The organism is Agarivorans sp. QJM3NY_29, from assembly GCF_050870835.2.
In the GTDB taxonomy this organism is placed as follows: domain Bacteria; phylum Pseudomonadota; class Gammaproteobacteria; order Enterobacterales; family Celerinatantimonadaceae; genus Agarivorans.
Map to the genome: position 1 here is coordinate 4,812,501 of NZ_CP194036.2, position 57,478 is coordinate 4,869,978.

Below are 57,478 nucleotides of genomic sequence, written 5' to 3' on the forward strand. Positions count from 1 at the left end.
CATGATCAAACTCTTCAATCAAAGTTTTTTCGCTCAAAGTAAATACTGAAATTATTACTGTTAAAACAGTGTGTCACTCCAGTCCACTTAAGCTAATTTTTTTCGCTTAGTGCTCTGTGAGTGCTCACACAGATTGCTTGATAAATTGTTAAAGAGCGTTGCTTCTTGCGAAGCGAGGTGCGCATTCTACGCCATCCTCGGTGACTGTCAACCGCTTTTTTCAATCTTTTCCGAAGAAGTTTCCTAAGGAAAGTTTGAAGCGTTTAACCGTCGCTAATAAAGCCTCAGGCCTTACCAACCCTGACCGCTTGCTGCTGCGCTATTGCGTGCTGCCCGCCGTGTCAGTGGAGTCGCATTATAGGGATCCGAGTTTTTAGCGCAAGTGTTTTTTGAATAAAAACGTAAAAATGTGACTTTATGGCGAAAAAAGGCACGAAGAGCTTATTATTCATACTTTAAATGCCGATTGAAGGCCGAAATGAGCTAATTTGGACACTACAATTAGATACTGTGATATCTGTTTATCTTAACTTCGACATCGGTATTCACTATTGGCTTTCTTGGCGACGCTCATCCATTAGTCTTAAATTTCCTTTCTGATACAGTGCAACACTTTGTATTCAACGAGGGATAACGTAAGCTGGGAGCCAATCGTAATGGCAACAATGAGTGGAGATTGCAATGACCATTAAATCCTTTTCAGGCTATAGCCCGATTCTCGGCAAAGAAGTCTGGGTCGATCCTAGCGCTGTTCTATATGGTGAGATCAAACTTGGTGATGACGTAAGTATCTGGCCCTTGGTCGCCGCTCGAGGTGATGTGAACCATATTCATATAGGTGCTCGCTCGAATATACAGGATGGCAGTGTTTTACATGTCACCCGAAAAACTGAGAACCCACCCGATGGTTTCCCTCTACTCATCGGAGAAGATGTCACAGTAGGCCATAAAGCAATGTTACATGGTTGTACTATTGGTAATCGAGTATTAGTTGGGATGGGTGCCATCGTATTAGATGGGGTCGTAGTAGAAGACGAGGTAATGATCGGTGCCGGCAGTTTAGTCCCGCCAAATAAACGTTTAAGCTCTGGTTATCTTTATATAGGAAGTCCAGCCAAACAAGCTCGCCCACTAAGTGAAAAAGAAAAGGCTTTTTTAAGCGAATCCGCACAAAACTACGTACGCTTAAAACAGCAATATCTTGAGAATTAAACTTAACTGCTCCTAAGCTTGGGAGACGTTGCATGATTGTACACAGCGAACAATCCCGAGCTCAGGCTAAATAACAAGGTCGCCGTTGGGTTCGAAATCTTCTTGTTGTAGTTTCTGCTCTAACAGATCTTCAATATCAAACTGAACACTGTGATAAGCCTCCAACATTTTCGCATCATTATTCAAGGGTAAACCGACCAAGTGCTCTAAAGTACTTTTACGCACCGCGCACATTATCTTCGCCCCCATCACTTGAGCCGTAAACTCTACTCGCTGATTGACAGACTGCCAGTGCTGGTCGTCACCAATAATAATTGCTTGATTCATAAATCGCTTACTCCTAGTGACACTTGTTTTGTTTTATCGATTTGTTTTAAAGTGTTGTCATTGTTAACACAAACTGCAAGTGAATATTAAATGATTACATGGCAATGGTTGAGCTTCGAACAATTAACTAATCAGCAACTCTATCAGGTGCTGGAGCTCAGAGAGTCGGTGTTTGTGGTCGAACAAAATTGTCCCTATCAAGACGCCGATGGCAAAGATCCGGAAGCTTGGCACCTATTGGGCAGCACCCGCCAGCAACAGTTACTTTGTTATGCTCGAGTATTTGAGCCTAGCCCATTAACGGCTAGTATTGGCCGAGTGGTCATCGCAGCCTCTGCCCGAGGGGACGGCCTAGGGCAGCAATTGATGCAACAAGCGATTGATTTTTGTCAGCAGCGTTGGCCACAAGCGCAGATTGCTATTTCGGCGCAACGCTATTTGGAAGATTTCTATCAAAAACTTGGTTTTGAAATCTGTAGCGAACCCTATCTAGAAGATGATATTCCTCACATCGGTATGCAATTTAGCGCAACCGCTTAGTCGTTTTTCTTCTTGGTTCTCACCTATCGTTGACTAACAACTTAAATTTCGTCTAAGTTCACGTAATACTTGGCGTGCTCCAGGTCGGATACCACGCCAAATAACAAAACTCTCGGCGGCTTGTCCCACTAGCATGCCTAAACCGTCCACCACCTTAGCTGCGCCATGGCGAATCGCCCAAGCATTAAATGCAGTCATTTGCGCAGAATAAGTCATGTCATAACACAACAGTTTGGAATGAATGAGCTCAGCGCTTACCGCTGGTAGCTCTCCAGCAAGACCCGCTGAGGTTGAATTAATGATAATATCAAACTTCCCACTGAGCTGCTCAAATGAGCAAGCACGAACTTCACCAAACTCCGCAAAGCGCTGCGCCAAAGTTTCAGCCTTACTCAAAGTACGGTTAGCAATAAGCACTTCATTGGGTTGCTCTAACAGCAAGGGATGTAGCACGCCACGCGCCGCTCCACCTGCGCCTAACAATAAGATGCGTTTATATTTGAGCTCACCGAAGTTGGACAGTAAATCTGCCACCAAGCCCGCGCCATCGGTATTATCTCCCAAAATCACACCATCGTCGGTCCGCTTGAGGGTATTCACCGCGCCCGCTAATAAGGCTCGTTGGGAATATTGCTCAGCCGCTTGATAAGCTTGCTCCTTAAAAGGGGCGGTGATATTGCAACCTTTACCGCCATCTAACCAAAATTGCTGAAGCGCGACGGCAAAACCATCAAGGGCTGGTTCAATCGCCTTATAAACCAGAGCTTGCTGAGTTTGTTGAGCAAATAAAGTATGAATGAAGGGAGATTTTGACTGACGGATTGGATTGCCAAATACTGCGTATAAATCCATGTTGAACGCTACTTAAAGAAAACATAATTGCACCTTAACAAGGCTACACAGAAATGCCAAAGTGCAATGGTTTAAAATAACAAAAAAAGCAGCTTACGCTGCATTATTTTAGTCTTCACCGTCTAGATCGGCAGTGCTAACATCCTCCACATCATCATCGCCATCGTCACTATCTACCACTCTAGCCTGAGCTTTCGGTGGATTACTGACTAAACCATGAAAGGCTTTACGCCCAGTAAGCTTTTTATACTTCAACCATAGTTTTTGCTCTGCTGTTTCCGGCTCAGCTTCGCTACGACATACCGCGATAAAGGCTTGTTCAACTTCGTCTTGTGGTTCCCGAAGAGACTCATCCAACTCTTTGAAAGCGTAACCACAACGCTCTAACAACTCAGCTTCTTTAATGGTAAAAGCACCACTACGAGAAAAACCACGGCGAAAATGTTTATCATCTGAAAATCGACGTTTTGCTAAAAACGATCCATTCATAGCTTAAAATCCAACTAATAAAAAAATCATTAAAGTTAACTTGATGGGGACCACCCAACAGTTAAAATAATTAATCTAAAGTCGGCATTCTTGCAAGAATTTAAATCATTTTTTTAAGATAAATTATGCTTTTAGTCTGAGCCAATCTCTGGCAACCAAATAACGTTGGTATAATTGCTGTTCAGCACTCCCCGGCGAAGGCTGCCAGTTGTAACGCCATCGAACCAAAGGCGGTAAAGACATCAAAATGGATTCAGTACGGCCCCCCGATTGCAAGCCAAACAAAGTGCCACGATCATAGACTAAGTTAAACTCAACATAGCGTCCCCGTCGATACAGCTGGAAATCTCGTTGTTGTTCAGTAAACGGAAGCGCTTTACGACGCTCAACTATCGGCAAATAAGCCTTGAGAAATCCTTCGCCGACCGCTCGAGTAAAAGCAAAACTTTGCTCAAAGCTGGGAGTATTTAAGTCATCAAAAAACAAACCGCCAATTCCACGTGTTTCATTTCGATGTTTCAAAAAGAAATAACGGTCACACCAAGCCTTATATTTCGGATAAACATCATCCCCAAAGGGTTGGCACAAATCCGCCGCTGTTTGGTGCCAGCTAATACAGTCTTCATCGAAACCATAGTAAGGCGTTAAATCAAAACCACCACCAAACCACCAGATCGGCGCCTCGCCCTCTTTTTCAGCAACAAAAAAGCGTACGTTGGCATGAGATGTGGGCAACATGGGGTTGTTCGGGTGAATGACTAACGAAACCCCCATCGCCTCAAAGTGTCGACCCGCCAGTTCTGGCCGCTGGGCAGTGGCCGAAGCTGGCATTTGTTGCCCACAAACATGAGAAAAGTTAACGCCTGCTTGCTCAAACACCGCACCGTCACTCAATACGCGAGTTCGACCCTCCCCCGTTAAGCCTTGATGTTCAGCTGGATCGCGTTGCCAATCATCGTGAAGGAAAACAGCCTCACCATCTTGCAACTCTAATTGTTGACATATAGTTTGTTGTAGTTGCAGCAGAAACTGACGTACCGCTTCAATATTCACATCTTGCATCGTACTTCCTTACACGAGTCCTAAGGGCGTAACAGCGCACCAGTTTTAATGTCTAAAATTTGGCTCGTTTGTTCAGCACCGCCTAAGGCACCATCTAAGACCAAATCAACACCTTGTAAATGAGCCGCATTAACCGCTGTTAAGGCAGGAGGTTCACCACTATAGTTGGCTGAAGTTGAGACCAGAGGCTTGCCCCATTGCTGGCATAAGCTTTCAACCACTGGATGACGAGTTATCCGCACCGCGACCGTATTAAATTGTCCACAGATCCAAGCAGGTGTCTTGTCCGATACCGGGACCAACCAAGTCGTAGGGCGAGCCTGTCGGCTTAACAACTTCTGCCGCTGTGACGAGCTTAGCCCTGCGTAGTCAATATAGGGTAACAAAGGCGCTAAGCTAGCAGCCAACAAAATAAGGCCCTTCTCAACAGGTCGACACTTAATCTCTAAAATTTTCTGTACTGCGACTTGATTATCGGGATCGCACCCCAAACCAAACACCGCTTCGGTAGGATAAGCAATCACAGCGCCTTGCTGTAGGGCGAGCACAGCTTGGTTGACATCGAAACTGATGGCTGCTGGAAGTAGGGGTTCTGTTGTCATTACTCTTTTACTTTCACTAGGCTATGAATTAATAAAAATTGTAAGGCGGCGCAAACCACCACCGAAGGCCCTGCTGGGGTATCTTGATACCAAGATAAACATAAGCCAAACAGCACTGAAATCGCCCCAAACAAGATAGCTAAGAGCGCCATTTGCTCGGGAGAGCGACTTAAACGTCTTGCCGTAGCAGCCGGAATCAACAACAAAGAGCTAATAATTAGAGCACCAACGATCTTCATCGCAATGGCAATGACCAACGCTAACAACAGCAATAATAAAGCCCGCATTAATCCGATATTAACACCTTCTACTTCAGCTATTTGCTCATTCACCGTCGCCGACAATAAGTTGTTCCACTGACTGAGTAACAGCGCAAGAACTAACGCGCCGCCACCCCAAATCCATAATAAATCTTGGTGGGTGACCGCAAGCAAATCACCGAACAAATAGGCCATTAAATCGACTCGCACATTATCCATCAAAGCCACCACGACTAAGCCCAAAGATAATGCCGAATGCGCCATAATACCCAGCAAAGTATCACTGGCGAGTTGCTTGTAGCGCTGCAAGGATAATAAGATAATCGCCAATGTCACTCCGCTAATCACCACCGCGAAGACCGGATTAATCTGCAACCATAGACCTAAAGCCAAACCCAACAGAGAAGCATGCGCTAAAGTATCACCAAAATAAGCAAGTCTGCGCCACACCATAAACGAGCCTAAAGGGCCTGCTAATACCGCAATACCTAAGCCTGCGAGCAGGGCATTAATTAAAAAATCGTCCATGGTTTAACTATTCTCTTCGGTCGATGCGTGGTGCTGATGATCTTGTTCATCACACACATGATGATGAGTATAAACGGCCAATTGCTGGCGTTCATTGTGGGCAAATAAGCGGGCAAACTCGGGATGTTGAGCGACACTTTCCGGCTCTCCATGACAACAAACATGGTGATTTAAGCAAATCACATGGTCAGTTCCGGCCATCACTAAATGTAGATCATGCGACACCAGCAATACACCACAGTTAATTTGTTGTGCGATATCAGCAATCAACTGATAGAGTTCAATTTGCCCACTAATATCAACCCCTTGTACGGGTTCATCCAATACCAACAATTGTGGTTCGCCTAACAGCGCGCGCGCCAACAATACCCGTTGTAACTCACCGCCCGACAAACGAACAATTTGTCGGGTCAACAAACCATCAATACCCAACTGTCGAATGACTCGACTCAAATCTTGTTTAGAATAATGTCGAGCCAATTTTAAAAAGCGCTCAACCGTTAACGGAAAGGATTCATCAAGATTAATCTTTTGCGGTACATACCCAATGCGCAACTTAGTCGCTTTAGTTATATTGCCAGAATCGGCCCGCAACAAACCTAAAATCACTTTCACCAGCGTACTTTTACCGGCGCCATTTGGACCAATCAGCGTCGTAATCTGGCCGCGATTGAGCTCCAGCGAGACATGATCTAATACCAGCCGCTGATCAAAACTAACGCATACATTGCTTAATGAAAGTAAGGTGGTCAATACCAAAATCCTATGATTAAATCTAACGTAAAACCCCAATGGGGTTTCATCAAGGGCGCGCTATTCTACACTAGATGTTACACTATCGTATTATTTTACTAAATCATCTCGAATAGCCTACATGCGTAAACTGATCTTTGCTTTATTGTTAATCGCCACGCCCACATGGGCAACCAACGCGAATATTTTAGTCAGTATTAAACCCTTGCAACTATTGATTAGTAGCCTGACCGAAGGCGAACAGACAGTAGAGTATTTAATTAGCCCTAACGTGTCACCACATGACTACGCATTACGTCCCTCGGATGTAAGACGGATCCGTCAAGCCGACTTAGTGATATGGGTGGGCGACGAACTGGAACCTTTCTTAAGTAAACCGCTAAGCCAGACCCAACGTGCTCAACTGGCATTACTTGAACTAAAGGATTTACAACTAATTAGTGGTGAAAAGGCCCACCAACAGCATCAACACGCGGAACATCACCATGAGGTTGACCCACATATTTGGCTTGGCCCCGCCGAAAGTCGCGTCATAGCAAAAGCAATAACTGAACAACTGATCAAATTCAATCCTGAGCAACGTATCCATCTACAGCAGCAATTACAGCGCTTTAACCAACGCTTAGATCAGCTCAACAAGAAAATTGACCAGCAGCTAAGGCCCGTCAAGCAACAGGGTTACTTTGTGTTTCACGATGGCTACAGTTACTTCGAGCGACAGTTTAAATTAAACCGTTTAGGAGAGTTCACCATTAACCCACAACGTAGACCCGGTGCCAAAACGCTACAATACATACGCCAAAATCTAGAGCAAGGTTCAGCTCAGTGTATTTTTGCCGAGCCGCAATTTGATGGTGCGCTACTGCATACTATTAGCGAAGATAGCGGTGCAAAGATCGGCCTGTTGGATCCCTTAGGCATCGCCGTTGTACCAAACGCTCAGAGCTACTTTCAATTACTGCAAAATATGGCCGATGCATACCGCAATTGCTTAAGCAGCGAACAAGCGTAATTTACCAGCATCAAAAAGGAGTCTCGGCTCCTTTTTGATTCAAATCGTTATTTATATCACTCGAGAAAACTGCTGGCGCCGTGCCTGACTGCGGAAGTAGACATCAAAACACATACAAATATTTCGAATTAATAAGCGCCCCTTATCGGTAACGACTAAGATTTGTCCATTTAGCTGTACTAAATCATCATCCAAAAATCCCTGCAATAACTTCAAGTCTTCTGCAAAATACTGCTCAAACTTCAAATCAAACAGTCGCTCAATCTCAGCAAAATCCAATTTAAAATTACAAATCAGTTTTTTAATCAACTCGCGACGGATCAAATCATCTTGCGTCAAAGCAATACCTTTCCACTGAGCATGGCCTAAACGATCCATTTGAGCGTAGTAAGTCTTCAACTCTTTTTGATTTTGGCTGTAAGCATCCCCTAACATTGAAATCGAAGAAACGCCTAAACCCAATAAATCAGCTTCGCCTTGGGTCGTATAACCTTGAAAGTTACGATGTAAATTACCTTTGCTCTGAGCGATTGCCAGCTCATCATCAGGCTTGGCAAAATGATCCATTCCAATAAATTGATAACCATGCTTTACAAGAAACTCAATACTGTCACGTAAAATGCCTAAACGCTCATCACTACTCGGAAGTGCCGTTTCATCGATCTTTCTTTGGGCCGCAAAACGACTCGGCAGATGCGCATAGTTAAATACCGATAAACGGTCGGGATCTAACTCGATCACCCGCGCTAAAGTCTGATTAAAACTGTGGCGAGTCTGATGGGGTAAGCCATAAATTAAATCAATATTAACCGAACGAAAACCAAGCTGTTTAGCACGCGCCACTAAGGCAAAAATAAAACGCTCATCTTGCTCTCGATTCACCGCTTGCTGTACCTGCTTATTGAAGTCTTGCACGCCTAAGCTAATCCGGTTAAAACCTAGTTCAGCGAGTAAATCAATGGTCGACAGTTCGATTTCCCGAGGATCAACTTCAATGCTAATTTCAGCGTCTTCAGCAAATTGAAACTGTTTATGTAAGATGGCCGTCAAGCGTTTCAGTTGTTCAGCTTGAAGATAGGTCGGCGTACCTCCTCCCCAATGCATTTGACTCACCAAACGCTGTTGGAAACGTGGTGCGCGTAGCAAAATCTCTTGCTCTAAATAATCGAGATAAATATCAGCCTTATGCTGGTGGCGAGTAATCAGCTTATTACAACCACAGTAATAACAAAGCTTATGGCAGAACGGGATATGTAAATAGAGTGATAAATTTCGATTTGGAAACTTTTCGCAGGCAATATTAAACTGTGCCTCTGCGAAGTCTTCACTAAACTCTAAGGCCGTAGGATAAGAGGTATAACGCGGCCCAGAATAATTATACTTTTCAATGAGTGACTGATCCCAGTCAACACCTAATATGGCCATCCGATCTTCTCCTAGAGCGTATCTATGTTAAGTTGGGCGATTACTTTAGCTTCTTGTAAGATCTGTTGCTCTAAAGCTTGTTCGTGAGCTTCGCGATGCTGATCTTGACGTTTGCGCTGCGGCAAAGGTAAGCGATTTCGAGCCTCATGAGTGGGTAACTCATTGATCGCATCATACAATTGAAACACCGCAGGAAAGCGCTGCGACCAATCGATCAGCTTAGGCGTTTGCAGCGCCACTAACAGATTACACAGACGAATTACGCCTTCCGATAAGCCACAGCGTTGCTGCTGCATCGCGATTGCAATATAACTAATATCGCTCAATAAGCGTTGGTTGCGTTTGACAACGGCTTGTTTAATCACTTTATTTTGACCAAATAAACGTCCAACCAACAAAGCGGCATACACCGCCAAGGCCACAATAATAAGCGCCGCAATCAGCAACAGCCAAAACATCGTTGTTAATCCTTATATTGATCCAAGGACGCGCTATTTAGCGAACGCCATAACTGCTCATCTTCGTCTAAAGCGTCCGCCTCTTCGGCATCTTCAACCAGACCCAATTCGGCCAATAATTCAGCATGGCGAGCCAGCTGTAAATCAAGCCACTGCTGATCTTGTTTACTAATACTCCCCCCCTCATCCAAGATATCGATGAGGCTTTCTAAGCGGGGATCCGCTTCTAAGTTTGCCAATTCTTTTTCTGGGCTTAAAACCACTTTTTTCTTGGTAGGTTTCGCGGCCGGCTTACGCGCCTGAGGAGCCTCAACACCTAAGGCGACTGGCGTCTTACTGCCAAGCCGTGCGTCTTGCTTTTCGACCGCTTGACTTTGATGACTGCTCGCCTCAGCGATCTGCTGACGACTCCCAGAAGCCTTACCCTTACCAATGGTGACCCGATCGGGAACAGCCACACGCTTAGCTTTAAAGTCAGGATCTTTACGCATCCCAATTAAGCCGCCTTTACGATTTTTTTTACCTCTAGCCATCTTCTTTACCTTTTAAACGGTCTGAAATAGGGCCACATCTGGGCCGACTATTTGCAATTGAAACTGATAGTGTTCCGCCAACCAGCACAACGTATTATCACTATAAAACGCAAGGTGCGTGGGATCATTCTTGTAATGCCACTGCGGGAACACCTCGGTTCCCCAATGACGTTTTGTCATTACCGCTAACAATCCCGGTTTATCCACTAACGACAGCAGTTGTTTCCAAGCACTTGCTGGAAAATTGAAATGTTCAACAACTTCGGTACAGGTCACAAAGCGATAACGTTGCTGTAAATACTGTGCCTCTGGATAGTATATAGGATCATAGTTGAGTAAGTGATGACCCGCCTGCGCCAACAATAACGATAGAGCCGGACCCGGCCCACAGCCAAAATCTAGCCCGACGGCCGAGTCATCTAAGGCCGCAATGACTGGCTCACTCACTCGCCGCAAAAAAGATAAATATCCAGCATCCTGAGGATCGTTATGATGCAAGTCATACTGAGCTTTTTCCGCCAAAGGACTTAAGTGATCATTAGGATCGACAAAAATGAGATCACAACGTGAGCAATGCCAATATTGGCGGCGTTTATCACGATAAAAATCGTTCGCAGAAACAGCACTGCAGAGTGGACATTTCACCGCTTAACACCTCGCCTATTTTTTAGGGGCGCAAGTGTAACACTTAGAATTAAGATGGCGAATAATAAATCAGGAAGAACGGAGTAGCGCCAGCTACTCCTTGTGGGATTAGTGCAAACCACCCAGATATTGCGACAAAATTTCGATATCTTTATCCGTCAGTTTGGCTGCGATATCACGCATCATACCATTCGGGTCGTTATTACGCGTACCACTTCGGAAACTTTCTAACTGGGTCTTCAAGTAAGTCGCATATTGTGATGAGATACGCGGAAACTTAGCTAAGTCATGACCAACACCACGAGGACCGTGACAGGCCGTACAGGCTGTAATACCACGCTCCAAATCACCTCCCATATATAGCTTTTTACCAGCATCCACATATTCTGGAGCTGTGGTATTGGGGCTCATCGGCTGGCTCGAGAAATAAGCGGCCAAATCTTGCATATCTTGCTCGGAAAGCGGCATCGCCATACCACCCATCACCGGGTTACTACGCCCTTCTCCACCAGTTGCCGCAGCCTTAAAGTTTTCTAACTGCTTCACAATGTATCCAGCGTGCTGGCCTTCTAATTTGGGGTAGCCTAAGGCCTCGCCCTGATCATTATGACAAGCTTTACAGGTCGCAGCCTTTTGCTCCCCAGCCGTAGCATCTCCCTTTGCCCATACCGGACTGGCTACACCCGCCACTAACATTAACACTAAGGTAAGTTTTTTCATGACATTCCATTTATTAGTATTATTCCAAACCACACACACTGGCGCCCGTGATACACTTAGCTAGCCCAGTAACGGCATATTTTACACAATTTTACCAAAAACGTAATGTATTACCCCAAATTCCTGTGAGAGCTTAACTTAACCATGGCGCAATATCATTTTCAAAACACCCACTTCATTACCAGCGCTCCTAACATTCAGGCAATGCCTGAGGACAGCGGAATTGAAATCGCCTTTGCTGGCCGCTCCAATGCGGGAAAATCCAGTGCGCTGAATGCCCTCTCCCGACAAAAAAGCTTAGCCCGAACCAGTAAAACCCCAGGGCGAACCCAACTCATCAATGTATTTGAACTGAGTGAAGGCGTTCGTTTAATCGATTTACCTGGCTATGGATTTGCCCAAGTGCCCGAAGAAGTGAAGAGACAATGGCAAAAATCTTTGTCTGAGTATTTGCAAGAACGGCAAAGCCTGAAAGGGATCGTGGTATTAATGGATATTCGCCATCCCTTCAAAGATACCGACCGCAGCTTAATACAATGGGCAGTTGAGTCTAACATTCCGGTACTCGCACTCTTAACCAAATCGGACAAACTCAAACAAGGTGCACGCAAAACAGCGGTATTACAAGGCCGAGCACTCGCAGCAGAGTTTGGTGGAGAGGTGCGTGTGGAAGCTTTTTCTTCTCTGAAAAAACAGGGTCTAGATTTACTGCAAAACAGCCTAGTGACTTGGTTCGACCAACATAGCCAAGAACAAGCCGAATAAAAATACTCAGGCACCTTTATTGACGCTTCAGTAGGGTTCGTCTTATACCCAACAATCAGATACGAGATAGGCCAATAGCTCTAAGACTGGCGGCCTATCTTCATTTATTCGCGACGAACAAGCAGCCAGCAAAAATCTACAGCATCAAATTTCGCTCAAAAAAAAAGCCCCATCATCTGATGAGGCATACTAAGAAAAGAATTCTTAAAAACTGAAAGCACTATTCCAATTGCATAAATTAAGACTGCGCCAAAAATAATAAGTTCACACTAATTCATAAAAACTTTCCATTTCTTTCTTTTTAACCCTCTGAGTAGCCAGAGATAAACATCCATTTGTCGCCAATACATCACAACGACCACTTAATTTTATAAATCAGCAGTTTCATGCCATCAGCAAAAACTCAAGCAAATATGTAATTTAGCAACGAATAATAAGGAATTTATAAACAAACAATGGGAATAAAAGAATAAATGGTAAAAATCTGGGGTCGGTTCACGTTTTAGATAAAAAAACGCCTCGACATAAACTGTCGAGGCGGCAAAATAGCCTTTTTCAACTACGTGAAATAAAGGTCTGAAAGATAGAACATCTTACCTCTGTACCCTACGACTCTTACTCTAGAGCAATACCGCCGAAAAATAAAGCACTTTTTGTAATGAAATTTCACATTTACACAAATAGAAGTGATTTAATTACCTGAAAACGTTTTCTGAATTACAAAAATCAATGCCGCCAAATTTCAAAAAAAAGGAGGCCTAGGCCTCCTTGATCAAATATTTCTATAATTTAGTGTGCTTCATCCCAATTATCCCCCACCCCCGCTTCGGCAATCAAAGGTAAGTCGAGGGTCACCGCCTGCTCCATTAACTGGGTTAACTTCGGAACGACCCGCTCCAATTCACTTTCTAGAACCTCGAATACCAATTCATCATGAACCTGCATCAACATTTTGCAATGTTCGCTCGCTTGAGTTGTTAACCACTGGGCGACCGCTATCATTGCCTTTTTAATAATGTCAGCGGCGGTGCCTTGCATCGGTGCATTCACAGCGGCTCGCTCAGCAGCCTTCTTACGCATACCGTTACGCGAGTTAATTTCAGGCAGGTATAAACGTCGACCAAATAGGGTTTCGACATAACCATGCGCTTGGCAGAAATCACGGGTGGTATCCATATAGACCAGTACTCCAGGATAACGCTCGAAATAGCGGTCCATATAAGCTTGCGCATCACCGCGAGCAATCCCGAGCTGCTTGGCGAGGCCAAAAGCACTCATGCCATAAATCAACCCAAAATTAATTGCTTTAGCACTGCGTCGTTCATCGGCGCTGACCGATTCCAAAGCCTTACCGAAAACTTCGGCCGCAGTCGCCCGGTGAATATCTTCGCCGGCAGCAAAGGCCTTGAGTAAACCTTTATCTTGAGAAAGATGGGCCATAATTCGCAGCTCAATTTGCGAATAATCGATAGCCACCAGCTTATAACCCTCGGCAGGGATAAAGGCCTGACGAACTTTACGCCCCTCTTCATGACGGATCGGAATATTCTGTAAATTAGGATCGGTGGATGAGAAGCGTCCAGTGGCTGTTACTGCTTGATGATAAGAAGTGTGCACACGACCGGTACTTGGTTCCACCATTTTTGGCAATTTGTCGGTGTAAGTTGACTTCAATTTAGACAAGCTACGATATTCCAAAATAACCTTGGGTAGTGCATAGTCCAGCGCCAGTTCCTGCAATACCTCTTCGGCGGTTGAGGGCGCACCTTTAGGGGTTTTCTTCACCACCGGTAACTGCATCTTGTCGAATAGGATGGTTTGTAATTGCTTCGGAGACCCTAGATTAAACGCTTCCCCAGCCAAGTCATGAGCCTGCTTTTCGAGACTATCAATGCGCGCAGCCAGTGATAAACTGTGCTTGGCCAAAAGCGCGCTATCAATCCGCACCCCTTGCCGCTCGGTTTGTGAAAGAATCGACACCAGGGGAACTTCCACTTCCTCAAACAACTGCTTCAACTTTGGTAACTGCTCTAACTGGGGCCATAAAGCCTGATGCAGACGCAAGGTAATATCGGCATCTTCGGCGGCATAGGGAGCAGCTACATCTAATTCAATCTGGTTGAAGGTTAGTTGTTTGGCACCTTTACCAGCAATATCTTCAAACTTAATGGTTTTATGCTGCAAGTATTGCAACGATAAGGAGTCCATATCGTGGCGAGTAATGGTGCTGTTGAGCACATAGGATTCCAACATCGTGTCGAACCGGATCCCCTGTAAATTGATGTCGTAGCGGGCCAAGACACTGGCATCATATTTTAAATTTTGCCCAACTTTAGATTTATTGGGATCTTCCAATAAAGGTTTTAACTGGGCCAATACCCAACCACGATCCAATTGCGCCGGTGCATCTAAGTAGTCGTGGGCCAAAGGTAAATATGCAGCACAGCCTGCTTCCACCGCAAACGATAAACCAACCAGTTCTGCCTGCATATAATTGAGTGAGGTCGTCTCGGTATCAAGCGAAATCAGCTCGGCCTGTTCCAGCTTGCTCAGCCAATCACTAAACTGCTGTTCACTGAGAATGGTTTGATAATCCCCAGTAAGAGGCTGTACCACCGCTTGGTTTGCCACATCACTCGCTTGAGCCCCCCCAGAGCCAGCACTGTCTTTATCTAAAACTTCACTAAGCCAACGTTTAAATTCTAGCTGGCCAAATAGAGCAATCAGCGCATCTTTATCTTCCGGGCTGCGACTCATATCATCCATGCTGAAGCCAACCTCAACATCGCACTTAATGGTTGCCAATAAATAAGATAAACGCGCCTCTTCAGCATGCTCGCGCAGTTTTTTGGGCATGCTTTTAGAGCCCCTAAAACCTAAGGGGGCCACCGCGTCTGGGTCGGCTAACAAAGCTTCGACACCGCCAATGCCTTGTAACATGGCCAGCGCGGTTTTCTCGCCAACCCCAGGTAAACCGGGAATGTTATCGACTTTATCGCCCATCAGCGCCAAATAGTCGATAATGAGCTCTGGCGCGACCCCAAATTTTTCAATCACTCCCTCTCGATCCATCACAGTATCAGTCATGGTATTAATCAGAGTGATATTTTGATCGACCAGCTGAGCCATATCTTTATCACCGGTACTAATCAATACGGCTTTGTTTTCAGCGGAGGCCTGTTTGGCTAAGGTTCCAATGACATCGTCTGCTTCCACCCCAGAAATCGCCAAAAGAGGCAAACCCATAGCTTTAATCACCGCATGTAAAGGCTCAATTTGGCTACGTAAATCGTCAGGCATTGATGGGCGATTTGCTTTATAGTCGCTATAGATCTCATCGCGAAAAGTCTTACCCTTAGCGTCAAAAACCACCACGATGTGTTCAGGCTGAAACTGCCTCAGCAAGCTACGCAGCATATTAATCACACCATAGACCGCGCCGGTTGCTTCACCTTTAGAATTCGTCAGATGAGGGGGTGAATAATATGCACGGTACAAATAAGAAGAGCCATCTACTAATACCAGAGGCTGCTCAGGGAGGGTCGCCATAAGCTTGATCCATAGTTCAATTTTTAATTGCGCACGATGATGCCACAGCCACCTAAAATGCACCAGAGCTAAGCCCTTAGCCAGAGAATAAATTGTGGATAAGTCTGTTGACAAACAGCAATAATTCTCTCGCAAAAATAGAAGCAAGATAAAGGCTATAGAAATAAACCACTATTAACAACAGGTTATGTAAAAACAAACAGGAAGATCTGGAGCGGTGAATACTTTTCCTAATGTGGAAAACATCATTCCATGACGCTGTTTTTGCAAACTGACTGAGCAATAATTAAACAAGCTAAGCTAGGCAGGTGGGTAAATATAGAAGATTACTCTCGGGCAAACCTTGGATTAGATCACAATTTGACCAGCTAAAAATATTATTTTTTTAAGTTAAGTTGGCATGCTCTAAGGCGACCAATAATGGTGCGCAACTTGCGGGAAATTGCAATAAATTGGCGCACTCAAACCAACAACTGTCACTCAAAAGATCATAGCGCCACCACCACAATTGCTGTTCAAGATAAAACCCTAGTACTTGCCAATCGGCACCCTGTTCGTTAAACGACTCAGCCCATCCATGCTGTTCAATAAATTGACGAGCAAAAGCCATGAAGTTCTGCTCAGTTAGCTGATGTTGCAGATTAATCGCACCATGTTCACTCAGTATCTGGTATGCCTTGATCAACTGCTGCATGAGATTTCCAGACACTTGCCCCAATGTGGTGGCGGGGCTGCAAAACGCTCGGCGTTTTTCTGAGGATTAAAGGGTTGGCTTAAGATTTGATGCAGCGTTTGCAACTCCGAATAATCTCCAGCTTCGGCAGCTGTGATCGCTTGTTGCGCGAGATAATTACGCAATACATATAAAGGCACATGTTGTTGGATAGCCTCACAGCGCTGTGCTTCGTCTCGCTCCGCCTCGGCGCAGCGCGCCCGATAAGTCGCTAACCAAGCTTGCCAAGGTTCGCCTAGTAAAGTTGGCAACTCGGCCATCGGTTGGGCTAAACTGCGTAAACTGGAATGATAATCCAAACCTTGCTGCGCCATTAAACTGAGCACACCGGAAAGCAAAGATTCGTCTTGATCTTGCCACTGTGACAATCCCAACTTATTGAGCATAAATATCTGATAATGTTGATTAATTACTCGCTGATAACGTAACCACAGAGCCTCACTTTGGTGACTGGGAACATAATCCGACAAGGCTTGAGCTAAACGCTGCAAGTTCCACAAGCCTACCGCAGGCTGCTGATCGAAGGCATAACGGCCATGATGATCACTGTGATTACAAATATGCCGCGGATTAAAATCATCCAGAAAACCGTAAGGACCATAATCGATGGTTAAACCCAAGATCGACATGTTATCGGTATTCATCACGCCATGGCAAAAACCTTCAGCCTGCCATTTAGCGATCATTAGAGCAGTGCTATCAACCACCTGCTGCAACATCGCCAACACTGGATTAGACTGCTTTAAACAATCACTAAAATAATGCTCTAAACAAAAGTCGATCAGCCGTTTGAGTAGGCCGGATTGCTGCTGATAATAAAGGTATTCAAAATGACCAAAGCGAATATGACTAGGCGCGAAGCGCAGCAACATAGCTTCTTTTTCCAAACGCTCTCGGCGCACTTTGCCTCCACCAACTCCGAGGCTTAGCGCTCGGGTGGTGGCGATCCCCAAGGCCGCCATGGCTTCACTGGCCAAAAACTCGCGGATACTGGAACGCAATACCGCTTTGCCATCACCTTGTCGTGAGAAAGGGGTTAAACCCGAGCCCTTCAGTTGCAGCTCCCAGTGCTCTCCCTGTGGCGTTTTCAGTTCACCCAATAATAAAGCGCGACCATCACCCAATTGTGGAGAATACCCCCCGAACTGATGGCCCGCATACACCGTAGAAACCGGGTCCATCCCGTCAACCAGTAATTGTCCTGCCGTTAATCCCAAACCCTGTTCACTAGCCATAAAGTTCGCATCCAAAGCTAACAACTGGCAACTCTGTTGACTAACGATCACCATCTCTGGCTCACTCAAAGCTGTTGGCTGTTGCTGATGGCATAGCTCGGGAAGCGCTTGGGCAAAGCGATTTACAAACTCCATATAGCTCCTTCTCTATGACTTTGCACGGACTTACCCCGGCTGGTATTGGCCAATCAGCGCTAAGAATTGATGGCCATAGCGCTCCAATTTTTTTAAGCCTACACCACTGATGCTTAACATCTCATGCTGTGTCTGCGGCAGACGCTGGGCCATTTCGATCAAAGTCGCATCATTAAACACCACAAACGGCGGTACCGATTCTTGATCGGCTAAACGCTTTCTTAAATTACGTAACAAAGCGAACAAACGTTTATCATAAACCCCATAAGCCGCATTTTTTTTACTTTGTTTGGTGGTATTTAGGCGCGGAACCGCCAAAGATAAGCCTTGCTCCCCCTTTAAAAAGGGTCGAGCGGCTTCGGTCAATTGCAGTACCGAACTACGAGCAATATTTTGCTGTAACAAACCGAGATGGATCAGTTGGCGCAAGACACTCATCCAATGTTCATGCCCAGACTGTTTACCAATCCCATGAGTCGAAAGCTTATCATGACCCTGCTCTAAAACACGTTGGCTCATGCTACCACGTAACACTTCGATAACATAACCAATCCCAAAGCGCTGACCCAAACGATACACACAGGAAAGCGCCTTCTGCGCATCTTCTAAGCCATCATATTGTTTCGGCGGATCGAGACAAATATCGCAGTTACCACAAGGCTTGGCTAAGTACTCACCAAAATAATTGAGTAATACCTGGCGACGACAAGTTTGCGCCTCGGCAAAAGCCACAATAGCGTTAAACTTGTGACTCTCTACTCGGCGTTGCTGTTCATTGTCGTTTTCTTCTATCATCCGCCGCACCCAATTGGCATCAGCCGGATCGTATAAAAACACCGCTTCAGCTTCGGTACCATCACGCCCCGCACGACCAGTTTCCTGATAATAAGCTTCAATATTACGTGGGATGTCGTAATGAAATACATAACGTACATTGGGCTTATCAATCCCCATACCAAAGGCAACCGTGGCCACCACGACTTCTAATTCGTCACGTTGGAATTGCTCTTGCACCAGCTGACGCTGCTCGATTGGCAAACCGGCATGATAAGCCGCACAACGTAAACCCTCAGCGCCGAGTTTGAGAGCCAACTCTTCCACCCGTTTGCGGCTACTACAGTAGACAATGCCGCTGTCTTCTCGGCGACGTTTCACATAATCACTCAACTGCTGCCAGGGGCGATACTTTTCCTGCAAGGTATAACGAATATTCGGTCGGTCGAAGCTGGAAATATGCGTGAAAGCCTCAGTCAAATTCAAACGCTGCAAAATATCTAAACGAGTCGTATCGTCGGCGGTCGCGGTTAAAGCCACGACCGGCACATTTGGAAAACTTTCCTTTAAGCAACCCAGCGCACTGTATTCCGGCCTAAAATCATGCCCCCATTGGGAAATGCAATGGGCTTCATCGATGGCAAACATGGCTAAAGACCATTGCTGCAGGCGTTCAATGAAGTCACCATTAATCAAACGCTCGGGTGAAATATATAGTAGCTTCAACTCACCCTGTTGTAAGCGGCGATAAATCTCATATTGTTGCTCTCGGGCTAAACTGGAGTTTAGATAAGCCGCATTTACCCCATTGTGCAACAAGCTATCAACCTGATCCTTCATCAAGGAAATCAAAGGGGAAATCACCACGGTTAAACCCGGTTTCACTAAGGCAGGTATTTGATAACACAATGACTTACCACCACCGGTGGGCATAATAGCTAAGCAATCTCGATGATTCAGCAAACGCTCGATCACCGCCGCTTGTCCGGCTCTAAATTCGGCAAAACCAAACACATCTTGTAGAATTTTTTGAGCGCGTTGCATGAAAGGTAAGGATCCCTAAATTCAGTCGAGAAACAATCAGTCGGTCATTGTAATCAAGCCTAAGGGTCTTGTCTTGGTTTGCCTTTATTCTTTTAAAGCTTTACAGTATTCAAACGTGCGTTTAAATTCTCTAGGACGGATCATGAGCAGCTCTCGACAACATAAATGGCGACAAGCGATAGCCGACACTTTCATCAATCGGATGCCATTTAATCAACTGCTTGGAATTGAATTACTCGAATACAGCGCCACTGGCGTGAAACTTAAATTACCCATGTCCCCCAAATTGGTCGGTAATCCCATTCATGGCATTTTACATGGCGGGGTCACCGCGACTATTTTAGATGTTGCCGGAGGAATGACGGCTGCGGCTGCAGCACTGGAACGTCTCGCCGACTTAAGCAGTCAACAACTCTCGGAGCAACTAAGTAAAACCGGCACCATCGATCTGCGCATCGATTACCTACGTCCTGGTGTCGGCGAACTATTTTACGCATCGGCAGAAGTGATCCGCTCAGGGAATAAAGTCACGGTCACCCGTATGGAATTACATAATCAACTCGGCACCCATATCGCCTTTGGTACTGGCACCTATATGGTTGGTTAAATAAAGAAAACACTCTAAGAAACTGATATTCCGATTTCGGTGAGCGGTAGTTGTTCTGTTCACCCTACGCGATAGTGTCACTGTGATTACACGGCTTTTATTTCCACCAAGATTGATCGATAAAAATTCACCGCCATGACAAAATATTGATAATTATTCAGTTCACTTCGCTGAATTTTCTCAGTTGGAGCTATACTGTAACTAAGGATAGACTTCATAAGGTGGGCTAGAATAGCGATGAGTGCGGTAAGTTGTTCTCCAAAGTTGATCACTTTACTGGAAGCTGTTTTACAAACAGCACTGCAGCAGGCCCGCACGCTCAATATTGATGACTTAGCACAATGGAGCGAGCATGAGCTAAATGGCTATGGTGATTTCGCTCATTTCCCTGATTACCGCATCGTAGAATGCAAACAATTTGGCATATTCGAAAAAGCGCAACAAAGCTTACAACACTTTGAACAGATCCATGACGACTGTCTGAATGAACGGGATCGCTGTCGATTACGCTATTTACACATTCAACCAGCACTCAGCCAGTGTTTAAACAATCAAGAAGAAACCCAGCGAGCTTGGCCAACTCTGATACTCGCGAATTATGCGGAAGGCATTATCCCTGGTTACCGTTGTGTAAGAGCTTGGCAAAGCTATCACAAGCCCTTACAGGAGCGGCTGATCAATGGTGTCCTCGGCCATTTGTTGCACCTAATCCAATTGAGCGACTGTCCTGAACAAAAACCACTGTTAAATGAGATTAAACAATTATGTGAACAAGAGAATAACTTACGAGATACATGGCAAAAATTGTATACCGACTGCCACGCACCTTCGACAATACAAGGCGATTAAATGACTGAATGCAAAAGCTACCATTGAAAATATGGTGACCAACCTAAGCCCCTGCTACACTAACTTGCCTTTTCTCTTGTTTACCTAATTTTATGCCAATTCAATCCACTAAACATGGTGTTATGTTTGCGCTTGGCGCTTACATCATGTGGGGCATTGCACCCGTCTATTTTAAGAGCCTTACCGAAGTACCCGCCTACGAAATCTTAGCTCATCGGATTATTTGGTCTTGCCTATTTGTCGCCTTATTGCTCACTTTTAGTAAGCAGTGGCGGGCAGTAAGAGCAGTACTCAAACATCCTAAACAGCTTTCGATCTTAGCACTCACTTCGCTGTTAATTGGCGGAAACTGGCTAATTTTCATTTGGTCGATCAATAATAATCGGATGTTAGATGCAAGCTTGGGCTATTACATTAACCCGCTATTTAATGTGCTGCTGGGCATGCTATTTTTGGGCGAGCGTTTTCGCAGCGCTCAGTGGGTGGCGATCGTATTGGCACTCATTGGGGTGTTGATCCAGCTGCTGAGTTACGGCTCACTACCGTGGATAGCATTGAGCCTTGCCATAAGCTTTAGTATTTATGGCTTATTACGTAAACAAATTAACCTAGCAGCACTGCCGGGTCTGTTTGTCGAAACTTTGTGGTTAGTGCCGTTGGCACTGACTTACTTATTTATTCTTGCTGACTCCAGCACGAGCCATTTTACCAACAACAGCATCACACTAAATGTGCTGTTACTCAGCGCAGGTGTGGTCACCACACTACCACTACTGTGCTTTGTGGCAGCCGCGACTCGGCTGCGCTTGTCCACCATCGGCTTCTTTCAGTATATCGGTCCCTCATTGATGTTTATCCTAGCGACCAGTATTTATGAGGAACCATTAGAACCGATGAAACTATTAACTTTTAGCTTTATTTGGCTAGGTTTAGCAATTTTCACTTGGGACGCATTGCGCCAACGCCGTAGACCCAAAACGGCCACTTAGCTTGTTTTTAAAGCAGCGACTAAATGGCCTCCAACCTTGCATAGGCTAATACTAACCACTTCGCCCCGGCTTCTTCAAACTGCACCTGAACCCGGCTCTGTTGCCCAGAACCTTCGTAATTTAGCACGATGCCAGCACCAAATTTAGGGTGGGAAACTCGCTGACCAAGGTTAAAGCCACTGTCATCAAACGCCGCTTGCTGTAACTGATGAGAAAAACGCCCTTGCGGCACGGGTCGACTCACGGCGGTATTTAAACGCACCTCATCAACACAATCACCCGGCAGCTCACGCAAGAATCGCGACGGTGGATGGAACACCTCTTTCCCCCATAGCCGACGACTTTCGGCATGACAAAGATAGAGTTTGACCATGGCCCGAGTCATCCCAACATAACAAAGCCGTCGTTCTTCTTCGAGACGCCCCGACTCTTCAGCCGATTGCTGGCTAGGAAACATGCCTTCTTCCATTCCCACTAAAAACACCATGGGAAACTCTAAGCCCTTAGCGCTATGCAGTGTCATTAGCTGCACCGCCGCTTCGTCGGCCTCGGCCTGATTATCACCAGCCTCTAGTGCTGCATGCGACAAAAATGCCACCAATGGAGAAAGATCTTGGTCAGTTTCCATCTGAGTAAATTGCTGAGTCGCGGTCACCAGTTCATCTAAGTTTTCGACCCGTGCTTGGGCCTTTTCGCCTTTCTCCGCTTGATACATCGCCAACAAACCGGAGCCTTTGATCACATAGTTGGTTTGCTCGCTCAACAACATTTCTTGGGTTTGCAGCTTGAGTTGCTCCAACAATTGAACAAATTGTTTCACTGCATTCGCCGCTCTGCCCGACAGCGCATTTTGTTGCAAACAATAATCCACCGCTTGCCATAAACTCAACTGCTGTTCCCGAGCAGCCTGACGCAATAACTCGATGGTACGCTGGCCAATGCCACGGGTCGGCGTATTTACGACCCGCTCAAAGGAGGCGTCATCATGAGGGTTACTGAGTAAACGTAAATAAGCCAGCGCATCCTTAATTTCCTGACGTTCGAAAAAGCGTAAACCACCATAAATCCGGTAAGCTAAGCGCTCCTGCATTAAGGCATCTTCAAGTACCCGAGACTGGGCATTATTACGATATAAAATCGCACAGTCAGATAAACTGACGCCATGTTCTTCGACGCGCTGCTGGATCCGAGCCACCACAAAACGAGCTTCATCAATATCGTTGAAGGCGGTATAGATGGAGATCAGTTCGCCTTCTTTATCTTCGGTCCACAGACTCTTGCCCATCCGTCCCTGATTGTTTTCAATCAGTTGATTCGAAGCTTTCAGAATATTGGCGCTACTACGATAGTTTTGTTCCAAACGTATGGTATTAACTTGCGGCACTTCCATTTCGAAACGCTGAATATTTTCAATCTTCGCTCCGCGCCAACCATAAATCGATTGATCATCATCCCCCACAATAGTGATGTGATTGGCATCGGTGACTAACAGCCGTAACCAAGCGTATTGTATGGTGTTGGTATCTTGGAATTCGTCCACCAAGATATGCCGGAAGCGCTGCTGATAGTGCTGTAAGATATGCGGTTGTTTCAACCATAACTCATGAGCACGCAACAAGAGCTCGGCAAAATCGACTAAACCCGAGCGATCACAGGCCTGCTGATAGGCCTTATAGATTTCAAGATATTGACGCTCAATGGGATTATGACTGTAATCCACATGCTCGGGGCGCTGCCCCTCATCTTTACGTCCGTTGATATACCATTGAATTTGCTTGGCTGGCCATTGTTTTTCATCTAAGTTCATCGCTTTAATCAAACGCCGCAATAAACGGTATTGATCATCAGAATCGATGATTTGAAAATCGTCAGGCAAATTTGCATCACGATAATGAGCACGTAACAAGCGGTGTGCCAAGGAATGAAAGGTTCCCAACCACATACCTTGGAAGCGACTGCCCACCAGACTCTCCACCCGCGAACGCATTTCAGCTGCCGCCTTATTGGTAAAAGTTACCGATAGAATAGACAAAGGAGATACATTCTCGACCTGCATCAGCCAGGCAATGCGATGCACCAATACACGAGTCTTACCGCTGCCAGCGCCTGCCAGAATTAGCATATTACTTGGGGCAGCAGCGACGGCTTCGCGCTGCTTATCATTGAGGCCGTCTAACAGCTCAGAAATATCCATGGTGCTCTCTATAGGGGGAAAAACACCTGTATATTATAACAGGTGTTGCAGTTGTGCCAGTTGGCTTATCTCGATATCCGGTAAAGTACTCAATCGGCTTGATGATTGACCCGCTTGATTGAGCCAAATCGAACGATAACCAGCCTGAACTGCGCCAGCAACATCGGTGACAGCATGATCACCCACATGGGCAATTTGGCTCGGCTTGAGTTGTAAAAGCTGACTCGCGCGCTGATACATATCCAATGCAGGTTTGGCTCGAAGGCCTGAGCCCGCTTTCAGAGTTACTTCAAATACCGCCGCTAAACCAATCCGCTCGATATCAACATTTCCATTGGTGATAGCCACTAAGCGGTAACGTTTAGCCAAACGCTGCAATAAAGCAAGATTGTCATGCGGTACCACAAAATCACTGCGCACCGCTAAAAACTGCTGAAAAATTTGTTCACTTAACAACTCGGCCTCTCTCCAACCGAGTCCGTGCTCCTGAAAAGCCAAGCATAACCAAGCTTTACGGCAAGCGCTGACATCTTCCATTAAGTGAGGCGCGTCCTTTAGCACCCTGCGCCTGTATTGCTGCCATTGGCCCGTCGTTAAATGAGCCGTGGCATGAACCTGCGCTTTGAGATAAGCCATCAACCATTGTTCAGCGCGTTGGATATGCGGCCCATTGAGATAAAGTGTATCGTCCAGATCGAAAGACAAGGCCTGAACAGGGGACCAACTACGGTAAAAAATCATCGCCTCTCTCTCACTTAAGATTTGCGTTTGGCGCGAGGGTGAGCGGCATCATAACTACTCGCTAAATGAGCAAAGTCCAAATGAGTATACACTTGGGTGGTGGACAAATTGGCATGACCCAGCAACTCTTGAACCACTCTTAAATCACCGCTGCTTTCTAATAAATGCGTCGCGAAGGAATGGCGTAACTTATGCGGATGGAGGGTACTGCTTAACTGCATTTGTTGCGCCCAATGCTGCAAACGCTTTTGTACTGTACGATGCCCAATCCGTTGTTGACGAACACTCACAAACAAAGCCGGCTCTTCTTCATCCATGACCAACAAGCGCCGTTGACGTAACCACTGTTTCAGTGCCTGCTCGGCCTTGCTACCAAAAGGCACTAAGCGCTGTTTATTGCCCTTGCCCGTCACGAATAGCTGGCGTTGCTTAAAATCAACGTCGCCAATGTTTAAATTAACTAACTCGGCCAAACGGATCCCGCTCGCATAGAGCAGTTCCATCATCGCCAAATCGCGACAACTGACCAAATCGTCGCCTTTCATCGATAATAGTTGAGTGAGCGAATCCACATCGAGGTTTTTCGGTAAGGGCTTCCCCTGTTTCGGCGCAGAGATACCAACCACCGGATTCAAATCGACTTTATGTTGCTGCAAGAGGTAGTGAAAGAAGCTACGCAAGGCCGATAGTTTATTGGCCATAGAACGTCCGGAAAGACCAGAGGACTTCAACTTCAGTAAAACAGCACGAATAATTTTACCATCCACAGTTTGCCACGAGGGACAACCCAAATTTTGTATCAATTTAAGCTGCTGCAGTAGACTACGCTGATAACTACTAATCGTCGCAGGGCTATAGCGGCGCTCCACCTCAAGATGGCGAAGAAAAGCGCTGATATCATCCTGCATATCGATACTTACTCCACTTGCTGCAACGGAACTAAGCGCTGCAACAAACTGGCAATCACCTGGCATAATTGAGTGAGTAACAAACTATCCATACCCGCGATATAGTGATCAGCATCGCGACTGGCAGCAATAAAGAACCCCAACTCAGCATTGTGACCCAATGGCATCAGCGCCACCGAGGCTATATCCTCGCTCTCATCAAACAATAACTGCAACTCTCCCTGGGTCAAACGACCAAAATAATGGGGATGTTGAGTCAGTCTAGTAACCCGGACTCGTTCAATCTGTTCCTGTTCAATGCCATATTCAGCGGGTAATTCATCCAAAGAGAAACGCTGTTGACTTAAACGTAGTGAAACACTTTCCACCCCAAGATCATCAACTAAAGCACGACTTAAGCGATGCTGTAACTCAGCAAAGGAATCGCAAGCCATCAAGTCGGGCAACAGATCGACATAAACATGAAAAATCCGTTCGTTGAGACTCGCCACCGCCATTAAATCGGTGATTTCCTGCTCTAAATCCAAGACTTTATCGCGTAAGCGTTGTACCTGTAATTCGACCAGAGACACCGCCCCTTTTTCTTTATGCGGTAAGCGTAATTGTTTGACTAAGCTGGGATGACGGACGAAAAAATCGGGATTGTCGAGCAGGAATTCCACCACTAAACTTTCGTCAATCAATAGCGGTTGTGAAAGATCGAACTCACTCATATATGCACCTGACCATCAAACACCATCACTGCGGGCCCGGTCATCTTGACTGGTTTACCCTCTCCCTGCCAATGAATACGTAAACGCCCCCCAGGAAGATCGACATTCACCGTGTCGGCTAATTTCCCCTGTAAACGTCCCACAACCATCGCCGCACAGGCACCTGTACCGCAGGCTAGCGTTTCGCCAACGCCACGTTCAAAGACTCGCAGTTTAATGTTGTTCTCATCGATAATTTGACTAAAACCGACATTCACTTTCTGCGGGAAGCGCTCATGACTCTCCATGCGCCGACCCAGCGTGTCTAAGGGCGCTTGTTCAATGTCATCCACTTCAATCACGCAATGCGGATTACCCATAGACACCACGCCAGCAAATACGGTTTGCTGTTGATCACGTAAAATATAGGTTTTCTCGGCCTTCTTGGCTTTAAATGGCACTTGACTAGGTTCCAATATCGGCTCACCCATATTGACCGTCACCTGCCCATCAGCTTCCACATGAAGAATGATCTTACCCGACTTCGTGCTCACCCCAATACTACGTTTATTCGTCAGGCCTTTGCTCACCACAAAACGAGCAAAACAACGCGCCCCATTGCCACATTGTTCAACTTCACTGCCATCGGCATTAAAAATGCGATAATGAAAATCCAAGTCAGGATCATAGGGAGGCTCAACCACTAAGAACTGGTCAAAACCAATCCCAAAGTTACGGTCGGCCAAGCGACTAATAACATCTTGATTAAAAAAAACGTTTTGAGTGACATTGTCGATCACCACAAAATCATTCCCCAAACCTTGCATTTTAGTGAAGTTGACTAACATTCGCTTATCCTTCAGGCAACAGTGATTCGCCAGCCCAAAGAGATACCAGAGCCTCACGCTCACGTATCAAATGGGATTGCTCACCATCAACCATCACCTCTGCTGCCCGACAACGCGAATTATAATTTGAACTCATGGTAAAGCCATAAGCTCCTGCAGAGCGCACCGCAATATAGTCACCCGCTTCAATGGCTAACTCTCTTTCTTTGCCAAGAAAATCACCGGTTTCACAAACGGGTCCAACCACATCATAACAAACGCTGCTTAGGCCCGGACGTTGCAGCACTGGCACTATCCGCTGCCAAGCACTATATAAAGATGGACGAATTAAGTCGTTCATTGCGGCATCAATAATCGCAAAATTTTTACTAGCCGACATTTTCAAGAATTCAACCTTCGACACCAAAATACCAGCATTGGCCATAATCGCACGACCCGGTTCAAATAGTAATTTTAGCTGACGTTCGCCAAGACGTTCAACCAAAGCACTGGCGTAAGCGGCTGGCTCTGGGGGCGTTTCATCATCATAATTGACACCTAAACCGCCACCAACATCGAGGTGCTCAATCACAATACCTTGCTCAGCCAAGCTGTCGATCAATGCCAACAACTTATCGATAGCTTCTACAAAAGGTGAGATTTCAGTTAACTGAGAACCAATATGGCAATCCACACCCACCACATTTAACGCTGGCAAGCTTGCCGCATAAGCATAGGCCTGAGGTGCTTGCTCAATGGCAATCCCAAATTTATTTTCTTTTAAACCGGTAGAAATATAAGGGTGAGTCCCAGCATCGATATCGGGATTAATCCGTAAAGAAATGGGTGCCACTTTACCCAAGCGCTGAGCAACCTTGCTGATCCGAGCTAACTCAGGCTCAGATTCAACATTAAAACAGTAAATACCATGTTCCAGCGCGTCCGTAATTTCTTGCTCGGTTTTTCCTACGCCAGAAAAGACTACCTTACTTGGGTCACCACCGGCTTCGATAACCCGAGCTAACTCGCCACCGGAAACGATATCAAAGCCAGACCCCATCCGAGCCATCAAGTTCAACACTGCTAAATTAGAATTAGCCTTTACTGCATAGCAAATCAAATGAGGCCTTTCACCAGCAGCCTTATCAAAGGCTTGCCAATGACGTTCAATCGTCGCCCGCGAATAAACATAAAGTGGCGTCCCATAATGTTCTGCTAAATCAGCTACCGAGCATTGTTCAGCTGTTAATTGCTCGTTTTGATAACTAAAAAAATCCAATGATCTGTCCTTATTGTGTTGCAGTGTTTAGTCTGCTGGTGTTGCTTGCTCGACGGTATTCGGCGTCGTCTCGTCTACCGTTTGCGGATGCGTTAACGGTCCTTTTTGACCGCAACCGCTAAGCCCGATGCTCAGCAAAATTACAGCAATTGCCAGTTTATTCATGATAAAGCCATGATTCTTTTTTGAATGCCCTCTATAATCCGCATTCGAAGCAAGAAAAGCAATAGGACAGACGATAGTGATGAATGATAGCCAGTATCACCAACGAGTCGATGAGGCCTTTGAGCGCATCGAGCAGACCATGGATAGCGATAACTTCGATATTGAGTGTGATATTAACGGTGGAGTACTCAACCTAGAGTTTGAAAATCGCAGTAAAATGGTGATTAACAAACAAGAACCTCTACATCAACTATGGTTAGCCACCAAATTTGGCGGTTACCATTTTGAATGGCGCGAAACAGAGCAACAGTGGATTTGTAATCGGAGTGGTGTGGAGTTTTGGTCGTTTTTAGTTGAGTCGATTGCCAAACAAAGTGGTGAGCAACTCAGCTTTTAAGGCTTAGCGGCCGCTGTCAAAAACGCGGCTAGCCATCCAAGCCAGAGAGTTAATTGCTCCGATAAGATGCAACTTGCCATTGTTCATTGACCATGACGATGTCATAGAACTGTGGCAAGTTAAAATTGACAACCTCATGGCGAGTCCCGTATTGCTCGCGCGAAGAAGTATAGAAACGATTAATCCCTTGGATCAACTCTTCCTTGCTGCCTTCAAAGTCTTGGTACATTTCTATTTGGTTATGCTCATCAACAATATAGATATTAAAACCAACATCCAGATTTTCGAAAAAGTATTGCACTAAACCTTCACTGGCGTGGGCTTCTACGACGTTCGGTACCTTCTTAGTATTACCGGCATTTAACTGCAGCGGAAGACGTTGGAGCTTGTTATTCGACAGCTGACGATAAAACTCAACCCCGTTTTCCAATTTTTTAACCGAGACTCCGCGATCTTCAATAAATAAACCGTACTTTTCGTTTCCTAACACAATCGTTTTAACAATCCGTTTATCCTGCGGTTGCAAACGGCTCTTAATACTTTCCACCAATAGCTGTTTAAAATTACTACCAATTTGCTCTCGTAGGTTGGCGCTGTAACAAAATACGTCGATGTGCTCGGGGATATTTGCATCACGATGCATTTTACCTAACACGGTAGTCAAGGCATCGACCACGGCACTATCACCAACAAAGTGTAGGGTTCGGATTTCGTTCCAAGTATTGCGATAAACCAAATCAACCGAGCCCACCAAACAATCTGAGTCTCGGCCAAAACTGAACACATCGGTGGCGGTCGCATCAAACTCAATTACCTTGCCGCCCCAATTCGCAGTGGGGTCTTTCTCCAGATTAATAAACACCCCTAAGTGACGGATTTCACAGGGACGAGTCAGTGCTAAATTACTAGCAGCTTCAACATTCACCGGAAAAGCTCGGCGTAAGTCATAAGCAAAACTGGTTAATGTATCCAGCGTTAAATCGCCTTCAAGCTGATGTAAACTCAATTCCGTTTGATCAGTTTTCAGTTGGTTAAAATAGCTCCACGCCACCAGTTTAGAAATATAACTGGCATGCTCTAGCGACGGCTGACCGACAATAGCGAGTCCCTGCAGCGGCTGTTTATACAAATACCAACCTTCCGCACAACTATGCCCCTTGGGCACGTGGATAAAACTAAGGTTAGCTTCAGAGAGGTCGGGAGAAATTTGCGGATTAATGAGAGTAACTTTGCCCGGTAAACTTTCAAAGGCAGCATACAGCTTACGTGACAGAATGCCGATATCTTCGGGGTTAATCGACTCACTAATGTCATTACGTCGCGCAAAACGAATCAAGTTACGATAACTCAGCATTAAAGCATCCAGCAACTCGCTGTGCGCCTGTCTTACATCTTGCACCTTCCAGGCACGACGTAAATTAAGATGTTCAATTTTTTGCTGAGACCAAGCCCATTGTTTGACCAGCTGGGCCATAAAACGCTGCTGCCAAGTCAACGAGCTCACATCCATAAGAGCGCTCGGTAAAGGATTACATTCACTGTTTTTTAGATAGAAACAGCGCCGTACTAAATCAAGACGGGCCTCATCTTCAATCGACTCTAAATAATTAGTCACCTTATTCAGCATCAAGTAATAAGCGTCATGTTCTAGAACAAATGCTTTGCAGTGTTGCATCAAGCATTTCGCTTCAACAGCCAACAAGCTTGGTCTTGGATAGTCTGCGGAATAAGCTTCCATCAATAAGGTTTTTAATACGGCTTTATAAGGAGAGTCGATACCCTTGTATAACTGCCACAAGCCTGAACCAAAATACTCTTCGGCAGGAATGGTATCTAAGCCACCCAAATCCAACCATTGTTGATGATTAAATACACCGCTCTCAAATTGCTGTTGTACGAAACTGTCGTAACTTTGCTCGATATCACATGGCACAGCAAACCAGACTAATTGCTTCCCCGCCAAGGGCAGAGCCGTGCGATAAAATTCGTCGAGTAATAACAAGTGCTGGGCGCTACCACAATTATCCTTGGATAACTCACTAATCGAACCAGTTTTAAACTGATTGTCCTTCACCATGAAAAAGTTAAGCTCAACCCCTTGATGCGCAGCCCAAGCCGATATTTGACTGCACTTCTCCGCCAATAAACGAACTCGCTCACTCGCCAACTGATGTGCATGGCACACCCAAATATCTAAATCACTGGATTCTGTTTGGCCCACCGTAGCGGTGCTACCCATGGAGTAAATACCCAAAATTTCATGTTGTTGGGGTTCTGCCGGTCGACAAAGGAAATGTTGCTGGAGATAAATAAAATGGCGAGCGCTCGACTCAAATTGACAGATACCACTCGGCACTTCACCTTCAATATAGCCCGGTATGCAAGGATCCGAGTAATGCAGCATTAACGGCAACAGTTCAAATATCTGCTGCGCGGCAGCAGGCATAGTCTGGAGTGCCAGCTGCTTACGATGCTGATTAGATCGGGTAACCTTCTCTAAGAGAGAGGCAATGGTGTCTTGCAAAGTAAAATTTACCTATCGATTAATGAATAATTATTAGATGAAATATAGGCACAATAAAGTGTGATCATCTTAACAGTTAGTATAATAGCGGTAAACATAAACGCACAATTTGTGTGCGTTTATCATGACATATATTACGCATTGCTAATTTTATGCTGAACCCTGCGGTTATTGGTAGATATTGATGCTAAAGGCGACTTGGGCAGATGCTTAAGTGGTGATACTATCGTCAGCTAAAATAATGAGGTAAGTGTTTGTGAAAATAGTCAGAATCGCGACTCGCAAGAGTCCTCTCGCGATGTGGCAAGCCCACTTTGTAAAAGCTGAGTTGGAACGCCATCACCCTACGCTGCAAGTAGAACTTGTACCCATGAGCACCCGAGGCGACAAGATCCTTGACACCCCTCTGGCTAAAATCGGTGGCAAAGGGCTGTTTATTAAAGAATTGGAAGTGGCTATGGTAGAAGGCCTTGCGGACATTGCGGTACATTCGATGAAAGATGTCCCCATGGAATTTCCTGAAGGCTTAGGTCTGCACTGTATTTGTCAACGAGAAGATCCTCGAGATGCCTTTGTTAGCAACCACTTTACCAATATCGATGCTTTACCTAAAGGCGCGATCGTCGGTACCTCCAGTCTACGCCGCCAATGTCAACTGAAGGCGCAACGTCCAGACCTCATCATTAAAGACTTACGTGGTAACGTGAATACTCGTTTAGCGAAATTAGATGCGGGTGAGTTTGACGCTATCATTCTTGCTAGCGCGGGACTATTACGACTCAAAATGGTAGAACGGATCCAGGCGTATATTGAACCAGAGCAAATACTCCCAGCTGGAGGGCAAGGGGCTGTAGGCATCGAATGTCGCAGTAATGATCGTGAATTGCTAGACTTGTTGGCTCCCCTCAATCATCCCGAAACGGCCCTCCGTGTCGAAGCAGAGCGAGCGATGAATCGACGCCTAGAAGGCGGTTGCCAAGTCCCTATTGGTTGCTACGCGGAGTTGGCAGATGGACAATTATATATCCGTGGTTTAGTTGGTGCTATTGACGGTTCTGAGATCATAGAAAAAGAACTTCGAGGCAAAGCTAGCGAAGCTGAGCAACTCGGTCTAGCCCTTGCCGAGCAATTACTCGATGCTGGTGCCGCTGCTATTTTAAGGGCCGTCTATCAACCATAAGGAACGATGGTGCCATTACTCATTACTCGGCCGCAGCCACATAATCAACGCTGTGTTGAAACCCTCAGCGAACATGGCTTTTCAGCCATCGCTGCACCGATGGTTGAAATTATTAGCAGCCCCGAGCTAGCGCGGCTAAAACAAGTACTGAGCTCTACAACGCCGAACGGGCTGATCGTGGCTGTCAGCCAATATGCGGTAGAAGCCTGTCAACAATGGTTAGAACAACAACAATTAAGCTGGCCAAGATCATTACAATACTTAGCCGTGGGCAAAGCCACTGCGGAATGCTGGCAACAATATGGGGTGAAGGCATCAGTGCCAAGTCGCCAAGACAGTGAAGGCATGCTACAACTCATCGAACAGCAATTTCCCGGATTAGATCAAGCGACCATTTTGCGCGGCCAGCAAGGACGAGATTGGCTCGCGCAACAGCTCCAAACCCGAGGTGTTAAAGTCACTTATTTGAGTTGTTATCAACGAAAATTAATCACTTATCCACAGCAACAACTTGAACAATGGCGCTTGCAGATCAACACTATTGTTGCTACTAGTGGTGAAATATTGAAACATCTGACTACCCTTATGAGTAAAGCAGAGCAACTTGAGTGGCTGCGAGAGTGCCATTTATTAGTCCCAAGTCAACGCTTGCTTAAATACGCTCAAAGTTTGGGTTTTATGCACATTGTACTGTGCGACGGCGCATCGGATAAAGCATGTATCGAAGCTTTAAAGCAAATACTGCCATCTGCAAGGAATGAAAATGACCAAAGATAAACAATCAGAGAACCAAAATCAGGTTCCATCCCCTAGCGATACAGTGAAACACGCCAAGCAAACGGCGGCGGAAAAAATGCCTAAAACAACCAGCCAAGCAACGCCGAACAATAAATCAACCAAGCTATTGGCCATCGCGGCGATCCTGATCAGCATCGGCCTAAGCGCGGGTGTTTATTGGCAAACTCAACAACAGTTACAACACGCAGATAGCCAAATACAACTCTTAAAAACTAGCCTCTCAGCCAAAGAGCAAAGTTTAGTCAGTGCCGTCGCAACCAACAGCAGTCAATTTGAAACATTGAAGCAACAATATGGCAGCCAGCAACAGTCTCTGGTGAGCCTAAAAACCCAGTTGGAACTCACTGAACAACATCGTAAAACCATTGAACATCAACTGGCCTTGCTCAACATTAAAGATGCCAATCATTGGCGACTCAACGAAGCGAATTATCTATTACAACTGGCGGCCTATAAACTATGGCTGGAACATGATCCCAGCACCGCCATCGCACTTCTTATCGAAGCTGATAGTAGTGTCAACCATGCCAACGATCCTCACCTGTTAGCTCTGCGCCGCGCGATAAACAATGATGTGCAAACGCTCAAAGCAATTCCATTGGTCGATAAAGAGGGCATTGCTTTTACCTTAGAAAGTCTACTGCAACAAACCGAGACCTTACAGTTGGCTGAAATCGAGTTACCCGCTGCGCTGCAAGAACAAAATAATCAGCTCAGCAGTGATAGTACTGACTGGCGTGACAATCTAGCTAAAAGTTGGCGTAAATTCAGCGAAAATTTCATCACTGTGCGTCGTCGCGATGGTCAAGTCGAAGCGCTCATCGAACCCAAACACGCATGGTACCTGAAAGAAAATCTTAAGTTACAATTACAGCAGGCCGAACAGGCCTTATTCCGAGGACAAGGAGAGTTGTTTAAGGCCAAGTTACAACGCACTGCACAATGGGTCGGCAACTACTTCATGCAAAACCAACAAGCCCAGGCCATGTTGGTTGATTTGAAGCGCTTACAAGGGCTGGAGATTGTGGATCAGTTACCGGAAAAATTATCCAGTTTAGATGCCGCTGAACAAGCCATTAAAGATCGCCAACAACGGCTACAGCCTTCTCTAGCAGAAGGAGCTGAATAATGTTTAAAGTTCTGATTTTATTGGCCTGCTTAGCGTTAGGTTTAGCTCTGGGGCCACAACTTGCGGGCAACAAAGGCTATGTACTAATCGCTTTTGATAGTTACACCGTTGAGATGTCGGTGACCAGTGCACTATTTGTCAGCTTTATCTGTTTCTGTATTTTATTATTCACAATTTGGCTACTTCGCTGGCTATGGCTAAGCTTTTCTCGCAGTACTAACTGGTGGGGCGATCGACGCAAACAAAAAGCGATTAGTCATACTCAGCAAGGCATGTTAGCAATGATGCGCGGCGACTATCAGCACGCCGAAAAATTGGTCAGTAAAGCGGCCACTTATAGCAGCGCTCCAGCGTTGAATTATCTAACAGCCGCAGAAGCGGCACAAGAACAAGGACAAGATAAGAAACGCGATCAGTACTTGGAGCAAGCCACCCGCATGACCAACAATGATAGCGCGGTCCTGATCACCCAAGCCCGTTTACAAATTAAACAACAGAACTTTAGCGCGGCGCTGAATAGCATTGAACAGCTCCCTGCCGAAAGTCGTAAACAGGCTCCAGTAAGACGCATGCTATTGCAGATTTTACCCGAATTAGGTCAGTGGCAAGCTTATGTTGAATTGCTTCCTATCGCATATAAGGCCCAGTTGCTTGAAGACTCGCATTACCAAGTTGAATTATCACGTAGTTATCAGGCTCTATTTCTAGAGCTCGCCAATACCCAAGGCGCCGATAAAGTGGCCGCATATTGGAATGCAATGCCACGTAAACAAAAAAAATCGATGACGATTGCTGCTGCTGCCTGCCAAGCTTTAGTCTTATCCGGCGATAGCGCTGCGGCTTACCAATTACTCGGTGACTTACTCAACAAACATCACGATCCCGAGCTACTCGCAGTCGCAGCAAAATTACAGCTCAGCGACCCTTATCCGCTATTACAGCAACTGAAAGGCTTATTACGTAAATCGCCAAATAACGCAGCCTTATTAAACTTGATCGCACAATTACATCTGCAGCAACAACAATGGCCTGAAGCGAAAGATTACTTTGAGCAAAGTATTAATATTGTCGCCAGTCGCGAATCTTACCAAGGCCTCGCCGAAACCTATCGACAACTGGAAGAGCCGCAACAAGCGATGGATTACTATCGTCAAGCCTTGACGATGTAGTTTCGTCAACCTAAAAAGGCGAGCATGTGCTCGCCGCTTATGCCCAACAAACCACTAAATAAATTCGTAGGCATCGCCATGCAATTGTGCCAAGGGTAAGCCTTGTTCAACAAAGGCGCTCCGGGCTACATCGGCCATTTCAAAACGGCCAGCAATATACACTTCTAAATTGCTCATATCCGAAAAGTCTTCTAAAACAGCTTGGTGCACCAGGCCTTTTTTTCCGGTCCATTGTGGCACAGCATGCTCTAATACCGGCACAAAGGTCACCTGATCTAATTCTGCCCACTGATAAGCCAACTCATGTAAGTACAGCCCCCCTAAATTGCGGCCACCCCAATATAAGTAAATTTGCCGCTCTTGCTCACTGTCGATCAGATGCTCAATAATAGACTTCGCATAGGAGAAGCCCGTTCCGCCAACCATGATCAAGACCGGACGTTGGCAATTATCATCGAAACCAGCATGCCCAAAGGGCATTTCAATTTCTATTTCACCACTGCTTTTGAGCTTATCGATGACTTGTCGGGCGTAAGGGTTTCCTTCAGGCGCACCGATGTGTAGCTCATACACTTCACTCTGCTCTGGCGAACTGGCTAATGAAAAGGGTCGCTTATCATCTTCCGCCATCACAATTTGTAAGTACTGACCAGCGATAAAACTTTGCGATTCTTCTGGATGTAATTCGACATTAAAAATGTCATCTAAAATCGGTGCCACCGATGCAACCTTACAGCTAATGCGCTTCATATTTTCCCCTTTTAATCTTCTCGATCTCATGTATCGCCTACTTCACCAACGATACAACCGGTTAGCCTAACAGATATAAATCCCCTTCCCTGGGTACTAAACGGAAACGTTTAGTACGACAACCGAAGCTAAGCAAGTCAATGACGGGTTGGCTGCAAAATTTAAGCAGGCAGGAAATTAATTTGCAATGACTCAGTATAACCCTTTACGCCATCAATGTAGTGTCCGTATATTTAACAATTAGTCTATGCCTAATTGTTGCCAAATACTATCCACGCGCTGTTTCACTTCTGGCGTCATTTCAATTACTTCCCCCCACTCTCGAGTTGTTTCACCGGGCCATTTATTGGTCGCATCGAGACCCATTTTTGATCCTAAACCGGAGATGGGCGAAGCAAAATCTAAATAATCAATAGGCGTGTGATCGATCAAAGTGGTATCGCGACTCGGGTCCATGCGCGTGGTGATCGCCCAAATCACATCCTGCCAGCAGCGTGCGTTCACATCATCATCACAAACAATTACAAACTTGGTGTACATGAATTGACGCAAATAAGACCATACCCCTAACATCACTCGTTTGGCATGCCCCGGATACTGTTTCTTAATGGTAATCACTGCCATACGGTAGGAGCAACCTTCTGGCGGAAGGTAGAAATCAACAATCTCTGGAAATTGCTTTTGTAAAATCGGCACAAACACTTCGTTCAAGGCGAGCCCAAGTACAGCGGGCTCATCTGGCGGGCGTCCAGTGTAGGTACTATGATAGATCGGCTCCTGACGCATGGTGATGTGGGTGATGGTGAACACCGGAAACTCATCCACTTCATTGTAATAACCAGTATGGTCACCATAGGGCCCTTCTAGTGCATTGTCCCCCGGCATCAGGTAGCCTTCTAAAACAATCTCTGCACTCGCGGGCACCTCTAAGTCATTACTAATACATTGCACTGTTTCGGTTCGACTACCACGTAATAAACCCGCAAAAGCATATTCTGAAAGCGTATCCGGTACCGGTGTCACAGCACCTAAAATCGTCGCCGGATCGGCTCCCAAAGCAACCGCCACCGGATAGGGCTTGCCCGGATTCAGTTCTTGAAACTCACGAAAATCGATAGCGCCTCCGCGATGAGAAAGCCAACGCATAATCAACTTATTTTTGGCTAACTTTTGCTGACGATAGATACCCAGATTTTGTCGTTTTTTATAGGGACCGCGGGTAATGGTTAAACCCCAGGTAACCAAAGGTGCCACATCGCCCGGCCAACAATGTTGGATCGGCAATTTATCTAAATCAACCTCATCGCCACTCCAGACCACTTCCTGACAAGGTGCGCTGCGTAGCTTCTTGGTGGGCATGTTGAGTACTTGCTTAAAAATCGGCAACTTTTCCCAAAGTTCTTTCAGCCCTTTAGGTGGCTCAGGTTCTTTCAAATAAGACAGCCAGGTTCCCACTTCACGCAAGGCTGATACCGACTCTTGCCCCATGCCTAAAGCAACCCGCTCCGGAGTACCAAATAGATTGCCTAATACCGGCATACTATGGCCCTTCACATTTTCAAATAACAACGCTGGACCGCCGGCTTTTAAGGTACGGTCACAAATTTCGGTCATTTCGAATTCAGTCGACACTTCAACGGTAATCCGTTTCAGCTCGCCGCGCTGCTCGAGCAAACCAATAAAATCTCGTAAATCTTTATATTTCATTCAATTAACCTAGTGATGCAAGCCAAAACTGGCCCACTACTGTGATTGCATTTCAATCATAACCATTGCCGCGAGTTCTTGATATTCAGGATCCCGATACTGAGTCAAAATGAACTGCGCAGCTGGAGGGTAATTCTGACCTAAGCGAGCTATCGCACTATAAGAGAAATACAATAATTCAGGATTCTCGGCAGCACCTTTCAACAGCTCAAAAGCCTGTTCCGCTGGCCATTGGGTGCGTAACTTTTCTAATAAAGACACACTGTATTGATCCATCGGTAAACCTAGCACCTCGCGAATCGCTTGACTAGAACCGGAACCAACGGCCAAAGCAACCACCACGTGATTATCCGGAAAATACAACTGGCTGGGCATCGTTTTGCGAACATGCAGTAATTGTGGAGCATCCAACTGGGATAAGGCACGGATCAAATCTAATTGCTGTTCCAGCAACAATGGATTGTTCTTACGGAATACCAAAGACCATTGAAATTGATCGTGTAATAACTCACTTAAGTAGAATTGTGAACGCTCAGCGGAGAGCTGATTCAAAATAAGACTACGCGCTAGCGCTGGGTAATCATAAGTCGGCCGAATCACCTCGTAACCATCAATCACCGCCGATTCTCGAGTCAACGGGCGCTCCGCAGCAAGCTTTAATAACCAATTTTTTAAGGTTTGATTGGGTACATGGTGGTTTTGATGTAAATAACGCAAGCTTTCATACAATAAAGCTTCACGATGTTCAGGAAGTAATTGAGGTAATAAATCAATCACCCAAGCGGGCTGATTTTGCATCAAAGCATCAACGCTTCGAAGTAAAATAGTTAACGGTACTTGAGGGTCAATAGCTGAAGAAGGAGGATTCGGACCTTGCTGTTCGGCATGGGCAAGTAGCGGGTAACTAAGGATTAAAACAAACAGTAAGCGTTTTATCATCGGAAATGAAACTGGCCGCGGTTGCGGCCAGTTTACGCCTATTTTTTCTGGGCTTTCATCGCATCGAAAAACTCATCATTAGTCTTAGACATTGAGAGCTTATCAATCAAGAACTCCATCGCGCCTGTTTCGTCCATTGGATGCACAATCTTCCGTAGGATCCACATCTTCTGCAGTTCATCACCACTGGCAAGTAACTCTTCACGACGAGTACCAGAACGATTGATATCAATCGCTGGATAAACACGTTTTTCGGCAATCTTACGGCTTAAGTGTAATTCCATATTACCGGTACCCTTAAACTCTTCGTAGATGACTTCATCCATTTTTGAGCCGGTATCAACCAGGGCGGTGGCAATAATAGTTAAGCTGCCACCTTCTTCAACGTTACGCGCAGCACCAAAGAAGCGCTTCGGACGATGGAGCGCGTTGGCATCCACACCACCAGTAAGTACCTTGCCTGAAGAAGGAATCACGGTATTGTAGGCTCGCGCTAAACGAGTGATAGAATCAAGCAGAATAATCACGTCTTTCTTGTGCTCAACCAAACGCTTGGCTTTCTCAATCACCATATCGGCAACCTGTACATGACGGCTTGCAGGTTCATCAAAGGTAGAAGCAATCACTTCTCCGCGAACCAAGCGTCGCATCTCGGTAACTTCTTCTGGACGCTCATCGATCAACAACACAATCAGCTCACACTCGGGATGATTAAAAGCCACATTTTGTGCAATATTTTGCAGCAACATAGTTTTACCCGCTTTAGGAGGCGCAACAATCAAACCACGTTGCCCTTTCCCTATCGGCGAGGCCAAATCTAAAACTCGTGCAGTAATATCTTCTGTGGAACCATTACCGCGTTCCATGCGCATCCGTTTAGTGGCATGTAAAGGCGTAAGGTTTTCAAAGAGGATTTTGTTACGAGAGTTTTCAGGTTTATCGTGGTTTACTTGACCAATCTTTAGCAAAGCAAAATAACGCTCACCTTCTTTCGGCGGTCGAATCTTACCTTCCACGGTATCACCAGTTCGCAGGTTAAAACGGCGAATTTGGCTAGGCGAAACGTAAATATCATCAGGGCCAGCCAGGTAAGAACTGTCTGCACTGCGCAAAAAGCCAAAGCCATCCTGCAGAATTTCGAGAACACCATGTCCAAAAATGGCTTCCCCGCTTTTCGCGTGAGCCTTGAGGATCGAGAAGATAATATCTTGCTTACGCAGACGGGCCAGATTTTCTAAGCCCATCGATTCGCCTAGCGTAATCAGTTCATGGACCGGGGTATTTTTTAGCTCAGTTAAATTCATAATGGTGAGTATTCAGTTTTGTCGAAATAGACTGACGGCAGAGTGAGTTAGATATAGTAGAGATGCTTACTCGACTGTTCAGTCGGCCAAGAGATAGCCTTAAATAACAGGCGTAGGAAAATTCGAAAGTAAAATTAGCACTATTGTGAAGAAAGATCCAGCAAAAGCAGGCAACGAATGTCGACCTGCTCACATAGTTACTACAGGTTTTCGTCTAAAAACGCTGTTAATTGTGCTTTAGACAGCGCACCAACTTTAGTCGCAGCCACTTTGCCATCTTTAAATAACAATAAAGTAGGGATCCCGCGAATACCAAACTTGGGCGGAGTCGCCGCATTTTGATCAATATTCAACTTACCTACGGTAACTTTGCCTGCGTATTCTTCAGCAACTTCATCGAGGATCGGTGCAATCATTTTGCACGGTCCACACCATTCAGCCCAAAAGTCTACTAATACAGGTGTGCTTGCATTTAGTACGTCTGCCTCGAAACTATCGTCACTCAGCTGAACTAATTTGTCGCTCATGTATTACTCCAAATATTCTCTGCTATCTATATAGATAATGTACCCGACTATTTGAAATGATCCGACTAATGAATGCAAGCCCAAGCTCATTCCAAGGCAATCTAAGCTACTACCAATTAACATAAGTAAATCACCAGCACAATAAAAGTAAATGTGGTGCTGGTAGTGCCAGATAGCTGTGATATGCTTACGCCATGAGCAAAGCACACTTAACTGAACTACGATTCGCCGACTTAGAGCTAGACGCTGGGGTATTAGAAGCCTTAGAACAGCACGGCTATCACAATTGCACCCCTATCCAAGCGCAAAGTCTACCGATCCTGCTGAAAGGCAAGGATATTGCGGGCCAAGCACAAACCGGTACGGGGAAAACCTTAGCCTTTTTAGTTGCCACCTTTAACCACTTGCTAACCACGCCAGTGCCTGAAGGTCGCCAACAAAATCAACCACGCGCCTTAATCTTAGCGCCCACCCGTGAATTAGCAATTCAAATTCACAACGATGCCCGTTTATTAGCCAAAGCAACTGGCTTAAAATTGGGTTTAGTGTATGGGGGTGAAGGTTATGCCAGCCAACGGGCAACCCTTGATGAAGGCGTTGATATCCTCATCGGCACCACCGGTCGGATGATTGACTATTTCAAACAGGGTGCCTTTAGCCTCAATAGTCTACAAGCCATGGTACTAGATGAAGCCGACCGCATGTTCGATCTCGGTTTCATTAAAGATATTCGTTATTTAATGCGCCGCATGCCAGAGCCCAAGCTGCGCCTGAACATGCTGTTTTCGGCTACCCTTTCATTTAAGGTGAAAGAGCTTGCCTTTGAACACATGAACGAACCGGAACACGTGATTGTAGAGCCAGAACAAATGACTGGCGTACGCATCCAGGAAGAGCTGTTTTACCCGTCCAATGACGACAAAATGGCATTACTACAAACCTTAATCGAAGAAGAATGGCCTGAACGGGCGATTATTTTCGCCAATACCAAACACCGCTGCGAAGACATTTGGGGACACTTGGTTGCCGACCAACACCGCGTTGGTTTGTTAACCGGAGATGTACCACAGCGTAAGCGGGTACAAATACTCGAACAATTTACCGATGGTAAATTAGACATCTTAGTAGCCACCGATGTCGCCGCACGAGGCCTACATATTCCCTCGGTAACCCACGTATTTAATTACGATCTTCCCGACGACGCAGAAGATTACGTTCACCGCATTGGTCGAACTGGGCGTGCCGGTTTAAGTGGTCACGCGATTAGCCTAGCCTGTGAAGAATATGTTTTCAACTTACCGGCGATCGAAGAGTACATCAAACATCCGGTGCCATTGAGTCAATATGACAGTGAAGCTTTACTACGCGATTTACCGCGAGCCCAGCGAGTTCATCGACCTAAAAGTGTCAATAGTCGCGGCGGCGCACGGGGAAGTAATCGAAGTAGCAGTAGCGGCCACTCCAAACCAAGACGCAGTCGCCACTCATAACTGAGCGCTCAAGGATGAACGAGTCAAAATCTTCGCCCCTCTATGCAGCCATTGATTTAGGTTCTAACAGCTTCCACATGTTAATCGTGCGGGAGCTCAGTGGCTGCGTACAGACCATTGCCAAGGTTAAGCGAAAGGTTCGACTCGCTGAAGGCTTAGATAAAAATAATCAACTCGATCAGGCAGCGATGGTCCGCGGTTGGCAATGCCTGAGTTTATTTTCTGAGCAATTACGCGATATCCCCGAACAACAGATCAAAATTGTGGCCACCGCAGCCCTGCGTAAGGCCGTCAACGCCCAAGTATTTTTAACTCAAGCAGAAAAAATACTCGCAAATAAAATCAATATCATTAGCGGTGAAACCGAAGCCAAAATCATTTACCGTGGAGTGGCTCACACCAGCGGCGGCCATGGTAAACGTTTGGTGATCGATATTGGGGGTGCAAGTACCGAATTAGTGATTGGTGAACAAAGCGAAACTCGGCTATTAAATAGCCTCGATATGGGCTGTGTCACCTGGCTGAAGCGTTATTTTTCAGACTCTCTGAGTGAGGGTAACTTCGCCCAAGCCATTGAAGCAGCCAAAGCAGTGATTGAGCCGGTACTCAGTGATTATCGACGTCTCGGTTGGAAAAGCGCTTTAGGAGCCTCTGGCACTATTCAAGCCGTATTAGAAATTATCACCGCTCAAGGCCTCGATGAACGGATCACCTATCCCAAACTGAAAGCGATTCAACAACAAGTGATCGCTTGTGGCAAACTTGAAACACTCAATATCGAGGGGCTCAACGAAGAACGTAAACCAGTATTTGCATCTGGATTAGCAATTTTAATCGCCTTGTTCGAAAGCTTGCAAATTGAAGGACTCACCCTCGCGGGCGGCGCACTACGCGAGGGTTTAGTCTATGGTCTACTGAGTCAACAAGAAACCAGTAGCGTCCGCGCACGCACCGCTGAAAGCTTCATCAAACGCCATCACATCGATGTACAACAAGCAGAGCGAGTCGCTCATTGTGCGATTACGCTTTGCCAACAAGTTACTCCTCGTCTCAGCGATCGAGCTTTAAGCTTATTAAAGTGGGCAGCTATGTTTCATGAGGTTGGCTTGAATATCGAATTTAAAAAAGCCCCCGAGCATGCAGCTTATATTATCGATCATTCTGATTTACCCGGCTTTACTAGCGCTCAAAAGCATTTTGTCTCCAGCCTAATGCTCAATCAGCGAGGTCAGTGGCAAGCCCAGCTATTAAGCCAACAACATGCTTTAGAAAAACCAGAAGCCCTGATATTAACCCGCATGCTGCGGATCGCTATCATCGTCTGTATGCGTCGCACCGAAGGTAGCGTACCAAACATCAGCTTGTTACAGAATGAAAATGACTGGCAACTTTGTTTTCCTCCCACCTGGAGTGAGCAACACCCCTTACGCGCAGCAGAACTAGAACTAGAAGCCAAAGTACAAAGCGAAGTTGGTTATCCATTGCGGGTAATTGAGGCGCTCTGTTAAAATTCGTTACATGCTGTAGGTTAAGCTGAGTGTGCTTAAAAGGCAGCCAGCATTGATTTTAAGCAAGCCCCTTCTACTTGTTTGCCTACCGGCAAGATAGCACCGACTGAAGCGTGGCTTCCCTCGATGTACTCAGCACTATAGATAGCGGAATCATAAGACCGAATCCCGAGATCAACTCAAGCTTTAGTGCTCCGGCAATCCTATCAGATGGCCAGCAAAGCTAAGCTCACCTAAACATTCTTCTTTACCCAACGAATATCACTACAAGTACTGCGCTAATATTGACCTAAGCCGATGAGGCTGGCACTATGCGCCGCAAACCAGCAACATTTAGATCGTTGTCTCAAAAAACGTGTTACCACTGTGCTATTAAGTCGAGGAGAATACAATGCCACAACCACTCGTTGCCATCGTCATGGGATCCAAAAGTGATTGGCCAACCATGGAAAACGCCGCCGAAATACTGAGCCAACTAGGCGTAGAATTTGAAGTGGAAGTAGTTTCAGCGCACCGCACTCCCGACAAATTAATGAGTTTTTCAGCCAATGCAGCTGAACGGGGTATTCGCGTCATCATCGGTGGGGCAGGCGGAGCAGCGCACTTGCCCGGCATGATCGCTTCCAAAACCCGTCTTCCAGTACTTGGTGTGCCCGTACAAAGTAAGGCGCTTAGCGGTATGGATAGCCTGCTGTCAATCGCTCAAATGCCTAAGGGCGTCGCCGTTGGCACCTTAGCTATCGGTACCGCAGGAGCCTATAACGCAGGTCTCTTCGCGGCCCAAATTTTAGCAACCACCGATCCTCAACTAGCGCAACGCATCGAAGCATTCCGCACCGCGCAAACCGAATCGGTATTGGCGCACCCCGACCCACGTATCGCCGAGTAGTTAGGTTAACAGAATGAACAAAATTTGGATCCTCGGCGCAGGCCAACTTGGCGCCATGCTCAAACATGCCGCCCAACCACTTTGTCTGGAAGTTCGTCCGGTGGAGACCGACGAGCTTGAGCAATTTGCCATTGGCGATGACGACGTGGTCACCGTTGAGCGGGAACATTGGCCTGTCACGCCTGCCACCGAACAACTCACCCAGCATCCACGATTTTTAAATGGCCCCGCTCTGGCGCAATTAGCCGACCGAGCCAGCCAGAAACGTCTACTCGATTCGCTCTCTTTGGCGACCGCGCCTTGGGTCGATGTGAAAACACAGCATAGTGCCGAGCAACTGTTCGCTGAATTAGGCGAACGAGTGTTACTCAAACAGCGCTCAGGTGGTTACGATGGAAAGGGCCAACATTGGTTAAAACAACAAGGCAACGCTGAGCAACGCGCGATTCCGCATACTTGGTTAGATCATTGTATTGCCGAACAGGCAATCAATTTCGAAGAAGAAGTCTCATTAATCGGCATGCGTCATGCCAACGGCGAGACGGCCTTCTACCCACTAGCGATTAATCAGCATCATCAAGGCATTTTATTAGCCACCGTTTCACCTGTCGCCAGTAAAGCACCGCTGCAAAGCCAAGCCGAAGCGATGCTGGGCAAGCTCATGGAAGCCTTAAATTATGTTGGCGTAATGACCATGGAATGCTTCCAAGTGGGACAACAACTGTTAATCAACGAAATTGCGCCGCGGGTCCACAACAGCGGCCATTGGACCCAGGCAGGAGCAAGCTTAAGCCAGTTTGAAGCGCATTTGCGTGCTGTCGCCAACTTACCCTTAGTGCAGCCGTTGGTGAAAACTCAAAGCGTGATGCTTAACCTAATCGGTGTCGACTATGACCAACGCTGGCTCAGCGTACCGGGCGTAGAAATATTCTGGTATGGCAAAGAGGTTCGTCCCGGACGAAAAGTCGGCCATATCAACATCAGTATCGCCGAGCGCCAGCAGCTACTCAACAGCCTCGCCCAACTACAACCGCTGATGAGCCCGGTCTATAGTGATGCCATCGCCTGGTTAATCGGTCACCTCGACTAAAGCACGAACTAAGCCTTGTGGCTGCGCTAGCAGCTTCGCCACAAGGCTTGGGTTCATTGAATATTACAAGATTTCTGGAGTAAGCTCCTTGAGCTACGAATGGCTCGCGCTATTAGCAGCGGCCCTATGGGCCCTCACCAGCTTAATTTCGGTCACTCCCAGCCGTCAACTTGGCGCCTTCGCCTATAGTCGCTGGCGGATGGGTTTAGTCAGCCTAATGTTGGCCACTGCAACTTTAGTTAATAACAACTGGCAGAACATCAGCTTCGAACAAGCAGCCTTGTTTGCCCTCTCGGGATTTATTGGGGTATTTGTTGGTGACACCGCCCTGTTTGCCTGTATGAATCGACTCGGGCCGCGTCGGGCCAGCCTATTATTTGCATGCCATGCCGCTTTTTCCGCTTTCTTAGGAGTTTACTTATTTAACGAACAGCTATCGGGTTGGCCCTTAGTGGGGGCTGCAAGTTTATTTCTCGGGGTTATTCTGGCGGTAAGCTTCGGCCGTAAAGCCAATCAACATAGCTGGGAAAAGATCAATGGTCCGGTGAGTATCGCGCTATTGCTGGGTTTGAGTGCGGCGCTTTGTCAAAGCATCGGCACCGTGATGCTAAAGCCGCTATTAAGCGCCAGCGCGGCCCATCCGGTCGACCCCATCGCCGCCTCAACGCTACGGATGCTCAGCGCTTTTACTGCGCATATGTTGTTATACTTTGCAGCCCATAAACTGGCGCGCGCCCATAAGCCACTCACCCCAAGATTATTTATGATGATTGCCAGCAATGGTTTTCTCGCCATGGCGGTAGGCATGACCCTGATGCTGTTTGCGCTACGCAATGGCGATGTTTCTGTGGTGGCGCTCTTGTCCTCCAGCTCGCCAATCTTAGTCTTGCCGCTACTCTGGATCTACACCAAACAAGCCCCCACCTATTCGGCATGGGCGAGCGCCGCACTGTGTGTGGTAGGCAGTAGTTTACTGATTTTTGGCTAGTGATTGGCTACCGAAAACACCGGCAAATGGGCGATCCGCTGCCGAATAAAAAATACCTGCTGCTGATATAGTGCAGAATCACTCGACTGATAAATTTTCAGGAATTGTTGTTCGCTGAGTCCCTCGCTTAAGTCATCGACCCGAGGAAATAAATCTTGCTCGGCGCTGGCTTGGCGCATTGCCTGCAAAAATGCTTGAGTCTTGGCTAAGCTGGTAGCCGTTTGCGCAAACTGAATGCCGGTAAAATCGGCCGCCAAATCAGCAAAACTAAAGCCACTGCCACCAGCCACAGAATCAAATAGCTCTTTAAATTCCCCTATCGAGGCACTAAAACCTTGCTCTGCCGCCATCCGCAGGCCTGCCGAATAGCTAAAGTGCAATAGCAAATCACGGCGTCCCGCTAAACGAACATTACTGGGCGCAGGCACAAACGGCAGCTCAAGCGAAAAACGTTTCAGCAATAAACTTCGCAAGCTTCCTTCACTAAAAAACAGGCTTACCGCCCAAATCATCGCTTGTTGCTCGACTAATAGCGAACCTCTCTGCCCGCGCAAGGCGACGTCAAAGCTTAAAGGATAGAGATAATCAAACAATGAAACCTCCATCTGCCCCGCATACTGCTGACCTAACAAGGCCAACTTATGATAGTAGTAGGCAATTGGCAGGCCAATGGTTTGTGGTTGTTGCCATTGACTGAATGATTGATAGGCCTTGATGAGCGTTTGGCGAACATTCGCCTTTGCAGTCACCTGTAAGCGCAATGTTTGCTGATCAACCTGCGGGACACTCATGTGACTGACTAGCGCCTTCAAAGGCAGCTCAGGAAAGTAGCGCTCACTTAGCCACAATAAAGCCACAAACACTGGCTGTGCAGGCAAGCTTAAGTCCCCTAGAGTTAGCTCAGCCAATTGCAAACCTTGGCTGGATGGGAGCAGACTAACTTGAAGATTCAAATAACGGCCAAACCACTGTGCGGGTAGAGTAATCGTTGCCCGCAGTCGCAATTGTTCTGCTTGAAGTTGTGTCTCAACATTGATCTGGCTAAAAGCACGTGAGCTTAATCGGCTTAGCGCCTGCAGTTGCTGTGAAGATAACAAAATATCAACTGGCTGGCTGGCATCGCCGAGTCGCTGCATATTCTCTTGCAATAAATGCTTAACATCCGCCACTTGCTGTGGGCTCGGCGCTGGTGGAGCAGGAATGCTAGCCAGTGTTGACAGGGCCAACTTCAAGCCAAGCAAACCACTCAACGCTACCAGCAGCAATAAGCTTAATCCCCAGGCCAGCAGCTTCGCCAAGACGGTCATTTAAGCTACCCAGCTTTGCCCAAGGTAAAAGCTGGGCTGCGGCAGCCTATTCGGCTAACCATTGGGCCACATCTTTGGCAAAATAAGTCAAAATACCATCGGCACCAGCGCGCTTAAAGGCCAGCAAAGATTCCAAAACCACTGGACGCTCCTCCAACCAGCCATTGGCAAAAGCAGCCTTATGCATGGCGTATTCACCACTCACCTGATAAGCAAAGGTGGGCAGCGAAAAAGTATCCTTCACCTGACGCACCACATCAAGATAGGGCATGCCCGGCTTCACTATCACCATGTCGGCACCTTCCTCGATATCCAGCGCCACTTCGTGCAAGGCTTCCTGAGTATTGGCGGGATCCATTTGATAGGTCTTCTTATTACCACCTTTTAAGTTGCTGGCGCTACCGAGTGCATCGCGGAACGGGCCATAGTAACCCGAGGCATATTTAGCAGAATAAGCCATGATCATGGTGTTGTGGTAACCCGCTTCTTCCAAGGCTTCGCGGATTGCCCCAATTCGTCCATCCATCATATCCGAAGGTGCCACCACATCAGCCCCCGCGGCGGCGTGGGAAAGCGCCTGCTTGACTAAAACTTCAGTGGTAATGTCATTTTGCACATAGCCCTGCGAATCAATGATCCCGTCTTGGCCATGAGTGGTAAACGGATCAAGCGCCACATCGACCATCACTCCCAGCTCGGGAAAGGCCGCCTTCAAGGCGACAATCGCTCGTTGCGCTATGCCATCTTCGGCATAAGCCTGCTCCGCCAGCAGCGACTTCTGCGCCAGTGGCATCACCGGAAATAGTGCTACCATCGGCACCCCCAGAGCCACCAGCTGCTCGGCCTCTTTTAATAATAAATCAATCGTAAATCGCTGTACGCCGGGCATCGACGCCACCGCCTCGGTTTGATTTTCACCCTCGATAACAAACATCGGGTAAATCAAATCATCAACCGTTAGTTGATTTTCTGCCACTAAACGGCGGGAAAATTCATGGCGTCGAAGACGACGCATCCGGGTAGCGGGAAAGACTCTTGATACGCTCACTCAGCACTCCTATTTGCTCTGATGATCAAGCGTTACTTTAAGCCCAACTTAGCCGTTCGGCAAGTATGGATTGCATTTACAATCAGCAATGCTGAGCCAGCAATAGCAAACGTCTTCAAGAAAGATAAATCGACCATCCTGCGCAGTTTACTCGATCAATCTGAATCGAAGTGGTGCGGGTCACACATCCTACACCGACCTTAATTAAGATATACAATAATAAAAATGGTTCACTAAATCGACACACCCGCGAGTGAATTGCAGATCCTGATCGCGAACTATTGGGAAAACGTTTCCACTAAAAAGAATAATTTGCTAAATTGACCGCAAATATGAGCAGCTACGACTTATATTTGGTATTTGGCGATGCTTTGTAACGAAGAGCAGCCTTCGTTATTCAGTTATTTTTGGAGTACAAATGGCCACTATTAAAGACGTCGCCGCCGCAGCCGGTGTTTCTGTTGCCACGGTTTCACGGGTGGTCAACAATGGACCCAAGGTGAGCGCCAAAAATCGTGAGTTAGTAAAAAAAGTGATGCTCGAATTAGGCTATCGACCCAATGCCAATGCCCGAGCGCTAGTCACCCAAACCAACCCCACACTAGGTTTGGTCTTTAGTGAATTAACCGATCCATTTTTTGCTACCTTGGCTGGTGGCGTAGAAAAAATCACCCGTAACCATAACATCCAACTGTTGATCAGCAATGGTTTAGTCAGTGCCGAGACCGAGAAGCAGGCCATCGAAACGCTTTTAGAACAGCGTTGCCAAGCATTGGTGGTTCATGCCAAGGCCTTGAGTAACCAAACGCTCATCGACTACGCCAACGCTATTCCCGCAATGGTACTGATTAACCGATTCATTCCAGAAATTGCCCATCGCTGTGTCTGGTTAGACAATCAGGCTGGCGGTGAAGCTGCGGCACGTCATTTATTGTCTTTGGGTCATCGCAATATCGCCTGTATCAGCAGTAACTACGATATTGAAGATCCTCGACTTCGTCTTGAAGGGGTAAAAAGTATTCTTGCCGAAAGCAACACGCCCTTAGCAGAGCATGCAATTGCCACGGCAGAACCCAATGAAATTGGCGGTGAAATCGCCGCTCAGAACCTGTTAGCTCGTGGTTTAGATTTGAGCGCCGTGATCGTCTATAACGATGCGATGGCTTCGGGCGTGATCAGCGTATTATGCGATAACGGCTATCGAGTCCCCGAGGATATATCGGTGATTGGTTTCGATGATGTCTTACTGTCCCGCTATCTACGCCCCAAGCTTACTACCATGCGCTATCCGATCGAGATGATGGCAATGGAAGCGGCCGAAATGTCGCTAGCGTTGGCCAATGGCGAGAATGTCGCAGACTTACACAAGTACGTACCAACCCTCGTCAAACGAGACTCGGTTGCGCCACCCCGGACAAACCAAACTTAGCTCAAACTCGGCAACTAACGTGGCTAACCACGCTTAGATCCCTAATTTGTCACGCAGATTATAGTAAACCGCGCCCAAGGCAGTATACGGCAGCCTTCACCAATAAATGACGACCACCAAGAAAACAGTGCAGGCTAACCACGCTTAGATCCCTAATTTGTCACGCAGATTATAGTAAACCGCGCCCAAAGCAGTAAACGGTACCTGTAAATGACGGCCTCCAGGAAAACGGTAGTGGCTCAGCGAGGCAAACACATCAAAACGCTGCGCTTGTTCGCTCAGCACTTCTGCCAATAGTTTACCCGCTAAGTGGGTACAACTCAGGCCATGGCCACTGTAACCCTGTAGATAATAAATATTGCTGTCTAAGCGACCGAATTGTGGCATCCGTGAATAGGTCAGTAAGAAGTTACCGGTCCACGCATAGTCAATTTTAAGCCCGCGCAACTGCGGAAATAAAGCTTCAAACTTGGGGCGTATTTGCCGCTCAATAGAAGCCAAAGGCTTGGCGCCATATACCACACCGCCACCAAACAATAAGCGTCGATCGGCGGTCAGCCGATAATAATCTAACAAATAATTGCAGTCTTCCACGCAGTAATTTTGCGGTAGTAATTGCTGACACTGCGCTTCACTCAGCGGTTCAGTCGCCACCACCTGAGTGCCACACCGAATCGCCTTATCACTGAGTTTAGGCTCTAATTCCCCGAGGTAAGCATTGCCCGCAAATAACAGATAATTGGCACTCACGCTGCCATGTGTGGTCAACACCTTAGTGACTTCCCCCCTTTGATAAGATATTACTGGCGACTGCTCGTATATTTCACCGCCCAAACTTAATAGGGCTTCAGCCTCACCTAAAGCAAGATTCAAAGGATGAATATGCCCGCCCTTCCTGTCTAATAAACCGCCCACATAGGCCTCGGTCCCCACCACCTGAGCTAACTGCGCTTTATCCAGAAGTTCCAGTTGATGGTTACCAAAGCGTTCCCAATTGGCTTTTTGTTCAATTAAGCCTCTCAATTGCTTGGCGTTATAGGCCGCGAATACCCCACCTTGTTGATAATCACAGGCAATTTGGTAGTCCTGAATACGGGAACGAATAATTTCGCCGCCTTCAAAAATCATCTCATTCAGGGCCTGAGCGGTTTTTTGATCATAGCGCTGTTCAATGACATCCACATCGCGGCTATAGCTATTCACAATTTGTCCGCCATTACGGCCAGTCGCGCCAAAGCCGACCCGAGCAGCTTCTAGCACCACCACATGGAAGCCTTTCTCGGCAAGATGCAGGGCCGAAGACAAGCCACTAAATCCTGCGCCAATGATGCAAACGTCACAGCGAATATCCCGTTGTAACTGAGCAAACTGGCGCGAATGATTAGCCGTTGCTGCATAGTAAGAATCGGTATGTTGTTGCATAGGATCTCCTTAAATCAGGCTTGCTGATGCCGTTCTGCTGCCGCCACGAACTGACTAAATAGGACCTGCGACAAGGGATTTTGCGCCGCTTGCCACTCGGGATGCCATTGCACCGCATAAAAAAACGGGTGCTCAGCTAAGCAATAGGCTTCGATCAGACCGTCTTCGGCAATTGCCTCCAGCTGTAAACCCTCGGCCAACTGGTCAATGCCTTGATTATGTAAAGAATTCACCTCAATTTGCTCAGTGTCGAGCCATTGCGCCAGCTTACCTTGTGGATTTAATTTGAGGGGATGCTGGCTGGCATACTTTACTGCGAAGTCTTTAGTTTCTGACTCACGATGCTCAATTGCTCCTTCCCGCAGGTAGACCTGGTGATGCAAACTCCCCCCCAGCGCAACATTCATTTCCTGGAAGCCACGACAAATACCAAACACTGGCAAGCCCTGCTGCCGAGAGTAGTCAACAATAGCAAAGGCTAAACGATCGCGCCCCGGGTCGAGCCTTGGTTCATGATGGCTGGCCGCATAAAGTTGCGGATCAACATTAGAGTGACTACCAGTCAGCAACACCCCATCCAGTTGACTCAGCACGCGATTTAAGGCCGACGCACTTAAATGATGGGGCAGTAAAATTGCACCCGCGCCATACGCGGCTAAGGCATTTAGATAAAACTCATTGACGCTTTGTATTTGATAGGCGTCCTGTTGTTTATGGCAACAAATCACTCCGATTAAAGCTTGTTTTTGATTCGCTTCCACTGCGCACTCCGTTCAGTATTCATTCAATATTTAGCTACAAACTGCCACGAAATAGATTAAATGTAAATTATATTTAACAAATGATAATTTGGCGTGCGAAGTTCCATGCTCCGACTGAGACGAAATTGAGCCCTCAGCCATGCAAAACAAACACCAGCATCTAGGCTTATGGCGTCAACGAGACTTGCTGCTTATGTGCCTCAATAACCGAGTGGCTTAAACCCAGTACGACTTTTTTAACCGCATACGCGCGCATCCCAGCCAACACAAGTGTCGCCACCATCGGGACATTCAGGAAAAGCGAGCATGCGCTGTGAAAAGCTGACACCGTCAATATTCCCCTTAAGCGTTTGGATAATAATCGGCTGTCACTATGGGTTCTCGGCTTGCGTATAGTTGATAAATTCATCGGTATGCTGATCACATTCCACCAACTCCCAAATCGGGCCTCGAAATATGTTTCCTGCTCGGAGCCAATATTGCATATTCAGATAAGTGACAAAATGAGTAACGGTTAACTGTTTGCTATCAGGCAATTGTTGGCTAATGCTGCGCGCCAAGTAATCAACTTTATTGGGCGTCACCCATTCATCGCCTAAACGGTCAATACCATACTGGCAACTCGTCACCAAGTACGAGAGTCCTCGGTTTCACTCTCACTTGCATCCCGCAAATTTTGAGTTGCTAAGTGCCCGCTACCGGTTGCCAGTAAGAGAAGTTGAGCAGAGTTTAAACTTGCACAGGCGTTCAGGCCTAAGCCCATCAGTCAGCTGAATATTTTTTTCATGGTACATTTGGTCCTTCAATGCATATCTCCGTCATCCCTAATGGCTGGGCCTTAGCGCTATAGTTCTGCGGCCAAGCATCCATAAGCCCTGCACTTAAGGCCACAAATCATGCTATTAATCACACAGTCCGCGAGCCAATCAATAGCGACCTAAAGCATTACAAGGTAGAATTAGCTGGCGAAATACCACGAGCAAGAGGCTCTTCTCAACGATGACAGAACAAGTCAGTATCACCATCAGTATTGGCGCTTCGGCTACGCCAGCTCAAAATCAAGCTCACAAGGTCCTGACCCCCAAACCGCCCTTCGATTTACGTAAGATATTCGCCGCCTTCGTGGTACTGGTGGCACTGCTGTTACTGATATGCACGCTGATTTATCGATATTGGCCTCGTGCGCCCGAGGCGCATGCCGGAGCGGCGAGCACGGCACTCATTCAAAGGCCAAACCAAGAAGGTAGCCAGCAAGATCTCAAGTCAGCGGCCACACCACCATCTTCTGCCAATAGTCAGCAGGTTAGCGCAGCAGCAAGCCTCACTGAGCGAACATCCGAATCCGCGCCACAAGCGTCGGTTCAGCTCGAAAGCGTCTCACCACAACTCAAATTAAATCCAGATAACCCAGCCAGCCTTGCCGAGATAAATCATCAGCATGCCGCAGCTCCGCCAGTCGTTGTAACACCAGCGCCAAGCACCAGCCAGCGAGCAACCGGCAAGCCGTCTGCTGCAACAGAACAAATGCCACCCCAGCCAGAGGCCCCTGCGAGCGAGACAGCAGATTTAGCACTGCGAGCAAAGCAAGCGCCAAGCGACGAGCCGACAACCCCACCGCTGACCCACGCTGAGCACCCACCAGCTACGGCTGGCACACCGCCACGGCCGCAGTCAGACAAACGGCTTCGCGCAAACCTGAGTCCAAGCCAGATACCAATGCCCGGCCCTCAGATTGTCGATCTACGAGTCAAACGCGGCCAACTCACCAACGGCATCCGCGCTCGCGAGCCCATCGATCAAGTGCGAGGCGTCTCGCTGGCCCAGCAGCAACAAATTTTCTTATTTCTGGAGCTCTTGAATATGCAAGGGCAAACGCTTGAGGTACGCTGGTATCATCAGCAGCAATTGCAAGCCACGGTAAACTTGGCCATTGGCGGGCAGCGTTGGCGCACCAAGGCCAGTAAACGCTTTGACTCATTCAGTCTGGGACAATGGCAAGTAGTGGTATTTGCACAACAGAAATTACTCTACGAGCAAGACTTCATGGTAGGACCATAATCACACCAGCTATCGGCCACATTCATTCGATGGTTTAATGCATCCTTCGATTGAAACCCAAAGTGAGTCAATGAAGGCCAATACTTATCATATTAACTCGTTGTTAATATTGAAAAACAACTAAAAATTCAGGTCTTCCTTTAAAGCGAGCTAAAGCAACTGTTCATAAAAGGATTTGTTATAAGCTTGCACTTCCTGAAAGTGCTGATTAAATTAATAACAGAGTCAACGGACAGGACGAACAATGGAACTAGCGCTCATACGTAGTGCCCTCGGCTGGGGTGCAGTGATCAACATCGCAGTACTTATTTATTGGTTTGCTTTTTTAACCCTTGCCCACGATTGGACTTATCAGCTGCATGCCAAGTGGTTTAAGCTTAGTGTCGAAAAATTTGACCGTTTTCACTACCTAGGCTTGGCACTCTATAAAGTCGCCATCATCGCCTTTTATATCGTGCCTTACATCGCCTTAGGTATCGTTTTAGATTAGTCGCTATACAGCACTATCGATTGCGGCTCACTGATCGAATAACCGACCGTGGCCACCCCTTCTACATCCTGAATTTTGGTATGAATGGTACCTTCGACCCACACCGGATCCCAGATATCTTCCAGCTGCACTCCTTGCTTGTAAGTGACATAAACAATCTGGTTCGGTGGTGGTGGTGGATAATGTAAACAAGCGCCGAAATAAGGCACCAATAAGAATGCTTTGATCAACTCACCATCACTCTCTAGAGGCACAATAAATCCAGGAATACGCAGCGTTTTGCCATCCAAGGCCTTATTTACACTCACGTTTAAGTTCTGCTGAACCGGCTGATCTAAAGGCGCATTATGGTCAATCGCTGCGGGAGCAGCTTGTCGCTCACTCTCGGGAATTAATTGCTCCCAAACATCAATGTCTTCGCCATACGCAGCGCTACTCAATAACAGGCCAGCAATAAGCCAATGGTATATTCTCATGTTGTTGCTCCTGACTAAATTTTAATACTCATGCCATCGCTGAGTGAATAACGATAAGCGCGCCATGCCGGTAACAGCCCAGCGATAAAACCAACTCCCATCACTAGCAGCAACAAGTAAGCTTGTTGTAAAGTCGGCCAGCTGAGTACCATATAAAAGCCAAACTGATTGAGTAAAATCGGCTTCGCCAGCGCTAATAATCCATACATACTTACCAAACCCAGCAAGGACCCCAGCACACTCAGTAACAGCGCTTCGATCAATAATAAGGTGAAAATATGCCTTGGCTTCGCGCCCACCGAGCGTAAGATCGCCATTTCACGGCGGCGCTCTTTTAGACTAACCATCAAGGTGGTTAACATGCTCATTAAGCCAGTGATCACCACACAAATCGAGACCGCAAGTAAGGCCGTCTCGGCGATGCTTAAAATACCCCATAACTCTTGCAAAGCCACACCGGGCAAGATCGCGAGTAAAGCCTCTTGTTTCGACTGATTGATTTGCCGTTGCAGACTAAATATTTGCAACTTGGATTTGGTGCCGAGCATCATCGCAGTAATACTGGAAGGCGTTAGTTGTTGTTTGGTAAAAGGCTGTTTTTGCGCGGGCAAATGGATCGCTTCGATGCCAGCCAAAGAAGTAATCACGGTGCGATCGACTGGCGTCCCCGTGGCTTGTAAAATGCCACTCACCACAAAAGGAAATTGCTCGTGATTCACAAAACTCACCGCGGCAATGCCATGCGCGACGACAATTTTATCCCCCAGCCGATACCCCAGCTTTCTAGCAACCTCGGCCCCTAATACCACATCATAAGTATTGCTCAATTCACCGCCTTGCTTAAATTTCAAGGCTTGCTTATTGGCATATTGATAGTGTTCAAAAAAACTATTACTGGTGCCCATCACGCGATAGCCCCGGTGGGAATCACCCAGAGAGATGGGGATCGCCCACTTGACTGAGGCATTTTGTTGGATATCTAAGTAACTTTGCCAAGATATATTATTGGTAGCATTACCAATACGAAATACCGAATACAACAACAATTGGGTGGGGCCACTGCGAGCACCCACGATCAAGTCAGTGCCAGAGATGGTCGATGCAAAGCTGGACTTGGCCTGAGTTCGTAAATTCTCGACCCCCAGCAACAGGGCCACACTTAAGGCAATGGTGAGCAAGCTCAGCAATACCGTC

General features: G+C 46.7%; 56 protein-coding genes and 1 rRNA gene (2 of these 57 only partly in view). 20 read left to right on the top strand and 37 right to left on the bottom strand.

Annotated features, from left to right (window positions below):
* Positions 1-21 (bottom strand): 16S ribosomal RNA (locus ACRRS0_RS21865); it reaches 1,522 nt to the left of the window's first position.
* A gap of 660 nt (positions 22-681) precedes the next feature.
* Between ACRRS0_RS21865 and ACRRS0_RS21870 the strand changes: the two genes are divergently transcribed.
* On the top strand, positions 682-1,212 hold the full coding sequence (locus ACRRS0_RS21870) for a gamma carbonic anhydrase family protein (RefSeq protein WP_432455484.1): 531 nt from the start codon (positions 682-684) through the stop codon (positions 1,210-1,212).
* 66 nt (positions 1,213-1,278) lie between these two features.
* Here ACRRS0_RS21870 and ACRRS0_RS21875 read toward each other — a convergent pair whose 3' ends face one another.
* Positions 1,279-1,539 (bottom strand): DUF1488 domain-containing protein, encoded by a 261-nt coding sequence (locus ACRRS0_RS21875; protein WP_432455483.1) that lies wholly within the window; start codon positions 1,537-1,539, stop codon positions 1,279-1,281.
* Positions 1,540-1,629: 90 nt separating this feature from the next.
* On the opposite strand from ACRRS0_RS21875, the gene ACRRS0_RS21880 reads away from it, so the two are divergent.
* Positions 1,630-2,079: a GNAT family N-acetyltransferase gene (locus ACRRS0_RS21880; RefSeq protein ID WP_432455482.1), complete on the top strand. Its 450-nt coding sequence runs from the start codon at positions 1,630-1,632 to the stop codon at positions 2,077-2,079.
* A gap of 33 nt (positions 2,080-2,112) precedes the next feature.
* Here the strand turns inward: ACRRS0_RS21880 and aroE are convergent, their stop codons facing one another.
* The 6 genes from aroE to znuC all read right to left on the bottom strand — a co-directional run bounded on the left by aroE (position 2,113) and on the right by znuC (position 6,625).
* Positions 2,113-2,931: a shikimate dehydrogenase gene (aroE, locus tag ACRRS0_RS21885; RefSeq protein WP_432455481.1), complete on the bottom strand. Its 819-nt coding sequence runs from the start codon at positions 2,929-2,931 to the stop codon at positions 2,113-2,115.
* Between the two features lie 108 nt (positions 2,932-3,039).
* The gene (gene maoP, locus ACRRS0_RS21890; protein ID WP_432455480.1) at positions 3,040-3,420 is read right to left on the bottom strand and encodes a DUF413 domain-containing protein; all 381 of its coding nucleotides are present in this window, start codon (positions 3,418-3,420) and stop codon (positions 3,040-3,042) included.
* A 123-nt stretch (positions 3,421-3,543) separates the two neighbouring features.
* Positions 3,544-4,482 carry an oxygen-dependent coproporphyrinogen oxidase gene (hemF, locus tag ACRRS0_RS21895; protein WP_432455479.1) on the bottom strand — a complete coding sequence of 313 codons (939 nt, stop codon included), beginning with the start codon at positions 4,480-4,482 and terminating at the stop codon, positions 3,544-3,546.
* Positions 4,483-4,502: 20 nt separating this feature from the next.
* Positions 4,503-5,084, bottom strand: coding sequence for a Sua5/YciO/YrdC/YwlC family protein (locus tag ACRRS0_RS21900; protein ID WP_432455478.1), 582 nt, complete (start codon positions 5,082-5,084; stop codon positions 4,503-4,505).
* On the bottom strand, positions 5,084-5,872 hold the full coding sequence (gene znuB, locus ACRRS0_RS21905) for a zinc ABC transporter permease subunit ZnuB (protein WP_432455477.1): 789 nt from the start codon (positions 5,870-5,872) through the stop codon (positions 5,084-5,086). The genes ACRRS0_RS21900 and znuB overlap by 1 nt, the downstream gene beginning before the upstream one ends.
* A gap of 3 nt (positions 5,873-5,875) precedes the next feature.
* Entirely contained in the window at positions 5,876-6,625 is a 750-nt protein-coding gene (gene znuC, locus ACRRS0_RS21910; protein WP_432455476.1) for a zinc ABC transporter ATP-binding protein ZnuC, read from the bottom strand.
* 121 nt (positions 6,626-6,746) lie between these two features.
* On the opposite strand from znuC, the gene znuA reads away from it, so the two are divergent.
* Positions 6,747-7,637, top strand: coding sequence for a zinc ABC transporter substrate-binding protein ZnuA (gene znuA / locus ACRRS0_RS21915; RefSeq protein ID WP_432455475.1), 891 nt, complete (start codon positions 6,747-6,749; stop codon positions 7,635-7,637).
* Between the two features lie 51 nt (positions 7,638-7,688).
* Here the strand turns inward: znuA and hemN are convergent, their stop codons facing one another.
* The 5 genes from hemN to ACRRS0_RS21940 all read right to left on the bottom strand — a co-directional run bounded on the left by hemN (position 7,689) and on the right by ACRRS0_RS21940 (position 11,418).
* A complete protein-coding gene (gene hemN, locus ACRRS0_RS21920) occupies positions 7,689-9,062 on the bottom strand; it encodes an oxygen-independent coproporphyrinogen III oxidase (RefSeq protein WP_432455474.1) in 1,374 nt (457 codons plus the stop codon).
* Positions 9,063-9,073: 11 nt separating this feature from the next.
* Positions 9,074-9,520 carry a DUF2489 domain-containing protein gene (locus tag ACRRS0_RS21925; protein ID WP_432455473.1) on the bottom strand — a complete coding sequence of 149 codons (447 nt, stop codon included), beginning with the start codon at positions 9,518-9,520 and terminating at the stop codon, positions 9,074-9,076.
* A 5-nt stretch (positions 9,521-9,525) separates the two neighbouring features.
* Positions 9,526-10,053, bottom strand: a complete 528-nt coding sequence (yihI, locus tag ACRRS0_RS21930; protein WP_432455472.1) for a Der GTPase-activating protein YihI — start codon at positions 10,051-10,053, stop codon at positions 9,526-9,528.
* Between the two features lie 12 nt (positions 10,054-10,065).
* Entirely contained in the window at positions 10,066-10,698 is a 633-nt protein-coding gene (locus ACRRS0_RS21935) for a class I SAM-dependent methyltransferase (RefSeq protein ID WP_432455471.1), read from the bottom strand.
* Between the two features lie 108 nt (positions 10,699-10,806).
* Positions 10,807-11,418, bottom strand: a complete 612-nt coding sequence (locus ACRRS0_RS21940) for a c-type cytochrome (protein ID WP_432455470.1) — start codon at positions 11,416-11,418, stop codon at positions 10,807-10,809.
* Positions 11,419-11,562: 144 nt separating this feature from the next.
* Between ACRRS0_RS21940 and yihA the strand changes: the two genes are divergently transcribed.
* Positions 11,563-12,183 carry a ribosome biogenesis GTP-binding protein YihA/YsxC gene (gene yihA, locus ACRRS0_RS21945; RefSeq protein WP_432455469.1) on the top strand — a complete coding sequence of 207 codons (621 nt, stop codon included), beginning with the start codon at positions 11,563-11,565 and terminating at the stop codon, positions 12,181-12,183.
* 789 nt (positions 12,184-12,972) lie between these two features.
* Here yihA and polA read toward each other — a convergent pair.
* The 4 genes from polA to recQ form a co-directional block, all read right to left on the bottom strand.
* Entirely contained in the window at positions 12,973-15,732 is a 2,760-nt protein-coding gene (polA, locus tag ACRRS0_RS21950; protein ID WP_432455468.1) for a DNA polymerase I, read from the bottom strand.
* Between the two features lie 385 nt (positions 15,733-16,117).
* On the bottom strand, positions 16,118-16,426 hold the full coding sequence (locus ACRRS0_RS21955; protein ID WP_432455467.1) for a hypothetical protein: 309 nt from the start codon (positions 16,424-16,426) through the stop codon (positions 16,118-16,120).
* Positions 16,414-17,835: a protein adenylyltransferase SelO gene (locus tag ACRRS0_RS21960; RefSeq protein ID WP_432455466.1), complete on the bottom strand. Its 1,422-nt coding sequence runs from the start codon at positions 17,833-17,835 to the stop codon at positions 16,414-16,416. The genes ACRRS0_RS21955 and ACRRS0_RS21960 overlap by 13 nt, the downstream gene beginning before the upstream one ends.
* 30 nt (positions 17,836-17,865) lie before the next feature.
* On the bottom strand, positions 17,866-19,653 hold the full coding sequence (gene recQ / locus ACRRS0_RS21965; protein ID WP_432455465.1) for a DNA helicase RecQ: 1,788 nt from the start codon (positions 19,651-19,653) through the stop codon (positions 17,866-17,868).
* Positions 19,654-19,795: 142 nt separating this feature from the next.
* Between recQ and ACRRS0_RS21970 the strand changes: the two genes are divergently transcribed.
* The 3 genes from ACRRS0_RS21970 to rarD all read left to right on the top strand — a co-directional run bounded on the left by ACRRS0_RS21970 (position 19,796) and on the right by rarD (position 22,098).
* Positions 19,796-20,260: a thioesterase family protein gene (locus ACRRS0_RS21970; protein WP_432455464.1), complete on the top strand. Its 465-nt coding sequence runs from the start codon at positions 19,796-19,798 to the stop codon at positions 20,258-20,260.
* A 237-nt stretch (positions 20,261-20,497) separates the two neighbouring features.
* On the top strand, positions 20,498-21,109 hold the full coding sequence (locus tag ACRRS0_RS21975) for an AbiTii domain-containing protein (RefSeq protein WP_432455463.1): 612 nt from the start codon (positions 20,498-20,500) through the stop codon (positions 21,107-21,109).
* Between the two features lie 122 nt (positions 21,110-21,231).
* The gene (gene rarD, locus ACRRS0_RS21980) at positions 21,232-22,098 is read left to right on the top strand and encodes an EamA family transporter RarD (RefSeq protein WP_432455462.1); all 867 of its coding nucleotides are present in this window, start codon (positions 21,232-21,234) and stop codon (positions 22,096-22,098) included.
* Positions 22,099-22,117: 19 nt separating this feature from the next.
* On the opposite strand, the gene uvrD is transcribed toward rarD, so the two are convergent.
* Genes uvrD through lptM form a run of 7 tightly spaced genes read right to left on the bottom strand, consistent with a single transcriptional unit; the run spans position 22,118 to position 28,904 of the window.
* Entirely contained in the window at positions 22,118-24,292 is a 2,175-nt protein-coding gene (gene uvrD, locus ACRRS0_RS21985) for a DNA helicase II (protein ID WP_432455461.1), read from the bottom strand.
* A 33-nt stretch (positions 24,293-24,325) separates the two neighbouring features.
* A complete protein-coding gene (locus ACRRS0_RS21990; RefSeq protein WP_432455460.1) occupies positions 24,326-25,033 on the bottom strand; it encodes an HAD-IA family hydrolase in 708 nt (235 codons plus the stop codon).
* 14 nt (positions 25,034-25,047) lie between these two features.
* Complete coding sequence (xerC, locus tag ACRRS0_RS21995) at positions 25,048-25,941, bottom strand: tyrosine recombinase XerC (protein ID WP_432455459.1); 894 nt, start codon at positions 25,939-25,941, stop codon at positions 25,048-25,050.
* An 8-nt stretch (positions 25,942-25,949) separates the two neighbouring features.
* Positions 25,950-26,654: a DUF484 family protein gene (locus ACRRS0_RS22000; RefSeq protein ID WP_432455458.1), complete on the bottom strand. Its 705-nt coding sequence runs from the start codon at positions 26,652-26,654 to the stop codon at positions 25,950-25,952.
* Entirely contained in the window at positions 26,651-27,481 is an 831-nt protein-coding gene (gene dapF / locus ACRRS0_RS22005) for a diaminopimelate epimerase (protein WP_432455457.1), read from the bottom strand. The genes ACRRS0_RS22000 and dapF overlap by 4 nt, the downstream gene beginning before the upstream one ends.
* Positions 27,482-27,485: 4 nt before the next feature.
* Positions 27,486-28,739, bottom strand: a complete 1,254-nt coding sequence (gene lysA / locus ACRRS0_RS22010) for a diaminopimelate decarboxylase (protein ID WP_432455456.1) — start codon at positions 28,737-28,739, stop codon at positions 27,486-27,488.
* Positions 28,740-28,766: 27 nt separating this feature from the next.
* Positions 28,767-28,904 (bottom strand): LPS translocon maturation chaperone LptM, encoded by a 138-nt coding sequence (gene lptM / locus ACRRS0_RS22015; RefSeq protein WP_432455455.1) that lies wholly within the window; start codon positions 28,902-28,904, stop codon positions 28,767-28,769.
* A gap of 79 nt (positions 28,905-28,983) precedes the next feature.
* Between lptM and cyaY the strand changes: the two genes are divergently transcribed.
* Positions 28,984-29,301 carry an iron donor protein CyaY gene (cyaY, locus tag ACRRS0_RS22020; RefSeq protein ID WP_432456128.1) on the top strand — a complete coding sequence of 106 codons (318 nt, stop codon included), beginning with the start codon at positions 28,984-28,986 and terminating at the stop codon, positions 29,299-29,301.
* A gap of 49 nt (positions 29,302-29,350) precedes the next feature.
* On the opposite strand, the gene ACRRS0_RS22025 is transcribed toward cyaY, so the two are convergent.
* Positions 29,351-31,825: a class I adenylate cyclase gene (locus ACRRS0_RS22025; protein ID WP_432455454.1), complete on the bottom strand. Its 2,475-nt coding sequence runs from the start codon at positions 31,823-31,825 to the stop codon at positions 29,351-29,353.
* Between the two features lie 298 nt (positions 31,826-32,123).
* On the opposite strand from ACRRS0_RS22025, the gene hemC reads away from it, so the two are divergent.
* From hemC to ACRRS0_RS22045, 4 genes are read left to right on the top strand one after another with little or no spacing between them, the layout of a single operon-like run.
* On the top strand, positions 32,124-33,005 hold the full coding sequence (gene hemC, locus ACRRS0_RS22030; protein ID WP_432456127.1) for a hydroxymethylbilane synthase: 882 nt from the start codon (positions 32,124-32,126) through the stop codon (positions 33,003-33,005).
* Between the two features lie 6 nt (positions 33,006-33,011).
* Positions 33,012-33,782, top strand: a complete 771-nt coding sequence (locus ACRRS0_RS22035) for a uroporphyrinogen-III synthase (protein ID WP_432455453.1) — start codon at positions 33,012-33,014, stop codon at positions 33,780-33,782.
* Positions 33,769-34,932: a uroporphyrinogen-III C-methyltransferase gene (locus tag ACRRS0_RS22040; RefSeq protein ID WP_432455452.1), complete on the top strand. Its 1,164-nt coding sequence runs from the start codon at positions 33,769-33,771 to the stop codon at positions 34,930-34,932. The genes ACRRS0_RS22035 and ACRRS0_RS22040 overlap by 14 nt, the downstream gene beginning before the upstream one ends.
* Positions 34,932-36,101: a heme biosynthesis HemY N-terminal domain-containing protein gene (locus ACRRS0_RS22045; protein WP_432455451.1), complete on the top strand. Its 1,170-nt coding sequence runs from the start codon at positions 34,932-34,934 to the stop codon at positions 36,099-36,101. The genes ACRRS0_RS22040 and ACRRS0_RS22045 overlap by 1 nt, the downstream gene beginning before the upstream one ends.
* A gap of 54 nt (positions 36,102-36,155) precedes the next feature.
* Here the strand turns inward: ACRRS0_RS22045 and fre are convergent, their stop codons facing one another.
* From fre to trxA, 5 genes are all read right to left on the bottom strand, one after another.
* Positions 36,156-36,851 (bottom strand): NAD(P)H-flavin reductase, encoded by a 696-nt coding sequence (fre, locus tag ACRRS0_RS22050; protein WP_432455450.1) that lies wholly within the window; start codon positions 36,849-36,851, stop codon positions 36,156-36,158.
* A 240-nt stretch (positions 36,852-37,091) separates the two neighbouring features.
* Positions 37,092-38,558, bottom strand: a complete 1,467-nt coding sequence (gene ubiD / locus ACRRS0_RS22055) for a 4-hydroxy-3-polyprenylbenzoate decarboxylase (protein ID WP_432455449.1) — start codon at positions 38,556-38,558, stop codon at positions 37,092-37,094.
* A gap of 36 nt (positions 38,559-38,594) precedes the next feature.
* On the bottom strand, positions 38,595-39,497 hold the full coding sequence (locus ACRRS0_RS22060; protein WP_432455448.1) for a hypothetical protein: 903 nt from the start codon (positions 39,495-39,497) through the stop codon (positions 38,595-38,597).
* 38 nt (positions 39,498-39,535) lie between these two features.
* Positions 39,536-40,801, bottom strand: a complete 1,266-nt coding sequence (rho, locus tag ACRRS0_RS22065) for a transcription termination factor Rho (protein ID WP_432455447.1) — start codon at positions 40,799-40,801, stop codon at positions 39,536-39,538.
* A 200-nt stretch (positions 40,802-41,001) separates the two neighbouring features.
* Positions 41,002-41,328, bottom strand: coding sequence for a thioredoxin TrxA (gene trxA / locus ACRRS0_RS22070; protein ID WP_432455446.1), 327 nt, complete (start codon positions 41,326-41,328; stop codon positions 41,002-41,004).
* 194 nt (positions 41,329-41,522) lie between these two features.
* On the opposite strand from trxA, the gene rhlB reads away from it, so the two are divergent.
* The 5 genes from rhlB to ACRRS0_RS22095 all read left to right on the top strand — a co-directional run bounded on the left by rhlB (position 41,523) and on the right by ACRRS0_RS22095 (position 47,293).
* The gene (gene rhlB, locus ACRRS0_RS22075) at positions 41,523-42,818 is read left to right on the top strand and encodes an ATP-dependent RNA helicase RhlB (protein ID WP_432455445.1); all 1,296 of its coding nucleotides are present in this window, start codon (positions 41,523-41,525) and stop codon (positions 42,816-42,818) included.
* A gap of 14 nt (positions 42,819-42,832) precedes the next feature.
* Positions 42,833-44,326 carry a guanosine-5'-triphosphate,3'-diphosphate diphosphatase gene (gene gppA, locus ACRRS0_RS22080; RefSeq protein ID WP_432455444.1) on the top strand — a complete coding sequence of 498 codons (1,494 nt, stop codon included), beginning with the start codon at positions 42,833-42,835 and terminating at the stop codon, positions 44,324-44,326.
* Between the two features lie 391 nt (positions 44,327-44,717).
* Positions 44,718-45,215, top strand: a complete 498-nt coding sequence (purE, locus tag ACRRS0_RS22085) for a 5-(carboxyamino)imidazole ribonucleotide mutase (protein ID WP_432455443.1) — start codon at positions 44,718-44,720, stop codon at positions 45,213-45,215.
* Between the two features lie 13 nt (positions 45,216-45,228).
* Complete coding sequence (gene purK, locus ACRRS0_RS22090; protein ID WP_432455442.1) at positions 45,229-46,305, top strand: 5-(carboxyamino)imidazole ribonucleotide synthase; 1,077 nt, start codon at positions 45,229-45,231, stop codon at positions 46,303-46,305.
* 88 nt (positions 46,306-46,393) lie between these two features.
* Positions 46,394-47,293 carry an EamA family transporter gene (locus tag ACRRS0_RS22095; protein WP_432455441.1) on the top strand — a complete coding sequence of 300 codons (900 nt, stop codon included), beginning with the start codon at positions 46,394-46,396 and terminating at the stop codon, positions 47,291-47,293.
* Here the strand turns inward: ACRRS0_RS22095 and ACRRS0_RS22100 are convergent.
* Both ACRRS0_RS22100 and hemB read right to left on the bottom strand, forming a co-directional pair.
* Positions 47,290-48,600 (bottom strand): hypothetical protein, encoded by a 1,311-nt coding sequence (locus ACRRS0_RS22100; protein ID WP_432455440.1) that lies wholly within the window; start codon positions 48,598-48,600, stop codon positions 47,290-47,292. The genes ACRRS0_RS22095 and ACRRS0_RS22100 overlap by 4 nt on opposite strands.
* A gap of 46 nt (positions 48,601-48,646) precedes the next feature.
* Positions 48,647-49,615, bottom strand: a complete 969-nt coding sequence (hemB, locus tag ACRRS0_RS22105) for a porphobilinogen synthase (protein ID WP_439022904.1) — start codon at positions 49,613-49,615, stop codon at positions 48,647-48,649.
* Between the two features lie 451 nt (positions 49,616-50,066).
* On the opposite strand from hemB, the gene ACRRS0_RS22110 reads away from it, so the two are divergent.
* Positions 50,067-51,077 (top strand): substrate-binding domain-containing protein, encoded by a 1,011-nt coding sequence (locus ACRRS0_RS22110; protein ID WP_432455438.1) that lies wholly within the window; start codon positions 50,067-50,069, stop codon positions 51,075-51,077.
* 144 nt (positions 51,078-51,221) lie between these two features.
* On the opposite strand, the gene ACRRS0_RS22115 is transcribed toward ACRRS0_RS22110, so the two are convergent.
* The 3 genes from ACRRS0_RS22115 to ACRRS0_RS22125 form a co-directional block, all read right to left on the bottom strand.
* A complete protein-coding gene (locus ACRRS0_RS22115; protein ID WP_432455437.1) occupies positions 51,222-52,499 on the bottom strand; it encodes an NAD(P)/FAD-dependent oxidoreductase in 1,278 nt (425 codons plus the stop codon).
* 14 nt (positions 52,500-52,513) lie between these two features.
* Positions 52,514-53,260, bottom strand: coding sequence for a gamma-glutamyl-gamma-aminobutyrate hydrolase family protein (locus tag ACRRS0_RS22120; RefSeq protein ID WP_432455436.1), 747 nt, complete (start codon positions 53,258-53,260; stop codon positions 52,514-52,516).
* Positions 53,261-53,631: 371 nt separating this feature from the next.
* Positions 53,632-53,892, bottom strand: a complete 261-nt coding sequence (locus ACRRS0_RS22125; RefSeq protein WP_432455435.1) for a hypothetical protein — start codon at positions 53,890-53,892, stop codon at positions 53,632-53,634.
* Between the two features lie 367 nt (positions 53,893-54,259).
* Here ACRRS0_RS22125 and ACRRS0_RS22130 point away from each other — a divergent pair, with 367 nt between their 5' ends.
* Together ACRRS0_RS22130 and ACRRS0_RS22135 are read left to right on the top strand one after the other, a co-directional pair.
* Positions 54,260-55,318 (top strand): DUF2914 domain-containing protein, encoded by a 1,059-nt coding sequence (locus tag ACRRS0_RS22130; protein WP_432455434.1) that lies wholly within the window; start codon positions 54,260-54,262, stop codon positions 55,316-55,318.
* Between the two features lie 244 nt (positions 55,319-55,562).
* On the top strand, positions 55,563-55,808 hold the full coding sequence (locus ACRRS0_RS22135; RefSeq protein ID WP_432455433.1) for a DUF6868 family protein: 246 nt from the start codon (positions 55,563-55,565) through the stop codon (positions 55,806-55,808).
* On the opposite strand, the gene ACRRS0_RS22140 is transcribed toward ACRRS0_RS22135, so the two are convergent.
* Both ACRRS0_RS22140 and ACRRS0_RS22145 read right to left on the bottom strand, forming a co-directional pair.
* Positions 55,805-56,284, bottom strand: coding sequence for a DUF3299 domain-containing protein (locus ACRRS0_RS22140; protein ID WP_432455432.1), 480 nt, complete (start codon positions 56,282-56,284; stop codon positions 55,805-55,807). The two genes, ACRRS0_RS22135 and ACRRS0_RS22140, sit on opposite strands and share 4 nt — an antisense overlap.
* A gap of 14 nt (positions 56,285-56,298) precedes the next feature.
* On the bottom strand, positions 56,299-57,478 hold the 3' portion of the coding sequence (locus tag ACRRS0_RS22145; protein WP_432455431.1) for an ABC transporter permease. 47 nt of this gene lie beyond the right edge of the window; 1,180 of the gene's 1,227 nt are visible here — the last part of the coding sequence; the start codon falls outside the window, past its right edge — the gene reads right to left on this strand; it ends in the stop codon at positions 56,299-56,301.

What these genes read in the sequence shown, in the direction of transcription:
- ACRRS0_RS21870 (WP_432455484.1), top strand. Translation starts at nt 682, where the DNA reads ATGACCATTAAATCCTTTTCAGGCTATAGCCCGATTCTCGGCAAAGAA.
- ACRRS0_RS21875 (WP_432455483.1), bottom strand. Translation starts at nt 1,539, where the DNA reads ATGAATCAAGCAATTATTATTGGTGACGACCAGCACTGGCAGTCTGTC.
- ACRRS0_RS21880 (WP_432455482.1), top strand. Translation starts at nt 1,630, where the DNA reads ATGATTACATGGCAATGGTTGAGCTTCGAACAATTAACTAATCAGCAA.
- aroE (WP_432455481.1), bottom strand. Translation starts at nt 2,931, where the DNA reads ATGGATTTATACGCAGTATTTGGCAATCCAATCCGTCAGTCAAAATCT.
- maoP (WP_432455480.1), bottom strand. Translation starts at nt 3,420, where the DNA reads ATGAATGGATCGTTTTTAGCAAAACGTCGATTTTCAGATGATAAACAT.
- hemF (WP_432455479.1), bottom strand. Translation starts at nt 4,482, where the DNA reads ATGCAAGATGTGAATATTGAAGCGGTACGTCAGTTTCTGCTGCAACTA.
- ACRRS0_RS21900 (WP_432455478.1), bottom strand. Translation starts at nt 5,084, where the DNA reads ATGACAACAGAACCCCTACTTCCAGCAGCCATCAGTTTCGATGTCAAC.
- znuB (WP_432455477.1), bottom strand. Translation starts at nt 5,872, where the DNA reads ATGGACGATTTTTTAATTAATGCCCTGCTCGCAGGCTTAGGTATTGCG.
- znuA (WP_432455475.1), top strand. Translation starts at nt 6,747, where the DNA reads ATGCGTAAACTGATCTTTGCTTTATTGTTAATCGCCACGCCCACATGG.
- hemN (WP_432455474.1), bottom strand. Translation starts at nt 9,062, where the DNA reads ATGGCCATATTAGGTGTTGACTGGGATCAGTCACTCATTGAAAAGTAT.
- ACRRS0_RS21925 (WP_432455473.1), bottom strand. Translation starts at nt 9,520, where the DNA reads ATGTTTTGGCTGTTGCTGATTGCGGCGCTTATTATTGTGGCCTTGGCG.
- yihI (WP_432455472.1), bottom strand. Translation starts at nt 10,053, where the DNA reads ATGGCTAGAGGTAAAAAAAATCGTAAAGGCGGCTTAATTGGGATGCGT.
- ACRRS0_RS21940 (WP_432455470.1), bottom strand. Translation starts at nt 11,418, where the DNA reads ATGAAAAAACTTACCTTAGTGTTAATGTTAGTGGCGGGTGTAGCCAGT.
- yihA (WP_432455469.1), top strand. Translation starts at nt 11,563, where the DNA reads ATGGCGCAATATCATTTTCAAAACACCCACTTCATTACCAGCGCTCCT.
- polA (WP_432455468.1), bottom strand. Translation starts at nt 15,732, where the DNA reads ATGGCGACCCTCCCTGAGCAGCCTCTGGTATTAGTAGATGGCTCTTCT.
- ACRRS0_RS21955 (WP_432455467.1), bottom strand. Translation starts at nt 16,426, where the DNA reads ATGCAGCAGTTGATCAAGGCATACCAGATACTGAGTGAACATGGTGCG.
- ACRRS0_RS21960 (WP_432455466.1), bottom strand. Translation starts at nt 17,835, where the DNA reads ATGGAGTTTGTAAATCGCTTTGCCCAAGCGCTTCCCGAGCTATGCCAT.
- recQ (WP_432455465.1), bottom strand. Translation starts at nt 19,653, where the DNA reads ATGCAACGCGCTCAAAAAATTCTACAAGATGTGTTTGGTTTTGCCGAA.
- ACRRS0_RS21970 (WP_432455464.1), top strand. Translation starts at nt 19,796, where the DNA reads ATGAGCAGCTCTCGACAACATAAATGGCGACAAGCGATAGCCGACACT.
- ACRRS0_RS21975 (WP_432455463.1), top strand. Translation starts at nt 20,498, where the DNA reads ATGAGTGCGGTAAGTTGTTCTCCAAAGTTGATCACTTTACTGGAAGCT.
- rarD (WP_432455462.1), top strand. Translation starts at nt 21,232, where the DNA reads ATGTTTGCGCTTGGCGCTTACATCATGTGGGGCATTGCACCCGTCTAT.
- uvrD (WP_432455461.1), bottom strand. Translation starts at nt 24,292, where the DNA reads ATGGATATTTCTGAGCTGTTAGACGGCCTCAATGATAAGCAGCGCGAA.
- ACRRS0_RS21990 (WP_432455460.1), bottom strand. Translation starts at nt 25,033, where the DNA reads ATGATTTTTTACCGTAGTTGGTCCCCTGTTCAGGCCTTGTCTTTCGAT.
- xerC (WP_432455459.1), bottom strand. Translation starts at nt 25,941, where the DNA reads ATGCAGGATGATATCAGCGCTTTTCTTCGCCATCTTGAGGTGGAGCGC.
- ACRRS0_RS22000 (WP_432455458.1), bottom strand. Translation starts at nt 26,654, where the DNA reads ATGAGTGAGTTCGATCTTTCACAACCGCTATTGATTGACGAAAGTTTA.
- dapF (WP_432455457.1), bottom strand. Translation starts at nt 27,481, where the DNA reads ATGTTAGTCAACTTCACTAAAATGCAAGGTTTGGGGAATGATTTTGTG.
- lptM (WP_432455455.1), bottom strand. Translation starts at nt 28,904, where the DNA reads ATGAATAAACTGGCAATTGCTGTAATTTTGCTGAGCATCGGGCTTAGC.
- cyaY (WP_432456128.1), top strand. Translation starts at nt 28,984, where the DNA reads ATGAATGATAGCCAGTATCACCAACGAGTCGATGAGGCCTTTGAGCGC.
- hemC (WP_432456127.1), top strand. Translation starts at nt 32,124, where the DNA reads ATGTGGCAAGCCCACTTTGTAAAAGCTGAGTTGGAACGCCATCACCCT.
- ACRRS0_RS22035 (WP_432455453.1), top strand. Translation starts at nt 33,012, where the DNA reads ATGGTGCCATTACTCATTACTCGGCCGCAGCCACATAATCAACGCTGT.
- ACRRS0_RS22040 (WP_432455452.1), top strand. Translation starts at nt 33,769, where the DNA reads ATGACCAAAGATAAACAATCAGAGAACCAAAATCAGGTTCCATCCCCT.
- ACRRS0_RS22045 (WP_432455451.1), top strand. Translation starts at nt 34,932, where the DNA reads ATGTTTAAAGTTCTGATTTTATTGGCCTGCTTAGCGTTAGGTTTAGCT.
- fre (WP_432455450.1), bottom strand. Translation starts at nt 36,851, where the DNA reads ATGAAGCGCATTAGCTGTAAGGTTGCATCGGTGGCACCGATTTTAGAT.
- ubiD (WP_432455449.1), bottom strand. Translation starts at nt 38,558, where the DNA reads ATGAAATATAAAGATTTACGAGATTTTATTGGTTTGCTCGAGCAGCGC.
- ACRRS0_RS22060 (WP_432455448.1), bottom strand. Translation starts at nt 39,497, where the DNA reads ATGATAAAACGCTTACTGTTTGTTTTAATCCTTAGTTACCCGCTACTT.
- rho (WP_432455447.1), bottom strand. Translation starts at nt 40,801, where the DNA reads ATGAATTTAACTGAGCTAAAAAATACCCCGGTCCATGAACTGATTACG.
- trxA (WP_432455446.1), bottom strand. Translation starts at nt 41,328, where the DNA reads ATGAGCGACAAATTAGTTCAGCTGAGTGACGATAGTTTCGAGGCAGAC.
- rhlB (WP_432455445.1), top strand. Translation starts at nt 41,523, where the DNA reads ATGAGCAAAGCACACTTAACTGAACTACGATTCGCCGACTTAGAGCTA.
- gppA (WP_432455444.1), top strand. Translation starts at nt 42,833, where the DNA reads ATGAACGAGTCAAAATCTTCGCCCCTCTATGCAGCCATTGATTTAGGT.
- purE (WP_432455443.1), top strand. Translation starts at nt 44,718, where the DNA reads ATGCCACAACCACTCGTTGCCATCGTCATGGGATCCAAAAGTGATTGG.
- purK (WP_432455442.1), top strand. Translation starts at nt 45,229, where the DNA reads ATGAACAAAATTTGGATCCTCGGCGCAGGCCAACTTGGCGCCATGCTC.
- ACRRS0_RS22100 (WP_432455440.1), bottom strand. Translation starts at nt 48,600, where the DNA reads ATGACCGTCTTGGCGAAGCTGCTGGCCTGGGGATTAAGCTTATTGCTG.
- hemB (WP_439022904.1), bottom strand. Translation starts at nt 49,615, where the DNA reads ATGCGTCGTCTTCGACGCCATGAATTTTCCCGCCGTTTAGTGGCAGAA.
- ACRRS0_RS22110 (WP_432455438.1), top strand. Translation starts at nt 50,067, where the DNA reads ATGGCCACTATTAAAGACGTCGCCGCCGCAGCCGGTGTTTCTGTTGCC.
- ACRRS0_RS22115 (WP_432455437.1), bottom strand. Translation starts at nt 52,499, where the DNA reads ATGCAACAACATACCGATTCTTACTATGCAGCAACGGCTAATCATTCG.
- ACRRS0_RS22130 (WP_432455434.1), top strand. Translation starts at nt 54,260, where the DNA reads ATGACAGAACAAGTCAGTATCACCATCAGTATTGGCGCTTCGGCTACG.
- ACRRS0_RS22135 (WP_432455433.1), top strand. Translation starts at nt 55,563, where the DNA reads ATGGAACTAGCGCTCATACGTAGTGCCCTCGGCTGGGGTGCAGTGATC.
- ACRRS0_RS22140 (WP_432455432.1), bottom strand. Translation starts at nt 56,284, where the DNA reads ATGAGAATATACCATTGGCTTATTGCTGGCCTGTTATTGAGTAGCGCT.